The sequence below is a fragment of the Actinokineospora spheciospongiae genome, from assembly GCF_000564855.1.
GTDB lineage: Bacteria > Actinomycetota > Actinomycetes > Mycobacteriales > Pseudonocardiaceae > Actinokineospora > Actinokineospora spheciospongiae.
In genome coordinates, this window is record NZ_AYXG01000076.1 from 1 (window position 1) to 57,671 (window position 57,671).

48 protein-coding genes and 1 tRNA gene (1 of these 49 running past the window's edge) are annotated in these 57,671 nt (G+C 73.2%); 29 read left to right on the forward strand and 20 right to left on the reverse strand.

Translation table 11 applies throughout. The features are described from left to right. Nucleotides 1-218 precede the first annotated feature (218 nt). From UO65_RS10290 to UO65_RS10300, 3 genes are read left to right on the forward strand one after another with little or no spacing between them, the layout of a single operon-like run. Nucleotides 219-1,067 (forward strand): beta-keto acid cleavage family enzyme, encoded by an 849-nt coding sequence (locus UO65_RS10290; RefSeq protein WP_035281112.1) that lies wholly within the window; start codon nt 219-221, stop codon nt 1,065-1,067. A 55-nt stretch (nt 1,068-1,122) separates the two neighbouring features. Continuing rightward, nucleotides 1,123-1,728: an RsiG family protein gene (locus UO65_RS10295; RefSeq protein ID WP_052020981.1), complete on the forward strand. Its 606-nt coding sequence runs from the start codon at nt 1,123-1,125 to the stop codon at nt 1,726-1,728. 14 nt (nt 1,729-1,742) lie between these two features. Continuing rightward, nucleotides 1,743-2,669, forward strand: coding sequence for an asparaginase (locus UO65_RS10300; RefSeq protein WP_233427520.1), 927 nt, complete (start codon nt 1,743-1,745; stop codon nt 2,667-2,669). Here UO65_RS10300 and UO65_RS10305 read toward each other — a convergent pair. The 8 genes from UO65_RS10305 to UO65_RS10340 form a co-directional block, all read right to left on the reverse strand. Next, nucleotides 2,652-3,518, reverse strand: coding sequence for a 5-oxoprolinase subunit C family protein (locus UO65_RS10305; protein ID WP_035281115.1), 867 nt, complete (start codon nt 3,516-3,518; stop codon nt 2,652-2,654). The genes UO65_RS10300 and UO65_RS10305 overlap by 18 nt on opposite strands. Next, the gene (locus tag UO65_RS10310; RefSeq protein ID WP_035281117.1) at nt 3,515-4,129 is read right to left on the reverse strand and encodes a 5-oxoprolinase subunit B family protein; all 615 of its coding nucleotides are present in this window, start codon (nt 4,127-4,129) and stop codon (nt 3,515-3,517) included. The genes UO65_RS10305 and UO65_RS10310 overlap by 4 nt, the downstream gene beginning before the upstream one ends. Before the next feature lie 8 nt (nt 4,130-4,137). Further along, nucleotides 4,138-4,779, reverse strand: a complete 642-nt coding sequence (locus UO65_RS10315) for a heme-binding beta-barrel domain-containing protein (protein ID WP_035281119.1) — start codon at nt 4,777-4,779, stop codon at nt 4,138-4,140. 248 nt (nt 4,780-5,027) lie between these two features. Beyond that, complete coding sequence (locus UO65_RS10320) at nt 5,028-5,336, reverse strand: DUF1416 domain-containing protein (RefSeq protein WP_110082526.1); 309 nt, start codon at nt 5,334-5,336, stop codon at nt 5,028-5,030. Nucleotides 5,337-5,377: 41 nt separating this feature from the next. After that, on the reverse strand, nt 5,378-6,217 hold the full coding sequence (locus UO65_RS10325; protein WP_035281121.1) for a sulfurtransferase: 840 nt from the start codon (nt 6,215-6,217) through the stop codon (nt 5,378-5,380). 50 nt (nt 6,218-6,267) lie between these two features. Next, complete coding sequence (locus UO65_RS10330) at nt 6,268-6,711, reverse strand: DUF4395 domain-containing protein (RefSeq protein WP_035281123.1); 444 nt, start codon at nt 6,709-6,711, stop codon at nt 6,268-6,270. Nucleotides 6,712-6,993: 282 nt separating this feature from the next. Continuing rightward, nucleotides 6,994-7,416 carry a TlpA family protein disulfide reductase gene (locus UO65_RS10335; protein WP_035281124.1) on the reverse strand — a complete coding sequence of 141 codons (423 nt, stop codon included), beginning with the start codon at nt 7,414-7,416 and terminating at the stop codon, nt 6,994-6,996. 23 nt (nt 7,417-7,439) lie between these two features. Beyond that, nucleotides 7,440-8,327: an LmeA family phospholipid-binding protein gene (locus tag UO65_RS10340; protein ID WP_084175438.1), complete on the reverse strand. Its 888-nt coding sequence runs from the start codon at nt 8,325-8,327 to the stop codon at nt 7,440-7,442. A 521-nt stretch (nt 8,328-8,848) separates the two neighbouring features. Here UO65_RS10340 and UO65_RS10345 point away from each other — a divergent pair. The 8 genes from UO65_RS10345 to UO65_RS10380 all read left to right on the forward strand — a co-directional run bounded on the left by UO65_RS10345 (nt 8,849) and on the right by UO65_RS10380 (nt 17,552). Continuing rightward, complete coding sequence (locus tag UO65_RS10345) at nt 8,849-9,589, forward strand: winged helix-turn-helix transcriptional regulator (RefSeq protein ID WP_035281126.1); 741 nt, start codon at nt 8,849-8,851, stop codon at nt 9,587-9,589. A gap of 82 nt (nt 9,590-9,671) precedes the next feature. Then, on the forward strand, nt 9,672-10,553 hold the full coding sequence (gene mshD / locus UO65_RS10350; RefSeq protein WP_035281128.1) for a mycothiol synthase: 882 nt from the start codon (nt 9,672-9,674) through the stop codon (nt 10,551-10,553). A 190-nt stretch (nt 10,554-10,743) separates the two neighbouring features. Continuing rightward, nucleotides 10,744-11,874 carry a phosphate ABC transporter substrate-binding protein PstS gene (gene pstS, locus UO65_RS10355; RefSeq protein ID WP_035281130.1) on the forward strand — a complete coding sequence of 377 codons (1,131 nt, stop codon included), beginning with the start codon at nt 10,744-10,746 and terminating at the stop codon, nt 11,872-11,874. 34 nt (nt 11,875-11,908) lie between these two features. Further along, the gene (gene pstC, locus UO65_RS10360) at nt 11,909-12,970 is read left to right on the forward strand and encodes a phosphate ABC transporter permease subunit PstC (protein WP_035281131.1); all 1,062 of its coding nucleotides are present in this window, start codon (nt 11,909-11,911) and stop codon (nt 12,968-12,970) included. Then, entirely contained in the window at nt 12,967-13,878 is a 912-nt protein-coding gene (gene pstA / locus UO65_RS10365; protein ID WP_035281133.1) for a phosphate ABC transporter permease PstA, read from the forward strand. The genes pstC and pstA overlap by 4 nt, the downstream gene beginning before the upstream one ends. 7 nt (nt 13,879-13,885) lie before the next feature. Next, a complete protein-coding gene (gene pstB, locus UO65_RS10370) occupies nt 13,886-14,662 on the forward strand; it encodes a phosphate ABC transporter ATP-binding protein PstB (RefSeq protein WP_035281134.1) in 777 nt (258 codons plus the stop codon). Between the two features lie 181 nt (nt 14,663-14,843). Beyond that, complete coding sequence (locus UO65_RS37325; RefSeq protein WP_200873355.1) at nt 14,844-16,553, forward strand: hypothetical protein; 1,710 nt, start codon at nt 14,844-14,846, stop codon at nt 16,551-16,553. A gap of 234 nt (nt 16,554-16,787) precedes the next feature. Continuing rightward, nucleotides 16,788-17,552, forward strand: a complete 765-nt coding sequence (locus UO65_RS10380; protein WP_035281138.1) for an ESX secretion-associated protein EspG — start codon at nt 16,788-16,790, stop codon at nt 17,550-17,552. 62 nt (nt 17,553-17,614) lie between these two features. On the opposite strand, the gene UO65_RS10385 is transcribed toward UO65_RS10380, so the two are convergent. Continuing rightward, nucleotides 17,615-17,881, reverse strand: coding sequence for a hypothetical protein (locus UO65_RS10385; protein WP_110079346.1), 267 nt, complete (start codon nt 17,879-17,881; stop codon nt 17,615-17,617). On the opposite strand from UO65_RS10385, the gene UO65_RS10390 reads away from it, so the two are divergent. Next, nucleotides 17,880-19,058, forward strand: a complete 1,179-nt coding sequence (locus UO65_RS10390; RefSeq protein ID WP_052020983.1) for an FAD-dependent oxidoreductase — start codon at nt 17,880-17,882, stop codon at nt 19,056-19,058. The two genes, UO65_RS10385 and UO65_RS10390, sit on opposite strands and share 2 nt — an antisense overlap. A 194-nt stretch (nt 19,059-19,252) precedes the next feature. Then, nucleotides 19,253-19,696: a hypothetical protein gene (locus UO65_RS10395; RefSeq protein ID WP_035281139.1), complete on the forward strand. Its 444-nt coding sequence runs from the start codon at nt 19,253-19,255 to the stop codon at nt 19,694-19,696. On the opposite strand, the gene UO65_RS10400 is transcribed toward UO65_RS10395, so the two are convergent. From UO65_RS10400 to UO65_RS10435, 8 genes are all read right to left on the reverse strand, one after another. After that, nucleotides 19,690-24,648, reverse strand: coding sequence for a DNA repair ATPase (locus UO65_RS10400; RefSeq protein ID WP_035281141.1), 4,959 nt, complete (start codon nt 24,646-24,648; stop codon nt 19,690-19,692). The genes UO65_RS10395 and UO65_RS10400 overlap by 7 nt on opposite strands. A gap of 4 nt (nt 24,649-24,652) precedes the next feature. Continuing rightward, nucleotides 24,653-26,659: a flotillin family protein gene (locus tag UO65_RS10405; protein ID WP_052020984.1), complete on the reverse strand. Its 2,007-nt coding sequence runs from the start codon at nt 26,657-26,659 to the stop codon at nt 24,653-24,655. A gap of 21 nt (nt 26,660-26,680) precedes the next feature. Continuing rightward, nucleotides 26,681-27,298 carry a hypothetical protein gene (locus UO65_RS10410; RefSeq protein ID WP_035281145.1) on the reverse strand — a complete coding sequence of 206 codons (618 nt, stop codon included), beginning with the start codon at nt 27,296-27,298 and terminating at the stop codon, nt 26,681-26,683. Between the two features lie 201 nt (nt 27,299-27,499). Further along, a complete protein-coding gene (locus UO65_RS10415) occupies nt 27,500-28,873 on the reverse strand; it encodes a DUF4407 domain-containing protein (protein WP_152552044.1) in 1,374 nt (457 codons plus the stop codon). Continuing rightward, nucleotides 28,854-29,825 (reverse strand): hypothetical protein, encoded by a 972-nt coding sequence (locus UO65_RS10420; RefSeq protein ID WP_152552045.1) that lies wholly within the window; start codon nt 29,823-29,825, stop codon nt 28,854-28,856. Before UO65_RS10420 ends, UO65_RS10415 begins: the two co-directional genes overlap by 20 nt. 19 nt (nt 29,826-29,844) lie before the next feature. Then, nucleotides 29,845-32,067 (reverse strand): hypothetical protein, encoded by a 2,223-nt coding sequence (locus UO65_RS10425; RefSeq protein WP_035281148.1) that lies wholly within the window; start codon nt 32,065-32,067, stop codon nt 29,845-29,847. Nucleotides 32,068-32,077: 10 nt separating this feature from the next. Next, on the reverse strand, nt 32,078-32,767 hold the full coding sequence (locus UO65_RS10430; protein ID WP_152552046.1) for a hypothetical protein: 690 nt from the start codon (nt 32,765-32,767) through the stop codon (nt 32,078-32,080). Between the two features lie 102 nt (nt 32,768-32,869). After that, complete coding sequence (locus UO65_RS10435; protein WP_035281149.1) at nt 32,870-33,502, reverse strand: Crp/Fnr family transcriptional regulator; 633 nt, start codon at nt 33,500-33,502, stop codon at nt 32,870-32,872. A gap of 261 nt (nt 33,503-33,763) precedes the next feature. Between UO65_RS10435 and UO65_RS10440 the strand changes: the two genes are divergently transcribed. From UO65_RS10440 to UO65_RS10450, 3 genes are all read left to right on the forward strand, one after another. Continuing rightward, nucleotides 33,764-33,836, forward strand: a tRNA-Lys gene (locus UO65_RS10440). An 86-nt stretch (nt 33,837-33,922) separates the two neighbouring features. Beyond that, nucleotides 33,923-34,951: a saccharopine dehydrogenase gene (locus UO65_RS10445; protein ID WP_035281151.1), complete on the forward strand. Its 1,029-nt coding sequence runs from the start codon at nt 33,923-33,925 to the stop codon at nt 34,949-34,951. A gap of 103 nt (nt 34,952-35,054) precedes the next feature. Further along, the gene (locus tag UO65_RS10450; protein WP_035281208.1) at nt 35,055-35,927 is read left to right on the forward strand and encodes a phosphotransferase; all 873 of its coding nucleotides are present in this window, start codon (nt 35,055-35,057) and stop codon (nt 35,925-35,927) included. Here the strand turns inward: UO65_RS10450 and UO65_RS10455 are convergent. After that, complete coding sequence (locus UO65_RS10455) at nt 35,882-36,664, reverse strand: 3'(2'),5'-bisphosphate nucleotidase CysQ (protein ID WP_052020988.1); 783 nt, start codon at nt 36,662-36,664, stop codon at nt 35,882-35,884. The two genes, UO65_RS10450 and UO65_RS10455, sit on opposite strands and share 46 nt — an antisense overlap. Nucleotides 36,665-36,774: 110 nt before the next feature. Between UO65_RS10455 and UO65_RS37330 the strand changes: the two genes are divergently transcribed. The 10 genes from UO65_RS37330 to UO65_RS10510 all read left to right on the forward strand — a co-directional run bounded on the left by UO65_RS37330 (nt 36,775) and on the right by UO65_RS10510 (nt 53,687). Then, the gene (locus UO65_RS37330) at nt 36,775-37,335 is read left to right on the forward strand and encodes a hypothetical protein (RefSeq protein ID WP_052020989.1); all 561 of its coding nucleotides are present in this window, start codon (nt 36,775-36,777) and stop codon (nt 37,333-37,335) included. Nucleotides 37,336-37,369: 34 nt separating this feature from the next. Further along, complete coding sequence (gene dusB, locus UO65_RS10465) at nt 37,370-38,539, forward strand: tRNA dihydrouridine synthase DusB (protein WP_411431354.1); 1,170 nt, start codon at nt 37,370-37,372, stop codon at nt 38,537-38,539. Continuing rightward, nucleotides 38,539-38,994, forward strand: a complete 456-nt coding sequence (locus tag UO65_RS10470; protein WP_035281156.1) for a hypothetical protein — start codon at nt 38,539-38,541, stop codon at nt 38,992-38,994. The genes dusB and UO65_RS10470 overlap by 1 nt, the downstream gene beginning before the upstream one ends. 238 nt (nt 38,995-39,232) lie before the next feature. Next, on the forward strand, nt 39,233-40,138 hold the full coding sequence (locus UO65_RS10475) for a GGDEF domain-containing protein (protein ID WP_407643143.1): 906 nt from the start codon (nt 39,233-39,235) through the stop codon (nt 40,136-40,138). 220 nt (nt 40,139-40,358) lie between these two features. Next, nucleotides 40,359-45,554, forward strand: a complete 5,196-nt coding sequence (locus tag UO65_RS38585; RefSeq protein WP_052020990.1) for an LCP family glycopolymer transferase — start codon at nt 40,359-40,361, stop codon at nt 45,552-45,554. A gap of 80 nt (nt 45,555-45,634) precedes the next feature. Then, complete coding sequence (phoU, locus tag UO65_RS10490) at nt 45,635-46,297, forward strand: phosphate signaling complex protein PhoU (protein WP_035281160.1); 663 nt, start codon at nt 45,635-45,637, stop codon at nt 46,295-46,297. A 141-nt stretch (nt 46,298-46,438) separates the two neighbouring features. After that, complete coding sequence (locus tag UO65_RS10495; protein WP_052020991.1) at nt 46,439-47,587, forward strand: MFS transporter; 1,149 nt, start codon at nt 46,439-46,441, stop codon at nt 47,585-47,587. Nucleotides 47,588-47,713: 126 nt separating this feature from the next. After that, nucleotides 47,714-49,021 (forward strand): hypothetical protein, encoded by a 1,308-nt coding sequence (locus UO65_RS10500; protein WP_035281162.1) that lies wholly within the window; start codon nt 47,714-47,716, stop codon nt 49,019-49,021. Then, entirely contained in the window at nt 49,018-50,349 is a 1,332-nt protein-coding gene (locus UO65_RS10505) for a glutamate ABC transporter substrate-binding protein (protein WP_324608963.1), read from the forward strand. Before UO65_RS10500 ends, UO65_RS10505 begins: the two co-directional genes overlap by 4 nt. 635 nt (nt 50,350-50,984) lie before the next feature. Next, nucleotides 50,985-53,687, forward strand: coding sequence for a serine/threonine-protein kinase (locus tag UO65_RS10510; RefSeq protein ID WP_233427521.1), 2,703 nt, complete (start codon nt 50,985-50,987; stop codon nt 53,685-53,687). Nucleotides 53,688-53,786: 99 nt separating this feature from the next. Here the strand turns inward: UO65_RS10510 and UO65_RS10515 are convergent, their stop codons facing one another. Next, on the reverse strand, nt 53,787-54,989 hold the full coding sequence (locus tag UO65_RS10515; RefSeq protein WP_035281164.1) for a metallophosphoesterase: 1,203 nt from the start codon (nt 54,987-54,989) through the stop codon (nt 53,787-53,789). 9 nt (nt 54,990-54,998) lie between these two features. Then, nucleotides 54,999-55,583, reverse strand: a complete 585-nt coding sequence (locus UO65_RS10520; protein WP_035281166.1) for a PaaI family thioesterase — start codon at nt 55,581-55,583, stop codon at nt 54,999-55,001. A 91-nt stretch (nt 55,584-55,674) separates the two neighbouring features. Between UO65_RS10520 and UO65_RS38590 the strand changes: the two genes are divergently transcribed. The 3 genes from UO65_RS38590 to UO65_RS33200 form a co-directional block, all read left to right on the forward strand. Beyond that, nucleotides 55,675-55,797 (forward strand): hypothetical protein, encoded by a 123-nt coding sequence (locus tag UO65_RS38590; protein WP_267880594.1) that lies wholly within the window; start codon nt 55,675-55,677, stop codon nt 55,795-55,797. A 235-nt stretch (nt 55,798-56,032) separates the two neighbouring features. Beyond that, complete coding sequence (locus UO65_RS10525; RefSeq protein WP_110079363.1) at nt 56,033-56,524, forward strand: hypothetical protein; 492 nt, start codon at nt 56,033-56,035, stop codon at nt 56,522-56,524. Beyond that, nucleotides 56,524-57,671 carry the 5' portion of a PPE domain-containing protein gene (locus UO65_RS33200; RefSeq protein ID WP_052020993.1) on the forward strand. Its footprint extends 166 nt past the window's final position, so the window shows 1,148 of its 1,314 coding nt (coding positions 1-1,148); its start codon is at nt 56,524-56,526; its stop codon lies beyond the right edge, outside the window. The genes UO65_RS10525 and UO65_RS33200 overlap by 1 nt, the downstream gene beginning before the upstream one ends.

Sequence of the window (57,671 nt, forward strand, 5' to 3'; positions counted from 1 at the left end):
TTCGCCCACCCACGCGCACCGCAGCAGAGGGTCTTCGTAGGGGCCCCGAAGAAATAACTCCACCCGATCCAGCACCACACCCACCCAAAGCGCCCAGCAGCCCACCACCCGAAATGCCCGGACACCCCGGCCCCAGGCCCAGCTGCCCGAGCCCAGCTGCCCGAGCCCAGCTGCCCGAGCCCAGCTACCCGACCACGCCGTGTGCCAGGATTCGCGCCATGTCACCGTCGACTTCCCGCCCCGGCGCGCACGGCACGTTGATCACGGTCGCGCCGACCGGGGCCGAGCACAGCAAGGCGGACGTCCCCAACCTCCCGGTCACCGTCGAAGACCTCGTGCGGACCGCAAGGGATTGCGAGCGGGTGGGTGCCGCGATGATCCACCTGCACGTCCGCGACCGCGACGCCAAGCCCACTTTGGACCTGGGGCTCCTGCGGGAAACCGTGGGAGCGGTCCGGGAGAACTCCAACCTGATCGTGCAGTTGTCCACCGGTGGGGCGGTGACCGACTCCGAGGCCGACCGGCTGGCGGTGCTCGACGCGCTCCCGGATTCGGCTTCCTGCTCGATGGGCACCGTGAACTTCGGCGACGACGTCTTCCTCAACCGGTGGGAGTTCATCGTCGAGCTGCACAAGCGGATGCGGGAGCGGGACATCGTGCCGGAGTACGAGATCTTCGACCTGGGGCAGTTGACCACCCTGCGCCGCCTGCTCGACGAGCACGGCCTCCCCTCGGGTGGGCACGTGCACCTCGACCTGGTGCTGGGGGTGCCCGGTGGCATGGCGGGCGACCTGGAGACCGTGGCCGCCGCGCTGCGGCTCGTCCCCGAGGGCGCGACGTTCTCCGCGACCGGGGTGGGGCGCAGCACGCTGCCGGTGCTGCTGGCCAGCCTGTCCGCCGGTGGGCACCTGAGGGTGGGCATGGAGGACACCACCACCTACGCCAGGGGTGAGAAGGTGAAGGACAACGCCCAACTGGTGGCCCGCGCGTCGAGCCTCTCGCGGATCGCGCAGCGGCCGCCGATTGGTCCAGACGAGGCACGGGTACTCCTGGGGGTGGCGCGGTGAGCCACCGAGTCGCCAAGATGTGGCGGTCGGGGATCGAGTGTCGGAGGATGTGCCCGTGATCGAAGTCCGTCCCGGTGGACGCAGGCGCATCGACCGGGTCCTCGCGCCGGATTACGTCACCGGCCTCGACCGCCTCGACCTCGGTGAGGTCCGGGCCCGTCGCGACGACGCCGCCCAGGAGGAGACCGACCTCTCCTACCTGCGCAGGTTGTTGCACGGTCGGATCGACATCGTGCTGGCCGAGCAGCGCCGCCGCGCCGACGGCGGCAGCGCCTCGGTGGTGGAGCAGTTGGCCAGCATCCTCGCCGACAACGCGGTGGGGCCCGCCACGGGTTCCGGTCGCCACCAGGTGATGGAGCCCTCGCGGGCGGAGGCGCACCGCAGGCACGTCGAGGCCCTGGTGTCCGACGCCGACCTGTCCGACGTGGCCGCGCTGCCGGACGAGCGGCTCGACCTGGCGCTGCGCACCTACCGGTCGGAGGAGGCCTCGGTGTCGCAGCGGCGGCGCCAGGTGCAGCAGGTGATGGACCTGCTCAACGAGCAGATCGGCAACCGCTACCGCGCGGGCAGCGCCTCGGTGGACGACCTGCTCGCCGCCGAGCGCGAGAAGCCCGACCGCGAGAAGCCCGCCGAGCGCGGGAAGCCGGGCGAGGACCGCTGAACCCGGCCAACCCGGTGCTCGCCGAGGTGGTGCGCTCCGGGTTCACCGAGTCGGTGCACCGCGGCTCGCTGGTCGTGCTCACCGACGACCGGGTGCGCCTGGCGGTCGGTGACGTGGGCTCGCCGGTCTTCCCCCGGTCGAGCAACAAGCCGCTGCAGGCCCTGGGGATGCTCCGCGCGGGGCTCGACCTCGACGACGACGCCGACCTGGCCATCGGGTGCGCCTCGCACAGCGGTGAGGCGGTGCACGTTGACCGGGTCCTGGCCCTGCTCGCCCGGCACGGCCTCGCCGAGGACGACCTGGGCTGCCCGGAGGACTGGCCGCTGCACGAGGACAGCCGTGGCGACCGGCGCCGCCGGGTCACCATGAACTGCTCCGGCAAGCACGCCGCCATGCTCGCCACCTGCGCTCAGCTCGGCTGGGACACCGCGTCCTACCTCGACCCGGCGCACCCGCTGCAAGCCGCCATCGCCGCCACCGTCACCGACCTGACCGGCACGCCGATCCCCGCCGTCGGCGTCGACGGCTGCGGTGCCCCGCTGTTCGCGCTGAGCCTCACCGACCTGGCCACCGCCTGCTCCCGGCTGGTCACCGCCCCGCCCGGCACCCGCCGCCGCCGCGTCGCCGACGCCATGCGCGCGCACCCGCACCTGGTCGGCGGCACCGACCGCATCGACACCGCCCTGATGGAGGCCGTCCCCGGGCTGCTGGTGAAGGGCGGCGCGGAGGGCGTCCACATCATGGCCCTGCCCGACGGCACGACCCTCGCCCTCAAGGTCGACGACGGCGCCGCGCGCGCCCGGACCCCGGTCCTGGGCGCCGTCCTGGAATTCCTGGGCCACCAGCCCCCGCCGCTGGACACGGTGGTGCTGGGCGGCGGCGAACCCGTCGGAGAGGTGCGCGTCCCGGCGGGCCTGTTCGGCTCAGGCCCGCGGGCGTAACCGGACCCTCGTGCCCGGCCGCGCCTGCGCCAGGGCGGCCAGGTGCCCGGTCGGGACCACCCCGATCACCGGGTAGCCGCCGGTGGTGGGGTGGTCGGCCAGGAAGATCACCGGGCGCCCGTTCGCGGGCACCTGCACGGCACCGGTCACCACCGCTTCGCTGGTCAGCTCGCGCTCGGCGCGGGCGTCCGCGCGGACCAGGGGGTGGCCCAGCAGGCGCAGCCCGACCCGGTTGCTCTCCGGGGACACCGACCAGGTCGCGGCGGCGAGCTGGGCGACCGGGTCGGCGAACCAGTCCTCGCGCGGACCCAGCAGCACCGGCACGGTCAACCGGTCCGGCGGGCTGGGCGGGGCGACGGCGTCCTCGCCGGTCGGCGGCCGGACCGGGGTGCCCAGCGGCAGCACGTCCCCGGCGCGCAGCGGGTCGGGGCCGATGCCGGAGAGGACGTCGGTGGACCGCGAACCCAGGTGCGGCGGGACGTCGAGGCCACCGGACACCGCCAGGTAGCTGCGCAGGCCCGCCCGCGGCGGGCCCAGCTCGACCACGTCGCCCGCGCGCAGGTGGACCGGGGCGTGCGAGCCGACGTCGCGGCCCGCGAGCAGGACCGGGGTGCTCGGGCCGGTCACCACGACCGTGCAGGACGCCTCGGCGCGCAGCACCAGGCCGCCGAGGACGACCTCGATGCCCGCCGCGCCCTCGGCGTTGCCCGCCAGCCGGTTCGCCAGCCGCAGCGACGGCACGTCCAGCGCCCCCGACGGCGGCACCCCCAGGTGCGCGTACCCGGGCCTGCCGAGGTCCTGGACCAGCGCGGAGGGCCCCGGCGCCAGCACCGTCACCGCCCGCCTCACCCGGTCACCTCGAAGCGGACTGTGTCACCGGGGGCCAGCAGGGCGGCGGGGGTGCGGTGCGGGTCGAACAGCGGTTCGGCGCCCGCGGCGAGTCTGCCCAGCAGCCGCCAGCCACCCGGGGAGGCGCGCGGGTAGACGCCGGTGAACTCGCCCGCCACCGCGACCGACCCGACCGGCACCCGGGTGCGCGGCGTCCCCAACCGGGGCTGGTGCAGCTCCGGCGGCAGGCCGGTCAGGTAGCCGAAGCCGGGGGCGAACCCGGTGAACGCCACGGTGTACTCCGCCCCCGAGTGCAGCGCCACCACCGCGTCGACGCCCACCCCGGCGGTCGAGGCCACCAGCTCCAGGTCCGGCCCGTCGTAGACCACCGGCAGCACCACCGGGCGCCCGGTGACGGCGGGGGCCACCGACAGGTCGGCGGAGGTGAGCAGCGGTCGCACCGCGGCGACCGACGGCGAACCCGGCCGGAACGACACCAGCACGGTCCGCGCGGCGGGCACCAGGTCGACCACGTCCGGCAACCCGGCCAGCAGCGCGCGGGCGGCGGCGACCTCGGTCAGCGAGCCCAGCTCGACCAGCACGGCGTCGGCGCCGCAGCGCAGCAGGCGCACGCAGGCGGTCAGCCGACGACGCGGCGCAGGTAGGCCGAGGTGTGCGGCTGCATCTCCTGGCCCATCATCGCCCGCTCCTCGACGTAGGCCAGGTCGACGCCGTTGACCAGCCCGTAGAGCCGCTTCGCCGCGTTGACCTCCTTGGCCGAGGCGGTGCGGGTGACGATGTCGGTCTCGATCTCCCAGGAGGTCTGGGTGCGCGGGGCGCCGTAGTAGATCTCGGTGATGCCGGTGGCGTGCGCCAGCAGCACCTCCAGCGTGTCGTCCGGCCCCGGGCGCCACCAGCCGACCTCGCGGGCGGCCGGGCGGATCACGGCGCCCTCGTCGTCGAGCAGCCAGGCCCGCGACTCGTAGGACAGGAACGGCCGCCCGTCGTGGGCGAAGGTGATCTGCTGGCCGAACTTGAACGGCCCGTCGATCGTCGGGTAGACGACCTCGCCCTCACCGCGCCACACCCCGACCAGGGGCAGCAGGGCGAGCAGGTCGTCGTGCAGGTTCGGGCCCTCGCGCAGGTTCGCGGTGTCCGCCGGGATCGGCAGGTCGTCGAACTGCGGCAGGTTGCGGTGCCGGGTCCGCTCGGCCCGTTGCAGGGCGGCCTGGACCGCGGCGTCACCGCTGCCGGGGACGACCGGGGGCTGGTTCGCTGTCATCCGCTCAGCGCTGGTCGGCGTACAGGCGGTACACCACGTAGACCGCGAACCACGCGGTCACCAGGCCCACGATGACCAGCAGCGAGGTGAAGAAGATTTCCACGCCCCGCAGCTTAGCCGCTGCCGCCGCGAACAACCCGCCCACGCCCGGTGGCCGTGCTCTCACCCGCACCCGGGAACGGCGACGGCCCCGGAGCACGGGGTGCTCCGGGGCCGCTTGGTGCGCTGGGTCAGGCTGGTGCGCTGGGTCAGCCGACGCTGACCGCGACCTCGTGCAGGCCGGGGCCCGCCGCGTTGACCTTGGCCTCGCCGTTGCCGGAGCGGTGCAGCGCGCGCACCGTCCACTCACCCGGCGCGGCGAAGAACCGGAAGTCGCCGGACTCGGCGGAGACGACCTCGGCGGTGAACTCGCCGGTGCCGTCGAGCAGGCGCACGAACGCCCCGCCCACCGGCTGGCCGCCGCTGGTCACCTTGCCGTTGAGGACGACCTCCTTGCCCGGGTCGACCCCGGCCGGGATGGCCGAGCCCTGCTCGGGGGCTCCGCAGCTACTGCTCATCGTTATCTCCTTGACGGGGTTGACCGGACCTTGTTCTTGGATCAGCCCTGCGCGCCGATTTCGACGGGGACGCCGACCAGGGAGCCGTACTCGGTCCACGAGCCGTCGTAGTTCTTCACGTCGCTGTAGCCGAGCAGCTCGTGCAGGGCGAACCAGGTGTGCGAGGAGCGCTCACCGATGCGGCAGTAGGCGATGGTCGCCTTGCCCTCGTCGAGGCCCGCGTCCTTGTACAGCTCGCGCAGCTCGTCGTTGGACTTGAAGGTGCCGTCCTCGTTCGCGGCCTTGCTCCACGGCACGTTGATCGCGGTCGGGATGTGGCCCTTGACCTGCGCCTGCTCCTGCGGCAGGTGCGCCGGGGCGGCCAGCTTGCCGGAGAACTCGTCGGGCGAGCGGACGTCGACGAGGTTCTTGGTGTTGATCGCGTCCACGGCCTCCTGGCGGAAGGCGCGCAGCGAGAGGTCCTGCTCCTTGGCCGAGTAGGTGGTCTCGTCGCGCGTGACCGCCTCGGCGTCGAGCGGGCGGCCGTCGAGCTCCCACTTCTTGCGGCCGCCGTCGAGCAGCTTCACCGCGTCGTGGCCGTAGAGCTTGAAGTACCAGTATGCGTAGGCGGCGAACCAGTTGTTGTTGCCGCCGTAGAGGATCACGGTGTCGTCGTTGCCGATGCCGCGCGCCGACAGCAGCTTCTCGAAGCCCGCGCGGTCGACGAAGTCGCGGCGCACCGGGTCCTGGAGGTCCTGCCTCCAGTCGATCTTCACCGCACCGGGGATGTGCCCGGTGTCGTAGGCGCTGGCGTCCTCGTCGACCTCGACGAAGACCACTCCGGTGGTCTGGAGGTTCTCCTCGGCCCACGCGGCCGAAACCAGCACGTCTTCGCGGCTCATCGGGAAGTTCCCACTTTCTTTCTGGTTGACACGGCGTTGGTCGACACGGCTCAGTGGTCCGACACGGTCCTGGTGGAACCGGGCAGGCGGTGCAGCAGCAGGTAGGTCTCGCAGCCCAGGCAGAGGCCGAAGGCGGCGTTGAGGAACGCGGCGGCCAGCGCGAACGCGGTCGCCACCACGCCGAGCGCGGGAACGCCGAAGGCGTAGCCGAGGGTGCCCACCAGCGCGAACGCGAAGCCGACGCCCTGGGCGAAGCGCAGCGGCGCCACGTCCTCGCGCTCGTCGGTCGGCCCGAGCCGGGGCGCGACGAGGACGCGGTAGAGCACCGAGTACGGCGCGGCGGACAGGCTGGCGAAGGCGCCGACGGCGAACACCACCACCTGCGCGGCGAGCAGCGGCCACCAGCCGGTGAGCAGCACCGCCACGAGCACCGCCGAGGTCACCCAGGCGGCGAACCTGGGGCCGCGCGGGTCGACCTGCGGACGTGCGGACATGTGGTCTCCTGATCTGGGCGCGAGGGCTTCCCTGCGTACCGGCGGTTCGGTGCTGGGCACCGCGGCGGGCGTCGCACCCACCGGACCACCGCCGGTCAGATCACCGACACAGGCTGCTGTGCACGCGGCCGAAATCCACCGCGCGGCGCCTGGTCAGGTTGCTGGACACGGGGGCGAGCTTACGCGCAGGCCCCCGGTTGTGAGAGGACCCGTCCACGGGTTGGGACAGGCCGAATGGGGCTTGTCAGCGGTGAACCCGCTGGTGGTGGACCCGGGCGGGCCTCAGCCGGGCAGGTGCGGGGCCAGCGCCGCGAGCAGGTTTTCGCGTTTCGGGACGCCACCGACCCGCAGCAGTTCCACTCCTCGGGAGTCGACGGCGAGGGTGGTGGGCGTGCGCAGCACCGACAGCGCCTTCGCCAGCTCCGGGCGGTCGGTGAGGTCGACGTCGGCGTGTGCGAGGCCGTCGGTGCGCGCGGCCAGGTCCGACAGCAGGACCCGGGTCTGCCTGCACGGGGCGCAGAAGGTGGTGGAGAGCTGCACCAGCGTCACCCGCGCGCCTGCGTCGAGCGCGGCGCGCACCTCGGCCGGGACCCGGGCCGCGGTGTCGTCCTCCCGCGCGCGGACCCGGCCGTCCCGGGCCCGCAGGGCGAACCCGACCACCGCGGCCACCAGCAGCGTCCCCAGGGCGACCAGCGCACCCGTCATGCCCGTTCACCTCCGCGGGCGGGTCAGCTCCCGCCCAGCACCACGTCCGTCGCCTTGCCCTTCACCGAGAGCAGGCCCGGTTCGACGGTAACCGCGGTCGGCGTGACCCCGAACGGCAGGCTGCCGGTCGGCAGGGGGCGGGAGAACACCCCGAGGATGGTGTCCTCGACCGCCGACGGCAGCCGGGTGGCGCCCGCCGCGTTGCGCAGCTCCAGCCGCTTGGCGCTGATGGCGATGCTGTCCTGCTCCAGCGAGATGATCGAGAAGACGCACAGCTCGGTGGACAGGCCCGCCACCTCGACCGTGCCGCACAGCCGCACCCCGGCGGTGCTGCCCTCGGTGTCGGCGGTCTCGACGCTGTCCAGGTCGGTCTCGCCGCCGTCGGCGGGGGCGGTGGCCACCAGCGCCTTGCTCGCCGGGTCGATGGTCAGGTTCTTGATTGAGGCGATGACGCTGTTGCCCTGGTTCTCCTGCAGCGCGTGGTTGACGTCGGCGGCCTTGATCCGCACCTGGCCGTCGACCTCGCGGACCGGGAGCTGCTTGAGCGAGCCGGACACCACGTCCGACAGCGGCGCCTTGATGCCGCGCAGGTCGGCGTGCACGTCGACGTCGCGCAGGGTGTCCTGGACCGGCACGCCCTTGGCGTCGACGGTCACCGTGTCGTACTCGCCCGCGATCACCTGGGCCAGGAAGGAGAAGCCGCCGACCTTCACCGACGGGTCGTCGCGGAGGCCGAACTGCGCCTTGGCCCGCTTGGACACCTCGTGCTCGAACACCGCCGCCGCGCCGAAGTCGGCCGCGACCAGCAGCGCCGCCAGCACCACGAGGGTGATGACGAGCCGCCGCACCGCCTTGGACCGGCCCCGCCTGGGAGCCGCCTGCGGCCTGCCGGAGTTCGTCATGGTCGTCATCCCCGCCACCTGTCGTGTCTGTCCGTCGTGTCTTGCCCGTCGTGCCCCTGGTCTGTCGCCTGTCCCCTTCAAGGACTCGTCAGCACCCGGTCGGGTTGCGGAGCCACCCCCAATGATCCCCGTCGACTCCCCGTCCCGAGAGCCGGGGCGGTCCTCCCGGGCGCCGTGGCGGCAGGCTGATCACCGCCCGTCCAGGTGGTCCGGGAGGACCCGACCCGTTCGGGAGTACCGGATGGTGAGATCCGAAGCCGTGTTACGCATGATTCACAAAGCCAATTCCCGCGCGGTGAGGAAACGCTTCCGGCTTCGATAACAGCAGGTCAACAGCCGGATTAACGTGGCTGTAACATGACCCCCCTGACCTGCGCGGAGTCCGCCCGGAGCGCGTGCACCCGTGTGACGCAAGCTTCACGACCACGACATTCCCGCAGCTCGGCAGCTATTCTCCGCTGAGCCGAAATCCGAACTCCCGCTCCTCGACGTCGACGGCGCGGATTCACGCAAGAGAGAGGCGGACTCGCATGAGCCTCGACCTGCTGCTGCTGACCGCCGACCCGGAACCCGGTTCGGTCCTCCCGTCGCTGATGCTGCTGCCGCACACCGTGCGCACCCAGGCTCCCGAGGTCACCGCCCTGCTCGAGGCCGGTTCCCGCGACGCCGTCGTGGTGGACGCGCGCACCGACCTGGCCGCGGCCAAGAGCCTGTGCAGGCTGCTCACCAGCGGTGGCGACAGCTGCCCGGTGCTCGCCGTGGTCAACGAGGGTGGCCTGGTGGCCATCAACAGCGACTGGCGCATCGACGAGATCCTGCTGCCCACCGCGGGCCCGGCCGAGGTGGACGCCCGGCTGCGGCTGCTCACCTCGCGCGGCCCCGCCGGTGCCGCCGCCGACGGCGCGCTGCGCCTCGGCGAGCTGGTCATCGACGAGGCCACCTACATGGCGCGGCTGCGCGGGCGCCCGCTCGACCTCACCTACAAGGAGTTCGAGCTGCTCAAGTACCTCGCCCAGCACGCGGGCCGGGTGTTCACCCGGGCCCAGTTGCTGCAGGAGGTTTGGGGCTACGACTTCTTCGGCGGCACCCGCACCGTCGACGTGCACGTCCGGCGGCTGCGCGCCAAGCTCGGCCCCGAGCACGAGCAGATGATCGGCACCGTGCGCAACGTCGGCTACAAGTTCGTCCAGCCCCCCAAGGCGGGCGGCTCCCGCCGCGAGGTCGACCCCCTCGACGCCGACCTGGCGAACTTCTCCCTCGACGCCCGCTAGGCCGCGACACCTCGCTCACGAGTCCCGGACACCCCCTCCCGGTGTCCGGGACTCGCCGTGCCCGGTGGGTAGGGTCGGACCCGTGACCGACCTGACCTGGGGCCCAGCCACCGACGAGATCCGCCCGCTGCTGCTCGCCGCCGCCGCGGCGGACGGGCGCCCCGAGGTCTCCCCGGACGGCCCGCTGCCGCGCGAGTTCCGCGGCGGCGAGCAGCTCGTCGCCGTAGCCGACCACACCGTGGTCGGCTACGCCCACCTCGACACCGACGGCGACGCGCACGGCAACCAGGTCGCTGAGGTGCTCGTGCACCCCGAGCACCGCCGCCGCGGCGTCGGCACCGAACTGGTCCGCGAGGTCTTGGCGCACGCCGCCGACGGCGTCCGGCTCTGGTCGCACGGCGACCACCCGGCCGCCGCCCGCATCGGCGCGCGCCTGGGACTTCAGAAGGTGCGCGAGCTGCTGGTCATGCGCCGCGGTCTCGACGAGGAGCTGCCCGAACCGGTCTGGCGCGACGGCGTCACCGTCCGCGCGTTCGTCCCCGGCCGCGACGAGGCAGCGGTGGTCGAGGTCAACCGGCGCGCCTTCGACTGGCACCCCGAGCAGGGCGCGCTGACCGTCGCCGACGTCGAGGCGACCGAGCGCGAGCCCTGGTTCGACCCGGCCGGGTTCTTCCTCGCCGTCGACCCCGCCGACCGGCTCCTGGGCTTCCACTGGACCAAGGTGCACCCGGACGGCACCGGCGAGGTCTACGTCGTCGGCGTCGACCCGGACGCCCAGGGCGGCGGCCTGGGGCGGGCGCTGACCCTGGTCGGCGTCCGCCACCTCCGAGCCACCGGCCGCCCCGAGGTCATCCTGTACGTGGAGGCCGACAACGCCCCCGCCGTCGCCGTCTACCGACGCCTGGGCTTCACCCGTTCGGCCGCCGACGTCCAGTGGGCCGTAATGCGCACCGGTGGCGCCTGAACGGTTACCGGCTGCGCACACCCGGGTCACGGGACGGCGACAATGTTGTAGTCAGAGCCACATTCGGGGGCTTGTTCACCCGTCGTTCACCTCTTCAAGAGGGCGCGTCCACCACCGCTGCCTAGCGTCGCCGGCGACACGGCTGACAGAGAGTCACGCCGACCGTGAAGGCTCCTGTGCTGGAGGAAATGTGAAGACCAAGCGGACCGCGTCGGTGCTCGGCATCGTGGCCGCCGGTGCCCTCGTGCTCAGTGCGTGCGGCAGCGACAACAACACCCCGACCGGTTCCGGCAACAACTCCGGTGCGCCCGCCCCCACCGCGACCGCCCCGGTCGAGTGCGGCGGCAAGAAGGCCCTCCAGGCCGAGGGTTCCAGCGCGCAAAAGGGTGCGATGGAGGCCTTCAGCGCCGCTTACCGCGCGAAGTGCGCCGACCAGCAGCTCTCCTACACCCCGTCCGGCTCGGGCGCGGGCATCAAGCAGTTCAACGGCGGCATCGTCGACATCGGCGGCAGCGACTCCGCGCTGAGCAAGGACAAGGGCGAGGTCGACGCGGCCGCCCAGCGCTGCCAGGGCAACCCGGCGTGGAACCTGCCGCTGGTCTTCGGCCCGGTCGCCGTGCCCTACAAGCTCGACGGCGTCACCGACCTGACCCTGACCCCCGAGGTCGCCGCGAAGATCTTCAGCGGCGCGGTCACCAAGTGGAACGACCCGGCCATCGCGGGCATCAACTCCGGCGCCACCCTGCCGGACAAGCCCATCACCGTGATCTACCGCGGCGGCGAGTCGGGCACCACCGACAACTTCCAGAAGTACCTCAAGGCCGCTTCCAAGGGCGCGTGGACCAAGGACGCGGGCAAGGTCTTCAACGGCGGTGTCGGCCAGGGCGCCGAGGGTTCCGCGGGTGTCGCGGACGCCGTCGCCGCCGGTGACGGCGCCATCGGCTACGTCGAGTGGTCCTACGCCCAGGACAAGAACCTGACCTCCGCCAAGATCGACAGCGGCTCCGGCGCGGTCGAGCTGACCGCCGAGTCGGCCGCCAAGGCCATCGCCTCCGCCAAGATCAAGGGCGAGGGCAACGACCTGGTCGTCGACCTCGACGCGCTCTACGCCAGCAACACCGCGGGCGCCTACCCGCTGGTCCTCACCACCTACGAGATCGTCTGCTCCAAGGGCTACGACGCCGACACCGCCAAGGCCGTCAAGGCGTTCCTGACCGTCGCCGCCACCGACGGCCAGGCCACCCTCGCCGACGCGGGCTACGTTCCGCTGCCCAACGAGTTCCAGGCCAAGCTGCTGACCGCCGTCGGCGCGATCGCCTGAGTCCAGCGACCCAGGCAGACTGAGCAGAGACGCGATGAGCGACTTCGCCAAGGTCGGACGCCCCGCGACCCGGGAAACCGGGTCGCGGGGCTCGGCGCCGAACACCGCCCCGGAGGCCACGATTCCCCCCAACCCGCCGGACTCGGGCCCGCCCCCGGCCGCGCCCAAGGTCGTCACCCGCCCGGGTGACCGGATCTTCCGGACGCTGACGGTCGGCTCGGGTGTGCTGATCGTCGTGATGATCGTCCTGATCGGCGTCTTCCTGCTGATCCAGGCCATCCCCTCGCTGGCAGGCAACGAGGCGAATTTCCTGTTCAGCCGGGACTGGAACGCCGACCCGGCCGCCTTGGCCTTCGGCGTGCTGGACCTGCTGCTGGTCACCGTGTTCGCGTCCATCTTCGCCCTGCTCATCGCGATGCCGATCTCGCTGGGCATCGCGCTGTTCCTCACCCAGTACGCCCCCAAGCGGCTGGCCAGGCCGTTCGGCTACGTCGTCGACCTGCTGGCCGCCGTGCCGTCGATCATCTACGGCCTCTGGGGCCTCTACGAGCTGGCCCCGGCGCTCAAGCCGGTCAGCACCTGGCTCAACGACACCCTGGGCTTCATCCCGATCTTCGCCACCGGCAGCTCCAACCTGGCCATCGGCCAGACCATCTTCACCGCGGGCATCGTGCTCGCGGTCATGCTGCTGCCGATCATCACCGCGATCAGCCGCGAGGTCTTCGACCGCACCCCCTCGACGCAGATCGAGGGCGCGCTGGCGCTGGGCGCCACCAAGTGGGAGGTCGTGCGGACCACCGTGCTGCCCTTCGGCCGCGCGGGCTACATCAGCGCGTCCATGCTGGGCCTGGGCCGCGCGCTCGGCGAGACCATCGCCGTCATGATCATCCTCGCGTCGACCTCGCAGCACTTCGGCTTCAGCCTCTTCGACGGCGGCGACACCATCGCCTCCAAGATCGCCCGCGCGGCGGCGGAGTTCAACGACCCGCGCGGCGCGGGCGCCTACATCGCGGCGGGCCTGGTGCTGTTCGTGCTGACGTTCATCGTCAACGCCTTCGCCCGCTACATCATCTCCGGGCACAAGGAGTACGAATGAGCACCGCCACTGACCTCGACCGGCCCGCGGCGCCGCCCGCGTTCCAGGAGATCGGGGCGGGTCGCAAGCTGCGCAACCGGTTCGCCACCGGGCTGGTCTGGGGCGCTTTCCTCATCGCGCTGGCCCCGCTGGTCTGGCTGCTGATCACCGTCCTGGCCCGCGGCCTCGAGCACGTGCTCAACGCGGACTGGTGGAGCAGGTCCTTCGCGGGCCTGACCTCCCGCCAGTTCGGCGGCGGCGTCTACCACGCGATCATCGGCACCCTGTTCCAGGGCCTGATCTGCGCGGTCATCGCCGTGCCCATCGCCATCCTGGTCGCGGTGTACCTGGTCGAGTACGGCAAGGGCTCCCGGCTGGCCAACGCGGTCACCTTCACCGTGGACATCCTCTCCGGTGTCCCGTCGATCGTGGCGGCGCTGTTCATCTACGCCCTCTGGGTGACCACCCTCGGCTTCCCGCGCAGCGCGTTCGCGGTGTCGCTGGCCCTGGTGCTGCTGATGATCCCGGTGGTCGTCCGCACCACCGAGGAACTGCTCAAGATCGTCCCGGACGAGCTGCGCGAGGCCGCGTACGCGCTGGGCATCCCCAAGTGGAAGACGATCCTCAAGATCGTCATCCCGACGGCGCTGTCCGGCATCATCACCGGCATCTCGCTGGCCATCGCCCGCGTCATGGGCGAGACCGCGCCGGTGCTGGTCCTGGTCGGGTACACCAGCTACATCAACTTCGACCCGTTCAACGGCAGCATGGCGTCGCTGCCGCTGCTGATGACCTCCGAGCGCCTCACCACCAACGCCATCGGCGAGGCCCGGGTGTGGGGCGCGGCGGTCACCCTGATCCTCATCATCACCCTGTTCAACCTGCTGGGATCGCTGATCTCGCGGCTGACCTCCCTGAAGACGAAGTAGGCGACCCATGGCCAAGCGCATCGACGTCAAGGACCTCAACCTCTACTACGGCAAGTTCCACGCCGTCGACCAGGTGTCCCTGGCGGTCCCGCCGCACAGCGTCACCGCCTTCATCGGCCCCTCCGGCTGCGGCAAGTCCACCGTGCTGCGCTCCCTCAACCGGATGCACGAGGTCATCCCCGGTGCCAGGGCCGAGGGCAAGGTGCTGCTCGACGGCGAGGACATCTACGCGAGCACGATCGACCCGGTGTCGGTCCGCCGCACCATCGGCATGGTCTTCCAGCGGCCCAACCCGTTCCCCACCATGTCCATCAGGGACAACGTGGTGGCCGGGCTCAAGCTGGCGGGCGAGCGCGACAAGCGCAAGCTCGACGAGGTCGCCGAGCGCGCCCTGCGCGGCGCCAACCTCTGGGCCGAGGTCAAGGACCGCCTCAACCGCCCCGGCGGCGGCCTCTCCGGTGGCCAGCAGCAGCGCCTCTGCATCGCCCGCGCCATCGCGGTCCGCCCCGACGTCCTGCTGATGGACGAGCCCTGCTCCGCCCTCGACCCGATCTCCACCCTGGCGATCGAGGACCTCATCGGGGAGCTGAAGAAGGACTACACGATCGTCATCGTCACCCACAACATGCAGCAGGCGGCCCGGGTCAGCGACCAGACCGCCTTCTTCAACCTCGCGGGCGTCGGCCAGCCCGGCCGCCTGGTCGAGATCGACGAGACCGAGCGCATCTTCTCCAACCCCGGTCAGAAGGCCACCGAGGACTACATCTCCGGCCGCTTCGGCTGACCGCCGCTCCACCCCGTCGCACCCGCGAGCCCCTCGGCCCCTCCGGCCGGGGGGCTCGCGGCATTCCGTCACCCGATCCGGTCATCTCCCCCCGGTGCCGGGAACCACCACCGATCCCGTCCCGTCAGAGCCGAGACGGGCAACACCCGCCATTGGTACCGTGACGCGGGAGGTTGTGGCCATGACTGGATCTGTGCAGACGGCTTACCACGCCCCGGGTGCCCCGCCACCGGGCGCGTCGGACCGGAACAGCCCCGACTACGACCCCACCTACGACCCGAAGAGCCCGTACTACATCGACCGGACCGGGACCTCGGACACCTCCCAGGAGGTGCAGGAGCAGGCCGAGCAGCAGGTCGACCAGGACATCGACCAGGCGAACTGGTGGGAGATCTGGAAGCAGTTCACCCGCAACAGCGAGATCAACGAGCAGTTCAACCAGGACATGTCCGCCCAGGCCAACCAGTTGGCCCAAGGGCTGCAGACCCGGCCGGGGCCCGCGCTGTCCTGCACGAACTACCTGAGCACCGAGCACCCCACGCTCCAGACGATGGTGACCGAGGGCGTCGACCCCGACCAGGTCGGTGAGATGGGCGAGATGTACGTCGAGGCCGGGAACCAGATGTCGGGGTTCCAGGGCGACGTGGCCTCGGCGATCAACAACAGCCAGACAGACTGGCAGGGGACCGCGGGCGACTCGGCCCGGCAGTTCATGGCCGACATCGGCAACTGGGTGGGCAAGGCCGGGCAGAGCGCGCAGTTGGCGGGCACGCAGACCGGCATCCAGGCGTCCGCGCTGGCCGAGGCGAAGAACTCCATGCCCGAGCCGGTGCCGTTCGACCTCAAGGCGGCCAACCAGGACCTGGCGACGACGACCGACCCGATCGAGCTGGCCACCAAGGCGACGCAGTACATGAACGACTACCGCGCCAGCCAGGCCGCGCACGAGGAGGCGGCCCGCGTCGTCGGCACCTACGACGGCGCCCTGGGCAGCTCGGCGACGATGCCCGCCTTCGCCACCCCGCCCACCATGTCCGGCGGCGGCACGGACGACCCGGGCAAGCCCGACGACGGCAAGAAGGTCCAGAACCCCGGCGACAGCGACGTGACCGTTTCCGGCGGCGACGACCGGGGGGCCTCGACCTTCAACCAGAACCCGGGCGGCGGCAACGGCAGCACCAACCCGCCTCAACTCGGCGGCGGCAACCCGGGCACCACCGGCAACGGCGGTGGCGGCGGCAACGGCGGCGGGACCACCCCGGGCACCCCGCAGATCCCGATCCCCCCGGGCGGCGGCAACGGCACCACCAACCCCAGCCAGTACCCGCCCCCGTCCGGCCCCGGCCACCTCCCGGGCCTCAACGGCCCGAACGGCGGCGGTGGTGGTGGTGGCGCCGGGAACGGCAGCACCAACGGCGGCCTCAACGGCATGACCCCCCTCGGCGGCGGACCCCTGAACGGCCTCGGCGAGGACAGCGTCCGCGGCGGTCGCGGCGGCACCGGCTTCGGCGGCGGTCGCGGTGGCTTCGGCGGCGGTGGTGGCGGTGGCTTCGGCGCAGGTGGTGCGGGCGGCGGGGCAGGCGCGGGCGGGGGCGGCGCAGCCGGTGCGGGCGGTCCCGGCGCAGGCGGCCTCGGCGCCAAGGGCGCGGGTGTCGGCGCGGGCGCGCTGGCGGCCGAGCACGCCATGGGCGCCCGCGGCGGTGCCGCGGGCGCGGCGGGTGCCGGCCGGGGCGGAGCCGCGGGTGGCCTGGGCGGCATGGGCGCGGGCGGCGCCCGGGGCCAGGGCGGCGAGGACGACGAGCACCAGCGCCCCTCCTACCTGGTCGAAGCCGACCCGGACGAGGTCTTCGGCACCGACGAGATCACCGCACCCCCGGTCATCGGCGGCTGAGCCCCGCCCGGTACGGGCCGACCACTGGTCCGGTGCCCGAGCCCCCGGCGGCCTGGGCGCCCTGCCAGAACCCCAGGCCGAACGCGGACGCGGCGAAACCGCCCACCGCGAGACATGGCCGGTTCACCGGCGGTGACATGGCCGGTTCACCGGCGGTGACCCGGCCGGGTCACCGGTGCCGGGGACAGCGCCGATACCGGGGCGGGGTGCGCCGGTGCGGGTTAGATTGTCCCCATGCCGCCCCGCTCGTTCTCGCTGTCGCTCGCCGCGGTGGACATGCTGTCGCAGGTGTTGCGGGTGAACTGTCGGCTCTACCCGTTCCAGATCCCCAGCTTCGGGGAGTTCGACGAGGACCGGCGGCGGATCGCGAAGCTGGTGTTCACCGACCTGACCAACCGCGGGCTGATCCGCCACAACAGCATCGACACCGACGTGGAGACCGCGCTCAAGGTGACCGGCGACCACGACGTCGCGGTGGCGATGTCCGGCAGCATCGATCCCAAGCGCGACATCCAGGCGCGGGCGGCCGCGGCGGGGACGGCGGGGGTGCTGGCCGTGCAGGAGGGGCAGAGCATCCGGTTCGAGGTGATCAGCCCGCTGGGGCTGGCCCGTTCGCTGGTGGCCCTGCTGCCGCCGCTGGGACCTGGGCCGGGGCAGTCGGTGCAGGTGGTGCAGGCCGCGCCGGAGGCCAGGGCGGAGGGGTTCACCGAGGCGGTGCGGGCGCCGCGGTCCAGTTCGGACGCCCAGTTGCGGATGGCGGCGGCGATGCTGGAGCGGCCGCGCAAGGGGTTCGGGTTCTTCATGGTCAGTGCGCGCGGCAGGCACGGCCGGGAGGTCGACACCGGGACCGTGGGGTGGATCGACACCGACGCGGGGCGGTACCTGATGGTGTCCAAGCCGGGTGCGGAGGGGGAGGTTCGGGCGACCTACTCGCCCGCCGACAGCACCCGGCTGGCCCAGCAGCTCACCGAGCTGATCGACGAGTCCCGGCGCCGGTAGGGCTTCGCCAGGTCGGGAGCCGGGACCGCCGCCGCGGGTCGTGACGACTCGCGGAACACGGCCTAGGGGCCCGCGAACCCCTTCACCAAGGACAGGTCCCACCACAGCGCGCCGGAGCGCAGGTCGTCCACAACGGACCGCAGCCACTCGGCCTCGGCGCGCCGCAGGGCCAGTGCGTATTCGTCCTCCAGCACGAAGATGCGCGGCAGCGGCGCCATCTCCGCCTCGGTCGCGGCGATCTCGGCCTCGACCAGGCCGCGTCGGGTGGTCAGGCAGGTGGCGACGTCCTCCGGGGTGAGGATGAGCATCGAGGCGAGGGCGGCCGGCATGTCCGGGTACTCCGCGGCGGGGGTGGAGAGCATCTCGCGCAGCCAGGTGGTGGCGATGGCGTTGCAGCGGGTGGGTGTGGAGGCCGTGGTCCACGAGGCCTACGACCGCGGCGCGGACGGGGTGGGCGCGTTCCTCAACCTCGCCCCCAACGGCATGGACGCCCTGCGCGTCCTGGACCTGCACGAGGTGGTCGGCGAGGCGGGCTTCGCGACGCCGACCATCCGCCTGTTCCTCGGCGAGCACCGGCGGCTGCGCGAGTTCAGCCTGGTCGGGGCGCGCACGGACGGCCTGACCTCGATCACCCTCAACCGCGGGGACCTCTACGCCCGCCTGCGCGACGAGGCCGTGCGCCGCGGCATCCTGATCGAGTACGGCAAGCGCCTGGTCGGTGCGGACCCCGACGCCGACGGGGTGACCGCCCGGTTCGCCGACGGCAGCACCGACCGGGGTGACCTGCTGGTCGGCGCCGACGGCCTGCGGTCGGTGGTGCGCACGCTGATCGACCCGGGCGCGCCGGACGCCCGGTACGTGCCGCTGGTCAACACCGGGGGGTACGTGCGCGGCGTCGACATCGACACCGAACCGGGCGTCACCCGGATGATGTTCGGCAAGCGCGCCTTCCTCGGCGTGGTCGGCGCGCCCGGTGGCGAGGTGTGGTGGTTCTGCAACGTCCCGCAGCGGCGCGAGCTGTCCCCCGCCGAACTGGCGGCGATCTCGCCGGGGGAGTGGAAGTCGCGCCTGCTCGACCTGTTCGCCGACGACGGTGACCTGCCGCGGCGGGTCATCGGCGGGACCGAGTCACCGATGCTGCCGTGGAACACCTACGACTTCCCCCGGGTGCCGACCTGGCACCGGGACCGGATGGTGATCATCGGTGACGCCGCGCACGCCACCTCACCCGCCGCGGGCCAGGGTGCGTCGATGGCCGTCGAGGACGCCGTCGAGCTGGCCCGCTGCCTGCGCGACCTGCCCGTCGAGGCCGCGCTGACCGCCTACGAGGGCGCCCGGCGCGCCCGGGTGGAGAAGGTCGTGGCGCACGGCAAGCGCAACGGCGACCAGAAGGGCGTGGGCCGGGTGGCGAAACTGCTGCTGCCGCTGGTCTTCCGGCTCATGCCCGACCCGGACCTGCGCTGGCTCTACGACCGCGAGACCCTCTGGGAGGCCCCGGCCCGCTGAACCCGCGCGTTCGGCCCGGTGGGGGTGGCCGGGCCTGCCAGGATGGGTAGGTGAGCCAGCAACCGCCGTACCCGCCGATGGGGTACCCGCCACCCGGCCACCAGCCGCAGCCGTACCCCCAGCAGCCGTACCCGCCGGGGCCGTACCCGCCGCCCTACCCGCAGGGTGGGCCGTATCCGCCGCCGGGTCATCCGATGCCCCATCCCGGGTACCAGCCGCAGCCGAGTGGGATCACCGCCGTCCTCGCGGTGGTGTTCGGGTTCCTGTGCCTGGGGGCTTCGGCGTGGTCGATCGTGTTGTTGGTGCAGCCGCTGGTGGGTGGGTGCGGGGAGTCGTGCTTCTACGGCCCCGTGGGCGTCGCGCTCGTCACCGAGGTGGTGTCGAGCCTGCTGATCCTGATCGGGGCGATCCTGTTGCTGGCGCGCAAGACCGCCGGGGCGATCCTGCTGGCGGTGGGCGGGTTCATCGTCGTGGTGCAGGCTGGGATCGGCGTTGTCATGGCCCTGACCTACGGGGTCATGCCGTTGGTGCCGATCCTCGGTCTGCTGGTGGCGTTGGCGATGGTGGTGTGCGCGCTGTTGCCGCCGACCTTCGCTTACACGCGCAAGCGGGTGGCCACCGGGTACCGCCCCTACTGAGCCCCGGTCGTCGCCCGGGTGATCGCGGCCTCCACCGCGCCCACCCGGTCGGCGAGCAGGCCGATCGCGCCGACGGCCCGGCTCACCGCGTCGGTGCCGTCGCCGCCGAGGGCGCGTTCGCGCAGGTAGGCGGACTTGACCTCGGCCCAGCGCGCCGCCTGGGCGGGGGTGAGGCGCCCGCGCAGTTCGGCGAGCTTGAGCAGGTTGGCCTCGGCGCCGCTGGTGAGGGTTTGGGCCTCGCCGCGGTAGTGGTCGTCGAGGAGGGCTTCGAGTTCGGCGTCGTTCATCACCGGCACGATGCGCTCGGCCAGCTTGTTCATGTTGCGGTAGGAGCCCTGGAGGCCGAACGGGGGTTCGGTGCGCGACGAATCGGCCTGGGCGGCGGAGGCGATGTAGGCCCGGTTGTTGGCCAGCACGACCTCCTGCACCCGCAGCAGCTTCGCCAGCACGGACACGATGCGCTCCACCTCGACCGCGGAGTACGGGTGCGCCAGTTGGTCCGGGCGCACCGAGTCGTCGCCGCGGGCCATGCGGACGAACAGGCCGATGTCGCCGCGGTCGCGGGTGGACAGCGGGGCCAGCACCGGGTTGGAGGTGAGGGCGTTCTCGACGTAGCTGAGGGCGAACAGCTCCTCCCGGCCGGAGAGCACGTCGCCCAGGTTCCAGACGTCGGCGCGGTTGGCGAGCATGTCCGGGACCCGGAAGCGCTGGCCGGTGGAGGTGTACGGGTTGCCCGCCATGCACACCGCGAACCGCTTGCCGCGCAGGTCGTAGGTGCGGGTGCGGCCGTTCCAGACGCCCTCCATCCGGCGCTGGGCGTCGCACAGGGAGATGAACTTCTGCAGCAGCTCCGGGTTGGTGTGCTGGATGTCGTCGACGTAGAGCAGGGCGTTGTTGCCCAGCTCCAACGCGAAGTTGATCTTCTCCACCTCCTGCCGGGCGGTGGCGTCGGGGGCGTCGGCCGGGTCGATCGAGGTGACCGCGTGGCCCAGGGCGGGGCCGTTGACCTTGACGAAGACCAGGCCGAGCCGGTTCGCCACGTACTCCATCAGCGTGGTCTTGCCGTAGCCGGGCGGGGAGATGAGCAGCAGCAGGCCCATCTGGTCGGTCCGCTTGCCCTCGCCCGCCGCGCCTAGCTGCTTGGCCAGGTTGTCGCCGATCAGCGGCAGGTAGACCTCGTCGAGCAGGCGGTTGCGGACGAACGCGCTCATCACCTTCGGCGCGAACTCGTCGAGCCGCAGCCGCCGCTTCTCCTGGGCCACCAGTTCGGTGCGGGTGCGCTGGTAGGCGCGGAACGCGGGCACCCGGTCGGTGCGGAAGGCGGCGGTACGGGCCAGGAACTCGTCCAGCCGCAGGGTCAGCGACCGGTCGGTGATCCTCGGGTGCGCGCCGAGCAGCCCGTCGACCGTGGCCGTCAGCGCCGCTGAGGACTCCTGCCTGCTCAGCGCGTCGCCGGTCAGCTCGAGGGCCACCGCCTCGGGCAGGTCGACCGCAGACACCTCGGTGGTCGTGGCGAACGCCTCGTACCAGGCGGTGACCAGCTCGAACCGGGCCGCGAGCCGGTCGCCGTCGGCCAGGGCGGCCAGGTCCTCGGCGAACCGGCGAGCCGACTCCGCGCCGAGCGACGCGTGGAAGCGGTCCACCATGGACACGGCGGTGGCCCCGGTGGCGAACTCCGGCCCGGAAGCCAGCTCCTCCACCAGGTACTCCCCTGCGGCGGCCAGGTCGACCGCGGGCAGCCCCTCGGCGGTGAGGAACCCGCCGATCGCCGCGCCCAGCTCCCGGTGCAGCCCGGCCAGCGCGGGCACGGTGCCGAACGCGGCCCGCGCCCGGACCAGCGACGCCGCCCGCACGGTCCACCGCCGCCACGCCTGCTCGTCCGCGCCGAACACCCGGTAGAGCTGGGCGGCGGCCCTGGCGTCCGGCGGGAAGCGCAGCAGCCCGGCGGCGGTGTGCAGCCGCAGCAGCGCCGCCAGGATCAGCGCGGCGTCGTGGTCGTGCACCCCGCGCTCGTATGCCTCGTCGTAGCGGGCCTCGGCGGTGCGCCGGACCAGGTCGAGCAACCCGTCCTCGGTGACCGCGGCGGCGTGCAGCGCGTCGTGGTCGGCCTCGGCCAGGATCGACGCGGCCAGGTGCTCGGCCCGGTACACCCCGGGCGTCTCGGAGACGACCACCTGCTCCCAGAACTCCCGCGTCGCGGCGAACCCCGGGGAGTCGACCGGTGCCCGGTAGTCGGTCCCGGTGACGGCGAAGGCCATCCCGCCGTCGTGCGGCACCACGGTCAGGTCGAGCGGCTGGGTGTTGACGGCGAACGCGTGCGCGCCGAAGCGCAGCGTGTCGCCGCCGTCGCCGTAGAGGTCCAGCCGGTCGCGCAGCGCCCGCCCGGCCTCCTGCCGGGCCGCCTTGACCCGGCCCAGCAGCTCCTCGGCCCGCACCTGGTCGCCGAGGCCGCGCAGGTCGTCGGCGACCGAGCGCAGCTTGGCCACCATCGGGTCGGCGGCGAAGTAGGTGTTGACCTCCTCCAGCGTCGCCAGCGACGACACCCGGCGCCGGACGCTGCCCAGCACCCGCTCTGCCGAGTCCACCAGCCGGTCGGCGCGACGCGCCCGCTCGTCGAGCAGCGACTGCTTGCGCGCGGAGAACGCCTCGTAGACCTCGGTCCGCTTCTCCCCCAGCCGGGCCAGGAAGTCGTCGAACTCGGCGAAGCGCGACTCCAGGTCCTCCAGCGACAGCAGCAGCCGCCCGAGCTGCGCGTCGCACCGGTCCGGGGTGTCGGCGACCGCCAGCGCCCCGGTCACCGACTGCCCGAACAGGGCGAACTCGGCGGCGAACCCGGCCCGGCCCTCGGTGGCCAGCAGCTCCGCGCGCCGGGCCACCAGGGTGGCGCGGGCCCGGTTGACCCCGCCCAGGACCTCACCGACCTGCTCCAGGATGCCGGTCCGCGTGGTGGCGTCGGCGATGTCCAGGGTGCCCACGACCTCGGTCAGCACCTCCAGCCCCGCCGCCTGCTCGGCCAGCCGCTCGTGCACCGGCGCCGCCGCGGCGGCGGTGGCGATGCCCGCCGCGTCGGCCACGAGCCGGTCGACCCGCTCGTGGTACCCGGTGAACGCGTCCGGCCCGCGCAGGAACTCCACCGCCCGCCTGCCCGCCGCCCCCAGCTCCGCCGCCAGCTCCTCGGCCAGCGAGTCCACAGCGGACAGGTCGACGTACCGGGTGTCGCGCAGCCCCACCACCCGGCCCTGCGCCCGGCGCAGCCCGGCGAGGGTGCCCACCCACGCGTCGGCGGACCTCGGCGCCTCGGCGCGCACCACCCGCACCAGGGCCGCCACCGCCTCGGCCTCGGCCGCCAGCGCCTCGGCGGCCTGCCGGGTCAGCGCCTGCACCGCCTCGAACTCGTCGAGCACCTGCTCGGCGGTCGCGCGGACCTCCGACAGCGGCGTGCGCAGGTCGTGCAACCCCGGGTCGCCGAGCCAGTGGTAGTGGTCGAACACCCGCGCGCAGGTGGCGATCAGCGCCTCGAACACCGGGGTCGACGGCGCCATCTCGCCCACGAGCTGGGTCACCGACAGCGCGTCGGAGATGCCGCGCACCAGGTCGGCGTTGCCCACCCGGTCCAGCGGCCCGTCGCCCACCGGCTGCGCGGCGGCGTGCGTGTCGGACAGGAACGGCGTCTGCCACACCTGCATCGGGTGCACCCGGGTCGGCTCCTCCGACGCCGCCCGGAACACCACCAGCGTGCCGTCGGCGAACAGCGAGTACCCGTGGCAGACGATCGGGGTGGCCACCTGCTTGCGGATCACGTTGTAGGGCAGCAGCAGCGTGCGGCCGTCCTCGCGGGCGTGGAACGCGTAGAGCACGTCCTCGCCGTTGGGGGAGCGGATGACCCGCTCGTACTCCAGGCCGGCCACGTCGGTGTCGAACGTCTTGTGCGCGCCGGTGGCCAGGTGGTAGCCGCCGGGGAAGATGATCCCCTGGTCCTCGGGCAGGCGGCGGCACGCCTGGCCGATCCCGTCGAGGCGGACCACACCGCGGGTGCGGGTGTCGAAGACCAGGTGCCGCCAGTCGGTCTCGTTGTACGGGCGGACCTTGAGCAGGATCAGCGACCCGACCTCGGCGTGGAGCACGTCCGCGTCGGCCAGGCTCTGCAACGGCTCGGCGACCGGTTCGCTGTAGACGCCCTCGCCGGTCTCGGTGTTGTTCTCCACCTTGACCGTGAGGTCGCCGTGCACGGTCTCGACGAACACCTTGCCCAGGATCGAGATGTGCGGGAACCGGCCCAGCACGTGGTCGTCGCGCGTGGTGGGCACCCACTCGAAGTCGTGCGAGGCCGGGAACACGTGGTCGCGCTCGCCCCGGTTGTCCTCGTAGGCCACGGTGCCGTCCGGGGCGACCTTCCAGCGCAGGACCTTGGTGTCCTCGGTGCGCGGCCCGGTCTGGAAGACGGCCAGCAGCTTGCCGTCGACGTGCCGCAGTTGCAGCAGCCGGGTCTCGCGGTAGTAGCGGTACAGCTCGGTGAAGTCGCGCCGGAAGCCCTCGTCGGACAGCAGCCCGGGCACGTCCTCGGCGGTGCCCGCCTCGAACCGGAACGCCTCGCCGTCGCGGGTGAACCGGTGCAGCGAGAACACGTCGTCGACCGAGGTCTCCGGCTTCAACCCGATGAACACGTTGTACCCGAACAACATCAGCCCACCCGCGGTGCTGTTGCCTCCAGCGCCTGCGGGCACGGCAGTGATGTCGCGCGGCACGCAGTTGTTCTCGGTCCGGATGCGCTCGGTGCCGATCAGCCGCAGGTCCGCCCCGCCGAACACGGCCAGGCGCTCGGCGTTGAGCGCCTCGGCCCGGCGGGCCAGCTCGGCGGCCTGCTCACCGAGCCGGGCCCGCAGGACCTCGTAGGTCCCGGCGTCCAGGCTCGGTGCGGCGGGCGCGTCCGCGGGGGTGTCGGTGCTGGTCACGGGGCTACTTCGCGGCGGCGAGGGCGGCCACCGACTGGTCGGCCACGCCGAGCCTGCGCGCGTGCGTCAGCAGCTCCTTGAGCTTGCCCGCCTCCGGCCCGTTGGTGTCGATCAGCCGCAGCAGCACCGCCGACACGGTCAGGTTCCGCACGTCGTCGGTGTCGATCGAACCGAGGACGCCGCGCAGGTCGTCGGTGAAGCTGCCTGACCCGTCCAACCACGGCCGGGCCAGCGATTGCGCCACGTCCGAGTGGTCCACGAACCCGTCCACGGCCTTGCCCAGGCCGACCGCGCCGACCACCCGGTCGAAGAACATGGTGTCGCCGCCGACGATGTCGATGTCGGCCTTCTCCAGGCCTGCGGCCAGCACCTGCGCCTGGCGCTCGGCCACGTCCCGCTGGGCGGAGATGCCCGCGAGCCGGACCTCCTTGTCGGTCTCCACCCGCAGCCGGTACTCCTCGTGGTCGCGGGTGGCGGCGTCCATGGCGGCCATCGCGCCGGCCTTGTCCGCCAGGCCCTCGGCCTCGCCCTTGAGCTTCTCCTTGATCGACTCGGCCTCGACCAGCGCCTTCTCCCGCGCCACCGCGGCCTCCGCCCGGCCCACCTTCTCGATGGCGGCGGCGTCGCGCTCGCGCACCTGCACCTCGGCCAGGCCCTTCGCCGCGGCCTCGGCCTGCGCGCCCTCGGCGAGGCGGATCTTGGCCCGGGTGTCCAGCTCGGCGCTCTGCTGGCGCGCCTCGGCCAGCGTCAGCTCCTCGCGCGCCCGGTGCTTGGCGGCGGTCTCCGCTGCCTCGGCGGCCTTGATGTCCTTGACCAGGTTCTCCTGCGCCTGCGCCTCGGCGGCGATGATGGTCGACTCGCGCAGCCGCTCGGCCTCCTCGACCACGCGCAAGCGCTTGATCGCCTCCTCCTGCTCGGCCACGGTCTTGTCCACCGCGATCCGCTCCCGCACCACCTCGGCCACCGTGCGCTTCTCGCCCTCGACCTCGCGCTCCTTGGAGATGCGCGACAGCTCGGTCTCCCGCTCGCGGGCGATGACCTCCAGCAGCCGGTCCTTCTCGATCCGCTCGGTCTCGATGGCGATGACCCGCTCCCGGTTCTTCGCCGCCACCGCGATCTCCCGCGCCTGGTTCTCGCCCTGGATGCCCAGGGACTCCTCGGTGCGCAGGTGCGCGGCCTGCGACTTGAGCCGCTCCTCGGCCTGCACCTTCTGCGTCTCGGCCTCCTCGCGGGCGCGCAGCGTCTCGATCTCGCGCCGCTGCTTGATCTCCGCGTCGGCCTGCCGCCGCTCCAACTCCAGGATCGCCTCCCTGGCGTCGACGTTCTGCCGGGTGATCTCCTTCTCCTCCGTGCGCGTGTACTCGTTGGTGCGCACGTGCTCGATGGCGGTCAACTCGGTGATCTTGCGGATGCCCTGGGCGTCGAGGATGTTCGCCGCGTCGAGCTGCGACAGCGGGGTCTGCTCCAGGTAGTCGATCGCCGCGTCCTCCAGGCTGTAGCCGTTGAGGTCGGTGCCGATGACGTTGATGATCTGGTCGCGGAACTCGTGCCGCTTGGTGTAGAGGTCGACGAAGTCCAGGTGCTTGCCGACGGTCTTGAGCGCCTCGGAGAACTTGGCGTTGAACAGCACCTGCAGCGTCGCCTCGTCGCTGGCCCGGTCGGTGCCGATGGCCTGGGCGACCTTGATGACGTCCTCGACGGTCTTGTTCACCCGCACGAAGAAGGTGATCCGGATGTCGGCGCGGATGTTGTCCCGGCAGATCAACCCCTCCCGGCCCGCCCGGTGGATCTCGATCGTCTTCACCGAGATGTCCATCGTCTCGGCCTTGTGCAGCACCGGCAGCACCACCGCGCCGGTGAAGGTCACGTCGACCTTCTTCACCTTGGACACGATCAGCGCCTTGCCCTGCTCCACCTTGCGGAACATGCGGGCGATCGTGAACAGCACGACGAGAACGACGAGCAGGATCACGCCGAGCAGCACGCCCAGCCCGGTCGAGATGGCGTCCATGCGGTCCAACCCCTTGCGGTTTCAGTTGATCGGGAAGTCGAGGTCCACCGGGGCGACCCAGAAGAACTCGCCCTCCGGGTCGTAGTCGTGGATGACGGCGGTGCTCCCGGCCCGCAGCGGTTCGGTACCCGCCTGCCGCACCTGCACGATCGCCGAGGAACCGTCGGCGGCGGTGACCTCCGCCTGGCCGAAGCCCAGGTCCACCCGCCCGGTCCGCACCACGCAGAGCAGACCGACGAAGTCCGAGCGGGTCGGCGCGAGCCGGTCGTCGAACAACCCGCGCAGCGGCACCACCACCAACCGGGTCAGCACCAGCGCCACCAGCACCGCCACGACCAGCACCAGCACCGACAGCGCCGCCACCGCGACACCGGGGAACCCGCTGCCGGACAGCAGCACGGTCCCCACCAGGCACCCGAACCAGGACAGCGAGATCACCAGGCTCAGCGCCACGCTGATCGGCACCCCACCCAACCCCAGCCCGTCGAGCGTCTCCGCCCCGGCCCCGTCCACCCCGTCCAGAGCATCCACATCGGACAAACCGAACGCGACGAACAGCCAGTAGCCGACCACGACGAGGAGCAGGAAGGTGAACAGCGCGGTCGGGAAGCTCAACGCGGCCACGACGAACTCGCGCACTGGTCTCCTCCACCCTGCTGCCCTTGGGCCGGAACATACAAGGCGGGCGGGCGCCCCGGAGGCGTTTCGGCGAACCCGCCGCCCACGCGTGATCCGGTCCGCGCGACCGCCGGGACCGGATTCGGTCCGCGGACGCGGGAGCGCCGCCCGACCACGTGGTCGGGCGGCGCTCCGCGGTGGGTGCCGGTCAGCCCCCGCTGATCACAGCGGAGCGCGGGCGGCGAACCGCAGCGTCGCCTCCGGGTCCCCCGGTCCCGGTCCGAAGGGGAACCCCTGGCCGGTGGAGAGGAACGTGACCCTGCGCTGCAACTCGGCGTCGGCCCGGGCCTCGTGCCAGCGCAGTTCGGCCTCGGCGTCGCCCTGCCGCATGGCCGCGGCGTTGGTGATCTCCCGCTGGGCGCACTCGTGGTCCTTGACCCACCGCAGCTCGTCGGTCTCCACCGCGGCCTGGAACTTCCGGCGCTCGCTGCCGGTCCGGATGTCGACCAGGTGCTCGTACTTGGTCGTCCCGCCGAGGAACTTCACGACCACCGGCAGGCAGTCGATGAGGATGAAGAAGATCCGGATGAACCAGGTGGCCCCGGCGAGGAAGGCGTTCTCCGAGGTCAGCTCGTCCAAGGCCCGGAACCGCTCCAGCAGGCCGATCGCGCCCTGGCTGGCGATGAGCTCGTCGACCTGCCGGGTGACCTCCGCGTCGCGCCGCTGCTGGAAGTCCTGGCGGGCGGTCCCGAGCGCGCCCTCCAGCTCGCCGATCCTGGTCTCCAGGCCCGCCAGGCGGTCGGCGCGCGGCTTGACCGGGTGCGACTCGCGGAAGTCCTGCGCCTCCTGCTCGCGCCGCAGGCACTCCGCCCCGCGCCCGCGCCTGCCGCTCGTCTCCCCCGTCGCCGTCGGCGTCCCGTTGCACTCCTGGCTCGCCAGGGTGTCCCGGCGCGCCTGCTCGGCGGTGTCGGCGCCGATGCCGTCGCGCAGGGTCTTGGCCTGGTCGAGCAGACCGGCCAGCTCCAGGTCGACGGCCTGGTGGCCCGCCGCGAGGTTGAGCCGGTGCCCGTCGCACCCGTCGGCCCCGGCCCGCTGCCGCTCCGCCTGCTCGGCGGTGGCGTCGGGGTTGCAGCGCAGCAGCACGCCCGCCAGGTCGCGCCGCTCCTGCTCGCGGTCGTTGGTGATGTCCTTGACGATCGCGGTCTCGAACACCCGCAGCACCAGCGGTTCGGCGATGACGACGCCGAAGAAGAAGGCCAGCAGCAGTCGCGGCACCAGGACGCCCACCCGCCTGCGCCACTCGGTCCCCGAGGCCGAGGACACCAGCCAGCGGTCCAGGTTGAGCACGAACACGCCCCAGATCAGGGCGGGCAGGAACACGGCCGGGTGGAAGCCGCCGAGCACCTCGGACAGGGCCACCAGCATGGAGAAGGTGGCCACGGTGGCGGTGCCGAGGACGACACCGCCCATCGCGGTGTAGCGGGCGCGGTCGCCCGGTGCCCGGTCCAGCAGGTCCTCGTCGACCCCGGTGAGCACCCGCAGTAGCCGGGCGGGCGTCGACCGCCCACCCCGCCGGTCAGGAGTGGTGCTGCTCACCGGTCTCCCCCCGCTCGACGCCCGCCCGGGGCACCACGCCGTCGAGCCGGGGCAGTTCCGGTGCGCCGATCGCGGGCTTGTCGCTCGCGCCGACCACGTTCAGGACCTCGTTGAAGATGCGGTCCACGTCGATCGTCGTGGTGTCGAACGCGCCTTCCGGCAGGCTCTGCAACAACTTGATCATCTCGTTGCGCCTTGCCTCGGCCAGGGAGTACTCCCGCTCGGCCGCCTCGGCGAGGTTGATCTCGCCCCTGCTGACCCCGAGGCCCGCCACCGCGGCCGGGCCGCGACGAAAGTAGTCCTCCAGGCGGGCGGCGTCCCGGTCCTCCGCCGCGGCCCGCAGGTCGTCCACGGCTCCGGACCAGACGACGTCGCGCTTCTCCTTCTCGTGCGCGGCCAGGTCGGCCGGGGTCTGCACGTGCACTTCGGCGAGGGTGACCTCCATGCCGGGGATCTCCGGGGCGCGCAGCTTGCAGAAGGCGTCGATCCGGGCGGTCACCTCGGCGCGGACCCGGCCGATCTGGTCGATGGTGCTGCCCGCGCCCATCCGGCTCAGCGCCGTGTCGCGTTTGAGGAAGATCTCCAGCGAGCGGGTGACGTCGTGGTGGCCCGCGGCGGCAACCACGTCCGCCCGGGTGACGCGGCAGCGGAAGTCCACCGTCACGGTGAACTCGTCGGCTGGGCTGGCCGACGGCAGCGCCAGCCGCACCGGGACCAGCCGTTCCCGGATGTCGACCAGGGCGACCGCCACCGCGTCGACGACGACGTCCTCACCGCCGGTGAGGTGTCTGCGCTCGGTGGCCGCGTGGTGGCCGGTGGCGGTCTCGAACACCAGCACGGTGCCCGGTGTCGGGGTGGGCAGCTCGCTGAGGTCGCGCACCCGGGAGAGGAACTTCCGCGGTGCTCGGCCCAGCGCGTGCTCGCTGATGACGGGATAGGGGGGAACAGTCACTCCGTGGCTCCTCACGGGGTCAGGAAGATGGGGACGAGGTGGTGGGGACGACCTCGCCGCCGATGGCGGCAAGCAGGGTCGAGACGAGGACCTTCGGCGGTCGCCTGCCGAAGCGGTCGCTCTCCATGGCGCGCACCAGTTCGGCCAGCCGCAGTGCCCGGTGCGCGGGCGGCATCCGCTGGTTGATCACCGCGCCCAGCCGGGCCACCGCGGTGTGCGCGGACCGGTCGCCCTCCAGGGCGCGCAGCGTGCGGCACAGCGCCTCGATGGCCTCGGCCCGGTGCGGGGCGCTGCACAGCACGTCCGCCCACAGCCCGCCGAGCAGCGTGACGCCGTCGGGCTGCTCGGCGCCCTCCCCGACCGAGACGACCTGCTCGGCGCTGAACCGCAGGATCTGCGCGGTCGCCGGGTCGTCGCTGCCGGGTTGGGTGGTGCTCAGCACAGACACGACCATGCCGCGCGCCGCCCGGACGACCCGGTGGCTCCAGCCGTGCTCGTACTGCTCGTCGGACCCGTCGACCTCCGGGACGCCCGGCGCCTCGGCCGCCCCGGTGCCGCGGTCCTTGGTGATGGCCCTCCGGTGCTCCTCGCTGACCAGCAGCAGGACCTCGTCCGCGTTCTCCGAGCCCTCCTTGACCGCGGTGGCGAACAGGAACTGCAGGGAGGTGCGGGCGACCGCGGCGATCCGCTTGGCCCGCAGCGCCAGGAAGCACAGCCTGCGCATCGACTCGACCGGGTACCGCAGGCCCAGCGGACCGCCGAGCGCCATGGCCGAGGTGATGGCGTGCGGGAGACCGCGCCCGGACCCCCACTCGAAGGCGGTGCGCAGCGCCAGCGGGGCCAGGTGGTCGTCGTCGCCCATGAACCACAGCACCATCGCCGCGGTGGAGCGTTCCCCCGCCCGGCCGCCCGCCCAGTGCTCCAGCAGCCCCAGGCGGACGTCGGTGAAGTCGGCCAGGGCCAGCCGGGCCAGCCCGTAGGCGATGCCGCCCTCGATCTCGATCCGCAGGTCCAGGGCGGCCAGCCCGCGCAGGAAGCGCCGGACCGGCTCCCACAGCGAGTAGCCGAACTCCTCGTGCAGGGCGGCCAGGGTGATCTCCCGCAGCTCCGGTGAGCGGAACCGGATCTGCCGCCCGCTGCCGGACCCGTCGGCCTCGTCGGCCTCGGCGGTCATCAGCTCGTGCGAGCGGTTGCGCCGCTTGACCGTCCACTCCCCCGGCGGCGGCCCGGGCACCGCCGCGCCCTCCGCGGGCGCGGGACGGGTGTGCCCCAACAGGAGTTGGTGCAGGAGTTCGTGCGTCGGCTGCGGCTGCGGTCCGATCAGCGCCAGCGTGGCCACGGAGAAGACGTCCTCCGTGGTCGGCTCACCGTCGAGCCACCTGTCCACCTGGTCGCGCGCGGTGTGCTGGAGGGCGTCGAGCGCCCGCTCCGGGTCCTCCAGCAGCCCGGCGGCCAGGCGCACCACCTCGCGGGGCCTGCGCAGCCGGGCCACCGAGTCCAGTGCCCGGGCCTCGACGCCCGGTGCCAGGTCCGCCCCTTCGAGGCACCGCAGGAGCAGCGCCCGGTGGTCCGGCGCGGTGATCCGCACGGCGAAGTCGGGCAGCGCGCGCTCGACCAGGAACGGCGGCGTCCCGGTCACGACCAGGTGGGCGCCCGCCTTCTCCACCCGCGCCGACAGCAGCTCCAGGTCGTGCACGTGCACCCCGGCCTCGCTGCCGTCACCGACGTGGTCGCAGATGAGGTACCCCTGGCCGCGCTCGAAGGTGACCGTGTTGAGCACCTGCGACAGCGACAGCGCCGGTGACACGCTGGTCAGGCGGGAACACCCCAGTCCCACGAGCAGCTTGATCGCGGTGGTGCGCTTCCCGATCCCCTCCAGCCCGGACAGCGCCACCACGTGGCAGCCGCGCAGCACCGCTTCGGCGTCCCCGAACCGCTCCGGCACCTGGTAGTGCCGCAGTTGCCGTTCGACCTCGCTCGCCTTGATGGTGCCGGTGACCCGGTGGGGGCGTTCGGCGTGCCCGTTGAACACGCCGAACACCGCGTGCTCGGCCCGGATGTTGCCGTTGATGGTGGTGTAAGCGGATTGGCGCGCCCGGACCGCCTGGGTGTCCTCGTCGTCCGCGTCGCCGTCCTCCCGCGCCGACTTGTCGCCCGGCGGCGCGGCGGTGGGCTCCTCGGTGTCGCGGGCGGGTTCCTCGGCGGGCTCCGCGCCCGCCCGGGGCTCGTGCTCCTCGGTCATGTCGCGCCGCTCAGCCGTTGCGGATGCCGAAGACGAGGTCGCTGCCGGAGACCGACCCGTTGACCGTCGTCGAGACGTGCGGGCCCCCCGGCGCGCTCGGCGCCGCCGGGGCCGCACCCGCGGTCCCCCGCTGACCGGAGCGCACCTGCGACCACAGCCACGCGGTGCCGCTGAACTCCTTGAGCTCCACGGCGACCGACTCGAACTCGTCCGGCCGCAGGGTCGTGTGCCCCTCGTGGACGGTGTCGCGGTAGACGACGTCGGAGAGCACCAGGGCCAGGTCCGCCCCCGGGTTGTCCTCCAGCGCCGCCTTGAGCGCGGCCGATTCCAGCAGCCGGTGCACCTCGACCGGGGCGGGACCCGCGTAGCCGTTCTCCGCCGGGACGACCGGCCCGAAGTGGATCGCCACCCGCAGCCGCAGCTTCGCCGCCTCGACGCGCTGACCGTTGTGCCGGTCCAGCCCGGCGCCCAGCTCGCGCACGAACCGGTCGACGACCACGGCCTCCGGCTCGGAGTCGGGGAGCACCGCGAACTCCGAGTCGCCAGAACCCGAGCGCCACCACCGCGTGCGCTCCAGCCCCGCCCGGCGGCCCGCCTCGTCCAGGACCTCGAGGAGGAACCGCTGGTGGGAAAGCTGGAGCTGGGTGTTCGCCCGCCCATATGACCGCACATCTGCGGCAACGCAGAGTTGGCGGCGCATTGCGCCATTTGAGGACATCAACCGGCCTTTCGTGCCAATCCCGAGTGGGTGCTCGACATCTTGGGCACAGTCCGTCACGACAAGTACGCAGCGGGACGGATTTCAGCCGAGATCAGAGATTGTCCGCAAAATGTCCAACCGCACGATCCGCACGCAGCCGTACTCCTTGACGATGGCCCCGCGCTCCGCGAACTCCGTGAGCACCTTCTCCGCCGTGCGGGGCGTCATCATCGCCATGAACCCGAGCTCGTGCTGGGTGAGCGCCACCGCCGGGTCCTCCCCGGGGGCGGGCCGCCGCGCGGTGTCGAGCAGCAGCCGACCCATTCGCACCCCCGGGTCCTTCATCGTCGCGTCGACCCGCCTGCGGTTCGCGAAGGCCAACCGCCGCGCGGTCATCTGGTGCAGGCTGATGGCGAAGTCCGGGTGCGCGACCACCAACTCCCGCAACACCGCCCGCGACAACACCCGCGCCTCCACCCCGGTCGTGGCCTGCACGCTCGCCGACCGCCTGCCGCCCTCCGCCAACACCGCCGTCTCGCCGACCAGGTCCCCCTCGGTCGCCGTCCCCAACGGGATCTGCGCCCCACCACGGGAATCCACGAAGACCTTCACGCTCCCGGCGAGCAGCAGGTAGGCGGAATCCCCGCGTTCCGCGTGCCGGAACAACACCCCCTTGACCGGGAACGCCATCGGCGACCCGGCACCGAGCAGGGCCTCCCGGGTGCGCGCGGACACCTGGGCGAGAACGCTCCCTTCGGGCCACCGAGCTGGCCGCATGCACGCCTCCCGGATTCGAGGTCCCCTCAGCCTGGCGGTACCCCCCTCCCGCGCCCGCCGCTTGATCACCACATCACCCGGATGCGAACCGCCGCACGCCATTCGGCCCACACCGCTTCACCTCCCGTCGTCGCCCCTCGACCGCCGGTCACCCGGTTGCCCGCGCCTGTGCGTGGCGGCCCCGTTCCCGACCCGGGGCCCCGCTACACTCGGGGGTCCGGGCCGTTAGCTCAATTGGTAGAGCTGCGGACTTTTAATCCGTAGGTTCTGGGTTCGAGCCCCAGGCGGCCCACGAAGCCCCAGGTCAACGACCTGGGGCTTTGTCGTTCATGATCACCCGGAGTTCCCCCGGCGCGTTCGCTGCGGCAGACTCGGTGCATGGGTGACGCGCTGTGGTTGTGGGTTCGGAGTGAGGTCCGGGAGACCGAGCGGCGGGTGGCCGTGGTGCCCGCCGACGCCCGGCGCCTGGTCGAGGCCGGGGTGCGGGTCACCGTGGAGGAGTCGCCGCGGCGGGTGTTCGGGGTGGAGGAGTACGCCGCCGCCGGGTGCGAGGTGGTGGGTGCGGGCAGTTGGGTCGACGCGCCGGGTGGTGTTGTCGTGCTGGGGTTGAAGGAGTTGCCGGGGGAACCCGCGGCGTTGCGGCACCGGCACGTCTACTTCGGACACGCGTACAAGGGGCAGGGTGGGGCCGCCGAGCTGGTCGGGCGGTTCGCCGCCGGTGGTGGGGCGCTGCTGGACCTGGAGTACCTGACCGACGAGCACGGGCGCCGGTTGGCGGCCTTCGGGTACTGGGCCGGGTACGTGGGGGCCGCGCTGGCGGTGCTCGCCGCGCGCGGGGAACTCGAGGCGCCGTTGCGGCCGACCACCCGGGCCGCGTTGGACGAGAGCATCCGCGCCGAGCGGGACCCGACCACGGCCCTGGTCGTGGGTGCACTGGGGCGCAGTGGTCGGGGGGCGGTGGACGCGCTCGCGGTGGCCGGGATCAGTGCCACCGCGTGGGACGTGGCCGAGACCGCGGAGCTGGACAAGGCCGCGCTGCTCGACCACGACATCCTCGTCAACGCCGTGCTGACCTCCACCCCGGTGCCGCCGTTCGTCACCGACGCCGACCTCGACCGGGCGCGGCGTCGGCTCCGAGTCATCTCCGACGTGACCTGCGACGTCACCTCCGACTGCAACGTGCTGCCCGTCTACGACCGGATCACCGACTGGGACGAACCGGCGCGCGGGCTGCGCCGGGACAACCCGGTGGACGTCATCGCCATCGACAACCTGCCGTCGCTGCTGCCGCGGGAGGCGAGCACCGCCTTCTCCGCGGACCTCACGCCGCAGTTGCTCGACTTCGACGGTGATCCCTGGGAACGGGCGCGCGGTCACTTCGACGCCGCCGTGGCCGACCTCGGCTGACCGGGTCCCGGCCTGCGGCACCGTCCACGCGGGTACCGGGTTCCCGCGCGGGGCAGGGGAAAACCGCTCGGTGGACCCGGTGGGGACCTGCCACAGTGAACCGGTGGAAACGGGTACCGGGGTGTGGTCGTCGGACGCGTGGTTCGAGTGGGCGGTGTCGTGGCTGGACGACCGGCTGGCCGTGGCGGGCCGCGCGCGGACCGGGCCCGCGCGGCGGCACCGGGTGCGGCCGTGGTCGGTGGTGCTGACCGCGCCGACGGACGCCGGTCCGGTGTGGCTCAAGGCGACGGCGCCGGGCACCGCGTTCGAAGCGGGCCTCTACGAACTGCTGCCGAGGATCGCGCCGGACCACGTGGTGGCGCCGATCGCCACCGACCTCGACCGGGGGCTGTTGCTGCTCCCCCACCGCGAACCGCTGCGGGACGCGGACCTGGTGGACGTGCTGCCGGTCTACGCGGAGTTCCAGCGGGCGGTGGCGCCGCACGTCGACCGGGTGCTGGCCGCCGGGGTGGCGGACATGCGGGCGCCGGTGATGCCCGAGCGGTTCGCCGAGGCGCGGCGGGTCATCGGGACCTCGCCGGAGTTGGCCGGGTTCGCCGACACCTTCGGCGCGTGGTGCGCGCGGTTGGCGGAGTCGACCGTGCCGCCCTCGCTCGACCACAACGACCTGCACGCCGACAACTTCCTCGTCGGACCCCGGTTCTACGACTGGGGCGACGCCGTGGTCGCGCACCCGTTCGCCAGTCTCCTCGTGCCCCTGCAGCAGGTCGGGCCCGAGGAGCGGGACCGGGTGCGCGACGCCTACCTGGAGGTGTTCGACGACCTCGCCCCGCGGGCCGACCTGGTGGCCACCGCGGAGCTGGCGTGCCGGGTCGCGGTGGTGGCGCGGGCGCTGGTGTGGCACCGGGCGGTGTCGCCGGAGCCCGGCGACTACACCGACGCTCCACTCGCGACACTGCGGTCGCTGCTCGGGTAGTCCTCGAAGCCGGTCGCGCGGATCGCGGCGAGCAGCTTCGCCGCCAGGTCCGGGCGGCAGATCACCAGGTCGGGCAGGTACGGGTGCGGCCGGTTGTAGCGCAGCGGCGACCCGTCGACCCGGGAGGCGTGCAGGCCCGCCGCGGCCACCACCCCGACCGGCGCCGCCGAGTCCCACTCCCACTGGCCGCCCGCGTGCAGGTAGGCGTCCGCCTCGCCGCGCAGGACCGCCATCGCCTTGGCGCCCGCCGACCCCATGGTCAGCACCTCCGCGTCCAGGGTCTCGGCCACGGCGCCGGTGAACGCCGGTGGGCGGCTCGCGCTGACCAGCAGGCGGATGCGGTCCTCGGACGGCGGCAGCGGTGGTGGGTCGTCGGTGGCGTAGACCGTGCCGAGGGCCGGTTGGGAGACCGCCGCGGCGACGAGCCCGGCACCGCGCTGCCACAGCGCGATGTGCACGGCCCAGTCCGGGCGGCCCGGGAGGGCGTACTCGCGGGTGCCGTCCAACGGGTCGATGATCCACACCCGGTCGGCCTCGACCCGGGCCGGGTCGTCCGCCGACTCCTCGGAGAGGACCATGTCGCCGGGGCGTTCGGCCGCCAACCGGTCGAGGATCAGGGCGTTGGACTCCAGGTCTCCGCGTCGTCCCAGGTCAGCCGGTCGTCGGTTACGGAGGTCGAGCAACAAGTCACCGGCTGTAGTCGCCAGATCGACGGCGAGGCGGGCATCCGTGGTCATGCTTCCTCCCTGCGCTCGGGGAAAGTCGAATGTAGCAACGCCAGGGGGAACGCGGGGTCATCCCGTGACGTCTGTGTGGGGGACGGCGCGATCGGCGGGAGTGCAGCGGCATGGCGGACATCGAGTACCGGTTCGGCACCGGCGAGGGTGACCCCCACGTGCACCACGGCGCCGCCGACGTCGACGCGGACGGCGACGGCACCCCCGACGCCGTCGCGGTCGACTTCGACGGCGACGGCCGCTACGACGACGCCATGTGGGACTCCGACGGCGACGGCGTGGCCGACACGGCACTGCTGGACACCGATGACGACGGCAAGGCCGAGTCCGCCTACAGCGACCCCAGCGGCGAGGGCACCTGGAACGCGCACGGCCAGGGCGGCTCCCCCGCCGACCAGACCGCGCACCCGCCCCCGCCACCGGACGACGAACCCGACGACGGCGGCTTCGAGAACCAGCCGGCCGACGATGCGGGCACCTCCGACTCGGGCGGCACCGGCGCCGAGGACGACCCCGACGAGGGCTCCGACACCGCCGAGGACGGCCCGGCGGGCTCCCGCTTCGACGACTTCCTCGACTCGCTGCACGACGACCCCGCCGCGACCGCCGACGACCTCACCGCCGACGACCTCGCCGCCGACCCGGGGGACGCGGACTGGGGCGCCTGGTAGCCGCTGCGCCATCCCGCGCCCGCGGGGGGTTAGCCTGGGCGGCGTGGTCGCAGGATCTCCGAGTACCCCCACCGGTCCCAGCCTGAAGATCGGCCGGTACGCCGTGGACCCGGCCGTGGTCCTCGCGCCGATGGCCGGGATCACCGACGTGGCGTTCCGGCAGCTTTGCCGGGAGTTCGGCAGCCCCACCTCGCTGTACGTGTGCGAGATGATCACCGCTCGGGCGCTGGTCGAGCGGGACTCCAAGACCATGGAGATGATCACCTTCGGTCCCACCGAGCACCCGCGCTCGTTGCAGCTCTACAGCGTCGACCCGCACAACATGGCCGAGGCCGTGCGGATGGTCGTCGCCGAGGACCTCGCCGACCACGTCGACATGAACTTCGGCTGCCCGGTGCCCAAGGTGACCCGCAAGGGCGGGGGCGCGGCGCTGCCGTTCAAGCGGCGGCTGTTCGGTGAGATCGTGGCCGCCGCCGTGCGCGCGGCCGAACCCGCGGGCATCCCGGTGACGGTCAAGTTCCGCGTGGGCATCGACGACGAGCACATCACCTACCTCGACGCCGGGCGGATCGCCGAGGCGGAGGGGGCGCAGGCGGTCGCGCTGCACGCCAGGACGGCCGCGCAGCGGTACTCCGGGCAGGCCGACTGGTCCAGGATCGCCCGGCTCAAGGAGGCCGTGACCGGCATCCCCGTCCTGGGCAACGGCGACATCTTCTGCGCCGACGACGCCCTGCGGATGGTCGCCGAGACCGGCTGCGACGGCGTCGTGGTCGGCCGGGGGTGCCTGGGCAGGCCGTGGCTGTTCGGCGAGCTGCACGCCGCCTTCACCGGCACCCCGATGCCCGAGGGGCCCACGCTCGGCGCCGTCGGGCGCATCCTGCGCAGGCACGCCGAACTGCTCACCGCGCACATCGGCGAGCAGAAGGGCCTGCGCGAGCTGCGCAAGCACATGGCCTGGTACCTGCGCGGCTTCCCGGTCGGGTCGCAGATCCGCCGCAGCCTGGCGATGGTCAGCACCCTGGCCGAGCTGGACGACCTGATCGGTCAGCTCGACCACACCGCGCCGTACCCGCCGGAGGCCGCCGAGGGCCCGCGCGGGCGCCAGGGCTCCCCCGGCCGCGTCGTGCTGCCCGAGGGCTGGCTGGACGACCCGGACGACGCCGCCGTCCCGGCGGGCGCCGAGCTGATGCACTCGGGGGGCTGATGCGCCGGGCACTGGGGGTGGTGCTGCTCGCCGCGGCGGCCACGGCGTGCACGTCGACCGTCGCGGGCTCACCGGTCCCGGCGGGCGGGCAGGGCACCGACGGGCAGCAGGCGCTGGTGAAGCAGTACTTCACCGACCTCAACGACGCCGCGGGCGAGGGCCCGGCGGCGCAGCGGGAGTTCCTGCGCCGCACCCAGCACCCGGACTTCACCGACCGCGCCTGCGACCTCGGCGACCTGACCCTGCGCATCGAGCCCGCGCTGTCCACGCTGCGGCCGGACCCGCGGTGGAAGCCGGAGGAGGCCACCGCCCGCCCGCGCGGCACCACCTACGTCGTCGGTGTGTCGGTGCGCATCCGGCGGGACGGCTCGACCCTCGCCGAGCAGATCGGGTCGCAGCGCGTGGTGGTGCTCAGCGGGAAGGCGTACGGGTTCACACCCTGCCCCACCCGGTAGTTCCCCACCACAAAGCGGTGTTCCTCGATGAGAAGCACCACTGCGGCAAACGGGTGACCCACACCGACCGTGGATGGTGGTACCGCTCCGCCGGATCACCGGGATGGAGCAGCGCCTCGTCCACCAGTAGGGGGAATTACGACCTCCATGCGTCCCGCCCGCTCAAGCGCGGCCTCTTTAAGGACGACACACATTCTTACGTAGGGAGGTGACCGCGGTGACCGTTCTGGGACGAGGTGTGACCAACTCAGAGCCGGACCGGCACGACACCCCGTGGCGAGGCCACCGGGTCAACGAGCCGACGATCCCGCTGCGCCACCCCGCGATCACCGACCGGGCCGAGAACCCGGACCTGGACCCGCCCGCGGACGCCGCCAACCTGGTCAGCCTGCACGAGTCCATCGCCGCCCTGCTGGCCTCCCGCGGCCAGTACCGGCAGGCCTACCAGCACCTGCGCTCCGCCCTGGACCTGGTGTCCGAGCTGGGCGAGCAGCCGCAGATCCCGGAGCAGCTCCGCCGCGAGGTGGACCGGCTGCGCCGCGAGCACGCCGAGGCGCACGAGCAGAGCATCCGCGACAGCCTCACCGCCAGCTACAACCGCCGCTACCTCGACCAGCGGCTGGTGACACTGCTCGCCGAGCAGGACCGCGCCGACGGGCTGGCCGTCGCGCTGGTCGACCTGGACTGGTTCAAGCAGGTCAACGACACCTTCGGCCACCTGGTCGGCGACCGGGTGCTGCAACGGGTGGTGGAGCTGCTGCAGGAGGGGCTGCCGGAGGCGGGCTTCTGCGCCCGCTACGGCGGCGAGGAGTTCGTCCTGGTGCTGCCCGGGGTCGACCGGGTGACCGCGGTGGGGCTGGCCGAGGCCGCCCGGGCCAGGGTCGAGCACTACCCGTGGTCGAGCCTGGTGCTGGGGCTGCGGGTGACCGTCAGCATCGGCCTGGCGCAGGAACCCACCGTCCGCGTGGCGGAGGACACACCGGCCGGTCCGGAGCGTCAGCTCCGGGAAGCCGACGCGCTGCTGTACACCGCGAAGCAGTCGGGTCGCAACGCTGTCGCTTATCTGCTCGACGGCAAGCCCCACCTGGCCGGAGCCGCCGCGGGCCGCCGGGCCGTGGTGGTGCCCAGGGCGAGTGCGCGCTGACGCCCCCACGCTTCCGGGCGATACGCCGATCGGACTATAACCGTGGGTACGACACGCAGAGTTTGTGAAAAGAAGCCTGTCCTGAGGTCGTCACAGGGATCTGTCAGTCGTACTATCGCGTCCGCACTGTGACACGATCGGGTAAGCAACCGAGCGCGACGTCGCAACGGGTTGACAACCAACTGGTAACGGTTAACGCAGGACCTCGGAAGGAGCATGGGTGCCCGACGACCACAACCGCGACGGCGCCCCAGGCCACGGCGAGCCCCCCGGGGGCAAACGGCGCGCCCCCGAACCCACCGAGGAGCCCAGGCGCAGGCGCCGCGCGGCGGAGAACTCCGGCGGGCTGAGCGTGTCCGACCTGGTGGAGCGGCACAGCGGCTCCCGCACCAACCTGACCCCGGTCGCCCCCCCGGCGCCCGAGCCGGAACCGACCGGCCGCCGTGCGGCTACCCCCTCGCGCAGGCACCGCACCACCACCGTCCCCGCGGACATCCTCGTGCGGGCCCAGGGCCAGCCCCCGGCCGAGCGGCCGCTGAGCCCGCGCACCGACGACAGCATCCCGACCACCGTGGCCGACCTGCTCGGTTCCACCAGCACCCGCACCGCCGTCCCGGACGCCCCCCGCCGAGCCCGCCAGGACGACAGCGACGCCTTCCCGGTCGACCGCGACCCGCACCAGCAGCCCGCCGCGGCCTACCCCCCCGCCCCCGGCAGGCGCCGCGCCGCCGAGCCCCCGGCCGACGAACCCACCGGCCGCCGCGCCCTGTCCGACGACGCCCGCCGCAGGCTGATGGCCCAGCCGGAGGAGGAAGGCGCCCCCGCCGCTGGCCGCCCCTTCCCGACCGCCGACGAGTTCGAGGCCAACCGCCGCGGCACCCCCGGCCACCGCTCCCGCGCGGAATCCGCGAGCACCCCGGGCCACCGCTCCCACCCGGAGCCGGACGGCACCCCCGGCCACCGCTCCCAGTCGCACCCCGGCAACGCCGCAGGCCACCGTTCCCAGCCGGAGCCCGGCAACGCTCCGGGTCACCGCTCCCAGTCGCAGCCTGGCAACGCTCCGGGTCACCACTCCCAGTCGGAGCTCGGCGAGGCTCCAGGCCACCACTCCCAGTCGGAGTTCGGCGACGCCGCGGGCCACCGCTCCCAGGACGCCGCGGGCCACCGCTCCCGGTCGGAGTCAGCAGGCATCCCCGGCCACCACTCCCGCGCGGAGCAGGGCGATGTCCCCGGTCACCGGACCCAGTCGGAGCCCGGCGCCACCCCGGGGCACCGCTCCCGGTCCGAGGCGGGCGACGGCCTCGGCCACCGCTCCCAGCCGGAGACCGCCGACGCCGCGGGCCACCGTTCCCCGGCGGAAGCGGGTGCTCCTGGTCGCCGTTCCCGGTCCGAGCAGGTCGACACCCCCGGCCACCGCGCCCGGCCGGAGCCCGCCGAGGGGTTCGCGGGCGGCTCCCCCGCCCACCAGGGGCCCTTCCCGGCCGATCCCGCCCTCGTCGACCCGCCCGTCACGGGCAGGCGCTCCGCGGGCGGCGGCGAGCCCTTCCCGATCGACCGCCCCGCCAAGCGCGCCCGCCCCGAGGGCGGCCGCCGCGCGCTCCCGGAGAACACCCGGGGCCGCCGAGCGCTGCCCGAGGACGAGGACGGCGCCCCCCGCGCCCTGTCGACCCCCGACGCCCCCGCCCGCCCCGCCCCGCGCGGCAGGCGAGCCCGCCAGGCCGACCAGTCCTTCCCCCGCGACCCCCGCCAAGCCGACGACGCCCCACCGCCCCCCGGCGGTCCGCGCCCCACCGGCAGCCACCCCCGCCCGATCCGCAACGGCGATTCGTACCCGCGTCCGGACGCCGAGGGCATGCCGGTAAACGGCATCGATCGTCCGGCGAACGGCACGGGTGCTCACCCGCGTCCCGCCCGGAACGGCGATCCGTACCCGGGGCCTGACGCCGAGCGCCCAACGAACGGCACCGGCGCCCACCAGCGCCCCCGCCGGAACGGCGATTCGTACCCGCGCCCGGATGCCGAAGGCATGCCTGCACACGGTGCTGATCGCCCGGTGAATGGCACCGGCGCCTACCCGCGTCCTGGCCGGAATGGTGATTCGTACCCGCGTCGGGGTGCCGAGGGCATGCCGGTGCACGGTGCTGATCGTCCGGCGAATGGCACCGGCGCCTATCCGCGTCCTGGCCCGAATGGTGATTCGTACCCGCGTCCGGATGCCGAAGGCATGCCTGCACACGGTGCTGATCGCCCGGTGAATGGCACCGGCGCCTACCCGCGCCCTGGTCGGGATGCCGACTCGTACCCACGGCCCGATGCCGAGGGCATGCCGGTGCACGGCGCCGGTGATCGCCCGGTGAACGGCACCGGCGCCTACCCGCGTCCCGGCCGGAATGGTGATTCGTACCCGCGCCCGGGTGCCGAGGGCATACCGGTCAACGGCACCGGTGCGCAGCCCCGGTCCCGCGCCGACCGCCCCGCCAACGGCACGGGTGCCCACCCCCGCCCCAACGGCCCGCAGGGTGATCCCCACCCCGGCGCCGAGAGCGGTCCGCGCCCGCCGGTCAACGGCACCGGGTCGTACCCCCGGCCCCGCCCGGAGGACGCCGAGGGCCCCCCGCCCGCGGGCACCGGTTCGTTCCCCCGGCCGAACAACCTGACCAACGCCTTCCGCCGCCCCGACCGCCCGCGCCCCGGCGCGGAAGGCCTGCCCGTCGACCGCCAGCGCCGGGCCGAGGGCGACTCCTACCCGCGCCCGGACGCCGAGGGCCTGCCGATCAACGGCACCGGCGCCCACCCGCGCCCCAACGGCCAGCCCGGCTCGAACGGCCAATCCGGCCCCCACAGCCAATCCGGCCCCCACAGCCGGAACGGGCAGCCCGGCCCGAATGGCCAGCCCGGTCCCCACGGCCAGTCCGGCCCGAACAGGCAGCCCGGCCCGAAGGGGCAGCCGGGTCCCAATGGGCAGCCCGGTCCTGATGGCCAGCTCGGTCCCAACGGGCAGGCCGGGGCGAACGGCAGGCCCGGTCCCAATGGGCAGCCCGGTCCCGATGGCCAGCCCGGTCCCAACGGACAGCCCGGGGCGAACGGCAGGCCCGGCCCCGGCGGCCGATCCGGTCCGCGTCGCCCGGAGGCCGACAGCTACCCGCGGCCCGATGCCGAGGGGCTGCCGGTCAACGGCGGTCGCCCCGGCAGGCCCGCCGGTCCGCCACCGCCCGGCGCGCCTGGCGCGACCGGCGCCCACCCGCGCCCCCCCGCTCCCGGCCGCCCGAACCAGCGCCCCACCGGCGCCTTCCCCGTCCCGGGGAGCACTGGTGGCACCGGGAACACCGGGGAGCGCCGGATCTCCGAGGGCCTCGACGGTCTCGACGAGCAGCCCCCGCGCGGTCCCCGGCAGCAGCCCGGCCAGTCGTCCATGCCGCCGCAGCCGGAGGACGGGGCGGAGGACCGGCCCGCGATGATGCCGCCGCCGGACGTTCCGCCGGAAGAGCTGATGGGGCTCACCACCGAGATGGAGCCGATCGGTGAGGCCGTGCAGAAGCGGCGCCGGGTCGACCACACGCTGGCGCGGTTCTCCGCCGTGCACGACGAGCTCGCCGCGGAGGAGAAGGCCCGCAAGGCCAAGAAGCTCAAGCTGAACCCGTTCGCGGGTGACGTCGACGAGCTGGACGACCACCTGACGGGGCTCGGGCAGGTGCCCGGTGCCGAACCGGGGGAGGTGGTTGACTTTGTCGACTCCAAAAGTGGACCGGAAGCGCCCGACGAAGAAGCGCGGACTGTTCGGACGCCGCCGCTCCGACTAGCCGAGCCCGGCGCGGACCTGCCCACCGAGGTGGTCCCCGCCGTCGACGAGCCCGCCCGGGACGACAGCCCCGCCGAGCCAGAACCGGAAGCCGAGCGGGAGCCGGAAGCCGAGTCGGAGCCCGAGGCCGTGGTCACCCGGGGGCCGCAGCCGCACGACCGGAAGGTGCGCGCGGGCCGGTTCGCCGCCATCGCGGTCGCCGCGGTCGTGTTCGTGGCGACCGGCATCGGCTGGGGCTACGCCAAGTGGACCGACGGCACCATCGACGACGTGCGCGCGCTGGACCCGAACTCGGCCTCGATCACCGACGCCGCCGCCCAGCAGGGCGACGAGAACTTCCTGCTGGTCGGTTCCGACAGCCGGGAGGGGGCGTCGGCCGAGGAGGGCGTCGGCGACGCCGAGCAGGTGCCCGGTGCGCGCTCGGACACGGTGATGGTGGCGCACGTGCCCGCCGACCGCAGCCGGGTCGTGCTGGTGTCGTTCCCGCGCGACCTGGAGATCAACCGGCCGTCCTGCGAGCGGTTCGACGCCAAGAGCAACACCTACACCGGTGAGCAGGTGCCGGGGCAGAAGATCGCGAAGATGAACACCGCCTACCAGGTGGGCGGCCCGCTGTGCATGACCAAGGTCGTGCAGGGGCTGTCCGGGTTGAACATCACCCGGTTCATCGGGATCAACTTCGACGGCTTCAAGGGCATGGTCGACGCGGTCGAGGGCGTCAACGTGTGCGTCGAGAAGCCCATGTTCGACACCACCCTCAACACCTGGGTCGTCAAGGACGCGGGCACCGAGGTGCTGCTGCGCGGGGACCAGGCGCTCAACTTCGTGCGCGCCAGGCACGTGGTCGGCGACAGCACCTCCGACTACGGCCGGATCAAGCGCCAGCAGCGGTTCCTGTCGGCGTTGCTGCGCAAGGCCATGTCCAGCCAGGTGCTGCTGGACCCGGGCAAGCTGACCAGCTTCACCAGCGAGTTCGCCAAGTCCACCTTCGGCGACAACATCGGCCTGGACTCGCTGCTGCGGCTGGGCCAGTCGCTGCAGGGCCTGGAGGCGGGGCGGGTCACCTTCATCACCGTGCCGACCGTGGGCACCTCCAACACCCGCGGCAACGAGACGCTGCTCCCGGACGACAACAAGGCGCTGTTCCACGCCATCATCAACAAGCAGGCACTGCCCGGCGAGAAGCCCGTGGGCGGGCAGCAGGCGATGCCGCAGCCTGCTCCGCTGCGCCAGCAGCAGACCGAGCCGGTCGACCCGAAGACGCTCAAGATCCAGGTCCTCAACGGCGGCAACACCACCGACGGCATCGCCAAGAAGACCGCGGAGAAGCTGACCGGCGTCGGCTACACCGTGGTGCAGGTCAACGCGGGCCCGTCGGTGCCGAAGACCACGATCCGCTACGGCAAGGGCCGCGAGGCGCAGGCGCAGACCCTGGCGTCCTCGATCCCCGGCGCGACCCTGGAGCTGGACCCCGGCGCGGGCGCCGCGCTGGTGCTGGTGCTCGGCCCGGAGTTCAACGGCACCGTCACCGCCCCCGGCGGCGCGGGCGCACCGGTCCAGGAGGAGCTGCCCGCCAACCTGTCGACGATCAACGCAGGGGACGTGACCTGCGCGTAGGCGGGTTCGTCGTGGCGGGTTCATCTTCGGTTCATCCCGCGCTGGGGCAACCGGGCGCGCGGGGAACTAGGCTGACCGGCATGCGTGAGGCTTACCATCTCGAACTCGGCAAACTCGCCGATCAACTGGCCGGCATGTGCGCGATGGTGGCCGAGGCCATGGAATCCGCCACCCGGGCCCTGCTCGACACCGACCTGGCCGTGGCCGAGCAGGTGATCAGCGGCGACGAGAAGATCGACGACGCCCGCTCGTCCTGCGAGGAGCACGCCTACGCGCTGCTCGCCCTGCAGGCGCCGGTGGCCACCGACCTGCGGACGGTGCTCGCGGCCATCCACGCGGCGGAGTCGCTGGAGCGGATGGGCGACCTGGCCCTGCACGTGGCCAAGGCGGCCCGGCGCAGGCACCCGGCCCCGGTCCTGCCGGAGCCGGTGCACGGCTACTTCGCCGAGATGGGCCGCATCGCCGTCGACCTCGCCCGCAAGGCCGAGACCGTCATCCGCACCCAGGACGTCGCCGCCGCGCGCGCCCTCGAGGACGCCGACGACGAGATGGACGACCTGCACCGGCACCTGTTCTCGGTGATCATGGACAAGGAGTGGCCGCACGGCGTCGCGTCCGCGGTGGACGTCACGCTGCTGGGCCGCTTCTACGAGCGCTACGCCGACCACGCCGTGTCGGTGGCCAAGCGCGTCGTGTTCGTCGTCACCGGTCGGATGCCCGGCTCGGGCGACGAGGACCTCTGACAGTCCACAACAGACAAACCCGAACCGCCCCGCCGACACCGGTGGGGCGGTTTTCCTTTCCCGCACCGAGTCCGGCCGCCACGCGGCACCACCGGCCGCGGTGGGTTGTGCGGGGGAGCGCGGAGATCGATACTCGGACCCGTGTCCCGCTGGCCGGTCGTCGTCGCGTTCGCCGCACTGGGTGTCTCCACCCAGGTCTGCTGGCTGGCCTACGCCGCGATCACCACCGCCACCGCGACCCACTTCGGCGTCTCCGATGCCGCCGTCGGCTGGCTGGCGAACCTGTTCCCGCTGCTGTTCGTGCTGCTCAGCGTGCCAGCCGGGCGGCTGCTGGACACCCGGCTGCGGCCCGCCCTCGCGCTCGCGGCGGTCCTGCTCGGCCTCGGCGCGCTGACCAGGGTCGCGGTCGACGCCTACTGGGCGGCGCTGCTCGGGCAGGGCCTCGCCGCCCTGGCCCAGCCGCTGGCCGCCAACGCCATCACCCGCGTCGCCGCGGCCTACCTCGAACCGCGGCACCGGCCGCTGGGCATCGCCGTCGGCGCGGGCGCCACCTACGTCGGCATGATCCTCGCCATCGGCGTGGGCACCGCCATCCCCGACGACGTGCCGCTGGTCGTCGCCGTGGGTGCCGGGCTGACCCTGGTCACCGTCGTCGCCGCGCTGTTCGCCCTGCGCGGGCGACCGCCGTTCGGGGTGGCGGTGCGGCGACCGCCGCCACTGACCGCCGTCGCCCGGCAACCGGGGGTGGGGCTGCTGGCCACCGTGGTGTTCGCGGGCATGGGCGTCTTCGTGGCGCTGGCGACCTGGCTGGAGCCGCTGCTCAAGCCCAGCGGGGTCGCCGCGGACGCGTCCGGGCTGCTGATGCTGACCATGCTCGTCGCCGGGATCGTCGGCTGCGCGGTCATCCCACCGCTGGCGGCGCGCAAGACCGCGGAACCCACCGCGCTGCTGGTCACCGGGGTGGTCACCGCGCTGGCGTGCCTGCTGCCGGCGCTCGCGCCGGGGGTGGCCACCGGGTTCGCCGCCGCGCTGCCGATCGGGTTCCTGCTGCTGGCCGCCCTGCCGGTCGCCCTGGCCCACGTCGAGCGCACCGCGGGCGACTCCGCCGGGACGGTCACCGCCCTGCTCTGGCTGACCGGCAACGCGGGCGGCGTGGTCGTGTCACTGGCCGCAGGCGCCCTGCTCGGCACCCCCGGACTGGCCTTCGGGCTGTTCGCACTGCTCGCCCTGGGCGCGGCGGGGCTCGCCCACTCGTTGCGCGCGGTGGATCGGGGCAAAACACTCCACTAGGTTCGAACGCGTGTGCTCAGAGCCGGTGTCACAGCCAGGTAACCGCCGGGGGGATGCGGACGCCGCGGCCGGTCCCGTGCGGTTGACTGTGTCGCCATGGGTGTCGAGCCACGGGGAGTCCGGTTGGTGACCACCGCACCACCGGAGACCACCGCGCCGTCGCCCCTGCGCCGGGTCGCCAGGTCGGCCACCACCACCCCCGGCAGGCTGTCGGTGATCTGGGCCGGGCTGCTGCTGCTGACCATCGCCACCGGCATCGTCTCCGCCGTCGCCACCCAGGCCAAGCAGGACACCCTCGACGAACTCCTCACCCAGCGCGAACCCCTCGCCGCGGTCGCCCAGCAGATCTTCCGGTCCCTCTCCGACGCCGACGCCACCGCGGCCAGCGCCTTCCTCTCCGGCGGTGTCGAACCCCCCGAGCTGCGCGCCCGCTACGAACTCGACATCGCCACGGCGGGCGAGGCGGTCGGCGCCGCCTCCTCCGACCTGGGCGACGACCCGGTGGCCGCCGGGTACGTCAGCACCCTGTCCCGGCAGCTACCGGTCTACACCGGACTCGTCGAGACCGCCCGCGCCAACAACCGCCAGGGCTTCCCCGCGGGCGCCGCGTACCTGCGCGAGGCGTCCGGGCTGATGCGCTCGAAGATCCTCCCCGCCGCCGAACAGCTCTACGGCATCGACCACCAGCGCCTGCGAGCCGCCCAGGACGAGGCCCGCGCGCTGCCGTGGGGGCCGGTCGCGCTCACCGCGGCCCTGCTGGTCGCCCTGCTCGCGGCCCAGGTCCACCTGACCCGCAGGACCAACCGGCTGCTCAACGTCGGCCTGGTCGTGGCCACCGCGGCGGTGGTCGTGGCGGTCGCCTGGGCGTCGGTCGCCCTGCTGCTGGCCGCCGACCGGGTCGACGACGCCCAGCGCAACGGCTCCGCCCAGGCCGACGTCCTCGTGCACGCCCGCATCAACGCCCTCAAGTGCCGGGCCGACGAAACCCTCACCCTCGTCGCCCGCGGCGACGGCCCCGGCTACGAGGCCGAGTGGCAGCAGCTCGCCGCCACCCTCACCGGCGACGGCCGCGACAACCTCCTGCGCCAAGCCCAGGACCTCGCCCCCACCGACGCCGTCCGCCAGGCCGTGGACAACGCCTCGGCCTGGCAGGGCGCCCACCGCAGAATCCGCGAACTCGACGGCAACGGCCAGTACGAGGAAGCGGTCACGGTCGCGGTCGGCCAAGCCCCCGACAGCGCCGCCACCACCTTCGCCGCCCTCGACGACAACCTGCGCACGGCCATCGACGCCGCCCGCGCCGAGTTCGCCACCCAGACCACCGGGGCCGCCCAGGTCACCACCGGCCTCACCGCGGGCGTGGCCCTGCTGACCACGGTCGCCGCCGCGGGCATCTCCGCGGGCATCCGCGAACGCCTCCGCGAGTACCGATGACCCCGACCCCGCGACCCGGCCCCGCCCACCCGCCCCCGGCGGACCCGCCCGCGAGCACCCCAGCGGGCGGTGGTGCCCGCTCGGCGCGCGTGGTGGGGGTCAACGACGCGGCGGGCACGGGTGGTGCGGCGGAAACCGGCGGCCCGGTGCGGATCGGTGGCGAGATGGAGGTCGGCGGCACGGTGGGGGTCGGCGGTGTGGTGGGGACCGACAGCGCGGTGGTCACGGGTGGCGCGGTGAGGGTTGGTGGTGCGGTGGAGGTCGGTGGAGCGCCGGGTATCGGCGGAGTGGTCGGGGTGCGCGGGTCGGGTGGGGCGGTCGGGGTGCGGGCGGTCGGGGGGAGCGGGGCGCGGATGCGGCGGGTGGCGGTGCTGGCGGTCGCGGTGGCGTTGGCGGTGACCGCGTGCGGGGGCGGCGCGGTCCCGGTGGACCGGGTCGACGTGCGGTCGGTGGAGCGCCCGCAGCCGGTGGGGGTGGAGGTCAACCCGCCGACCAGCACCGGCGCGACCGCCGCCGTGCCCCCGTGCGACCCGACGGCGAGCCTGCGGCCCGCCGGGAAGCCCACGCCCGGCCTCATGCCCGCGGGCACCACCATGCGCGCCATCCAGGACCGCGGCAGGCTCATCGCGGGCGTCGACCAGAACACCTTCCTCTTCGGCTTCCGGGACCCCACCACCAACGCCCTCACCGGCTTCGACATCGACCGGGTCCGCGAGATCGCCGCCGCCATCTTCGGCGACCCCGACCGCGTCCAGTTCAAGGTCATCACCTCCGCCGAGCGCGTCGACGCCCTCAAGCGCGGCGACGTCGACATCGTCGTCCGCACCATGACGGCCACCTGCGCCCGCTGGGCCGACATCAACTTCTCCGCCATCTACTACACCGCGGGCCAGCGCGTCCTGGTCGAGAAGTCCTCCCCCATCACCGCCGTCGACCAACTCGGCGGCAAGCGGGTCTGCGCGGCCAAGGGCTCCACGTCCATCACCAAGCTGCGCGACTCCCCCGCCCCACCGGACCTCCTCGCCGTCGACAACTGGTCGGACTGCCTGGTGCTGCTGCAACAGGGCCAGGTCACCGCGATCTCCACCGACGACACGATCCTGGTGGGGATGGCCGCCCAGGACCCGAACGTGAAGATGGTCGGCCCGCGGTTCACCGAGGAGCCGTACGGCATCGGCATCCCCAAGCAGAGCGAGGACATGGTGCGCTTCGTCAACGCCGTGCTGGAGGACTCCATCCGCACCGGTTCCTGGACCGCCAGCCACAACCGCTGGCTCGACGGCTCCGGCCAACCCGCCAACCCCCCGGTCGCCCGGTACCGGGACTGACCATGACCCACAACCCGGACCCCCACAGCGGCCACCTCCCCCCACCCCCCTGGGACCAGCCGCCCCCCGACCCCGCGAGCGCCCAGCCCCCGGGGCAGCACCGACCCACCCCCGGCGCCCACCCGCGCCCGGGACAGCAGTCCCGGCCGTCCTTCCCGGGCCCGGAGCTGAGCGGTGGACAGCCACCGCACCACCCCGGACAGCCCCGACCGCAACAGCCAACCTCGGACGAGCCCACCGGTCCCCCACCGCAGGACCAGCGCCCGCCGTACCCCGGCAACCGCCCACCGCAGCAGAACCCGGCGGAATCCACCAGCCCCCAGCACAGGCAGCCCCCGAGCGGGCACCCACACCCGGACCAGGGCGCAGGCCCCCACCGCCCAGTGCCGCCATTCCAGCCGCACCCCCACCCCCGCCCGGCAAACCCGGCTGAGCAGACCGGGTTCCAGCCTCGCCCGGCGAATCCGGTTGAGCAGACCGGGTCCCACTCCCGCCCGGCGAACTCGGCGGAGCGGACCGGTTCTCAGTCTCGGCCGGTGAATCCGGCGGAGCAGAGCGGTTCCCGGTCTCGGCCGGTGAATTCGGCGGAGCAAACCGGGTCCCAGCCTCGGCCGGTGAATCCGACTGAGCAGGGTATGCCTCAGTCCCGCCCGCTCTCACCGCCCTCCGCTCCGAACTCGCCTGCCCCCGGTCCGGGTGGCCACCACCCCGCCCCGGCCCCGAACCGCCCCGGCCCACCCAACCCGGCCGAGTCCACCGATCCGCAGCCGCGCCCCTCCGAGCGCGGTCGCCACGGCAGGCGAAACCCGATCGAGCCTCCCCCGCCTCGGCCGGAGCACCCCGGCAGGCCTCGGCCGAAGCAGCCGGGCCAGCCCCACTCCGCCCACCCCGCCCAGCCGGGCCAGTTCCACCCCGCTCAGCCGGGCCAATCCGGTGCCGCCCAGTCAGGCCAGCCCCGGCCCGGGCAGGCAGGCAGGCCGCACCCCGCCCAGCCGAGCCAGTCCAACCCGGCCCAGCCCTGGTCCGCCCAGCCGAACGCACCCCACCCCGACCGGTTCCGCCCCGCGCAGCCGGCCCCACCCGGCCCCACCTTCCACGACGACTTCCGGGGCCACGACCAGCCCACCAGCGTCCTGGAGATCCCCACCCTCACCCAGAGCATCGAACCCCCGCCCCCCGTCGAGGAGCCCGAGCCCACCCCGACCCCCGACCCGTCCGGTTCCCAGCCCTCGACCGGTTCCGGTTCGTTCCCCGGCACCGGCAGGCGCACGGCTTCCCGCGCCGCGGGCCGGGGCAGGCTCGGGGCGGGGTTGGTCGAGGTCCCCGTCGTCCCGGTGAAGGACCCGGCCAGCGCTGTCCTGGACGACCCGGTGGTCGCCGAGAACAAGCGGTTCTGCAACAGTTGCGGTGCCGAGGTCGGTCGGGGTGGGCCGCCGGAGGGGGTGTGCGGGACCTGCGGGCAGGCGTACAACTTCCGCCCCCGCCTGTTCCGCGGTGACCTGGTCGGTGGCCAGTACGAGGTGCTGGGCAGCATCGCCTACGGCGGTCTCGGGTGGATCTACCTGGCCAAGGACCACAACGTCAGCGCCCGCTGGGTCGTGCTCAAGGGCCTCATCGACACCGGTGACGCCACCTCGATGGCCTCGGTGGTCGCGGAGCGGCGGTTCCTGGCCGAGGTCGAGCACCCGAACGTGGTGAAGATCTACAACTTCGTGCAGCACCCGGACCCGAACACCGGGTCGCTGGTGGGGTACATCGTCATGGAGTACGTGGGTGGGCAGTCGCTGCGGCAGTTGGCGCTGGAGCACCACCGGGAGACCGGGCGGGCGGAGCCGCTGCCGATCGGGCAGGTGATCGCCTACGGGTTGGAGATCCTCCCCGCGATCGGGTACCTGCACAGCATCGACATGCTCTACTGCGACCTCAAGCCGGACAACGTGATCCAGACCGGCGAGCAGCTCAAGCTGATCGACCTGGGCGCGGTCCGCAAGACCGACGACTACGAGAGCCCGCTGTTCTTCACCGCCGGGTACGCCGCCCCCGAACTGGCCACCGAGGGCGCCACCGTCGCCTCCGACATCTACACGGTCGGGCGGACGTTGGCGGTGCTCAGCATCGAGTTCGCCGGGTACACCACCCGCTACCGGCACACCCTGCCCGGTCCGGACGCCGAACCGCTCTTCGCCCTCTTCGGCAGCTACCACCGGGTCCTCAAGCGCGCCACGCACGCCGACCCGTTGCGCCGCTTCACCTCCGCCGGGGAGATGGCCGACCAGTTGACCGGGGTGCTGCGCGAGGTGATGGCGCTGGGCACCGGCAGGCCGAGGCCCGGTCTGTCCACCGTGTTCAGCGTGGACACCCGCTCCTTCGGCGCCTCGGTGGCCGGGGAGGGCGCGGACGTGCTGCCCGCCCCGGCGCCCGCCGAGGTGGCCAGCGTCCTGCCGCTGCCGCTGGTCGACACCGACGACCACGCCGCGACCGTGCTGGCGAGCATCACCGCCACCGAGCCCGCCGAACTGGTCGCCGCCCTCAACAGCGCACCGCGCGACTCCATCGAGGTGCGGTTGCGGCTGGTCAAGGCCCGGATGGAGCAGGGTGACCTGCGGGCGGCCCACTCGGAACTGGTGGCCGCGCGCAGGCTCGCCACCGACCCGGCCGAGTGGCGCCCGGACTGGTTCGACGGCTTGGTGGCCCTCGTCTCGGGCAACCCCGCGGCCGCCCGCGACGCCTTCGACCGGGTGTACGACGCGGTGCCGGGGGAGTTGGCGCCGAAGCTGGCCCTGGCCGCGAGCCACGAGCAGTCCGGTGACCACTTCGCCGCCGCCCGGTTCTACGAGTTGGTGTGGCGCACCGACCACTCGGTGGTCAGCGCCGCCTTCGGCCTGGCCAGGGTCTACCTCGCCCAGGGCGCCCGCGGCAGCGCCATCGAGGTGCTGGACCAGGTCCCGGACACCTCCAGCCACCACCTCAGCGCCCAGATCGCCGCCATCAAGATCAAGGCCCGGGCAGGTGAACCGGACGGCCAGGCGCACGTGACCGAACCCGAACTCCACGACGCCGCCAAGCGGCTGGAGCGCCTGACCCTGGACGCGGAACGCCGCACCCGCCTCGCCGCGGACGTCCTCGAAGCCGCCCACGGCTGGGTCGGGGCGGGCAAACCGGGTGCCGACCCGGCGAACCACCACCGCACCGTCCTCGGCTGCGCACTGTCCGAACGCGAACTGCGCTTCGGCCTCGAACACTGCTACCGCACCCTGGCCCGCCTGGCAGGCACCCCGGAACAACGCCATGCCCTGGTCGACCAGGCCAACTCCATCCGCCCCCGGACGATCACCTGAACCTCACCGGCACAACGGCCGACCACCCCGCCAACCGCAGTCCCGCCACGAGCACCACCAACAGGTCCCGGGTTTCCGAGGCGCGCCCGCCGGATCAGCTCACCCCAACTCGATGATCGAGATGTCCGGCGGCGCCCCGACCCGCACCGGCGGCCCCCAGAAACCGGCCCCGTTGGTCACGTAGAGCCAAGTGTCGTCCACTTTGGACAACCCGGAAACCGCGGGCTGCTGCGCCCGCACCGCGTAGTGGAACGGCCACATCTGCCCGCCGTGCGTGTGCCCGGACAACTGCAGGTCGACCCCGGCCGCCGCCGCGTCCTCGACCTGCACCGGCTGGTGCGCCATCAGCACGGTCGGCGTCCCCTCGGGCCTGCCGAGCAGCGCGCGCGGGATGTCCGGGGAGTCGTCGAAGCCCTTGCCGGTCACGTCGGTCACCCCGGCCAGCGTCAACCGTCCGCCCGCGACCGCGGTGTGCTCGTTGTGCAGGTAGTTCAGCCCGAGCCGTTCCAGTTCCCCGACCCACTGCTCGTACCCGCTGTAGTACTCGTGGTTGCCGGTGACGAAGAACGTGCCCTCGCGGGAGACCAGGTCCCGCAGCGGTGCCGCCGCCTCGCCCAGTTCCGCGACCGACCCGTCGGCGAGGTCGCCGACCACGGCGACCAGGTCCGGCTGCGTCTCGTTGATCATCCGCACGATGCGCTCGGTGTGCGCCCGCCCGGAGATGGGTCCCAGGTGGATGTCGGACACGACCGCGATCCGGTACCCGCGCAGCGCGGCCCCGCCCACCGGCACCGGCACCCGCTTGACCAGTGGCGGGCTCAGCGCCGAGACCATCCCGGACCCGACGATCCCGGCCGAGGCGACCCCGGCCACCACCGCCGTGGTCCGCGCCAGGAACAGCCGCCGCCCCTCGTCCACCGCGGGCGCGACCGGGGGGTCCGCGGTGGGCTCCGCAGCCGGTTCCACAGCGGACTCGGCGGCGACCCGGGCCGGGACCGGGGTGGGCGCCGCGCGCAACCACCCGCGCAACAGCAGTTTCGGGATCTCCAGGACCAGCAGTATCAGCAGCAGGTACATGAACATCGCCAGCCAGATGTAACCCGGCCAGGAGAACCACGCCGCCTCGGCAGGCCCGACCACCCTGGTCAGCGACAGCGTCGCCGCCACCAGCAGCGCGAGCACACCCAGCACGACCGTGCCGACCACCCGCCCCCGGCGGGAACGGGTGGTGTCGCGCACCAGCCGTTTCCAGAGGTACCAGTGCAGCAGCACGACCAGCAGGCCGATGAGGGCGAAGAACATGGCGCCAGCCTACGGATTGAGCTCCACCGACCGGCGGGTGAGCAGCTCGGGGTTGTCCGCGATCTTCGCCAGGTCCTCCGGCCTGCCGTTCTCCAGGAAGTGGCTCAGCTTGACCTGCACGAACAGCGCCCGCGCGCGGACGGCGACGGTCCCGTCCTCGGCGTCGAGCCGCCCCTCGGCGGACACGTAGACCTTGCGCCCGGCGACGCCGTCGAGGTGGGCGTCGATGAACAGCGTGGTGCCCACCGGCACCGGTCGGACGAACTCGGTCTCCAGCTTCGCCGTGACCGCGGGCTTGCGCAGCAGGTTGCCGACGGCGGCGCCGAGCGCCTCGTCGAACGCGCAGGCCAGCAGGCCGCCGTGGGCCAGGCCGGGGGCGCCCTGGTGCGCCTCGGTCACGGTGAACCGGGAGCGGATGGTGACGCCCTCGCAGGCCGAGGTGCGGATGTGCAGGCCCTGCTCGACGCCGTCGCCGCAGCCGAAGCAGTAGGCGTAGTGCTGGGGCAGGTCCGCGCCCGGTGCGGGCGCTTCCGGGTGGCGCTGGGGTGCTTCGGTCGGCACCGGCGGCCACACCTCGGTGGTGGTTCGACTCATTACCGAAGAGTAACTTACGTCCCGCGCACCCGCCTTGACCGGCTGAGCAGCGCCGCTGGCCCCGGCCCCCGGCCGGTCGCAGGCTGGGGCGGTGGACGAGGACACCACCGACGTGGTCGAGGCCGTGCGGCGCTGCTCGGAACTGGCCGACGCGCTGGCCCGGCTGGTGCTCGGCGACCCGGGACCGGCTCCGCCGCCCCGGTGCCGGAGGTGACACCGCGGTGACCGCCCCGCTGCGCTCGCCGCCCGCGGATCGACCGGTCGCCGTCACGGGGGGTGATCGATTGTGCGGACGTCACCCGCGGGGCAGTATTGCCCACCTGAGCGTGCGTTGTGCCCAAGTGTGCACAAGCACGGGGCTGGAGTGGAACCGGGACGGCCACCACGCCAGTCTGTTACCTGACGGAGGCGGTTCGAGCGGGGCCTCCAGCGGCGGCGTGGGAGGAAGCATGACGCGGGTTCGCACCATGGCGGAGGCCGAGGCGCTGGCGAAGCGGCACGGCGCCCGACCGGAGGCCCACCTCGTGCCCGGGCGGGTGCGTGCGGCCGAGCGCGGTGACCACCGGGTCGAGGGCGAGGACATGGACGGGCTGGAGATCAGCCCGGACGAGCTGCGCCGCGCCGAGGGCAAGCTCGCCCAGCTCCAGGAGGACCTGGTGGCCCGGCTGCGCGACGCCATCGCCCTGTCGGACCCGCTGCACGACGGCAGCGGCCCGGTCGCGGGCCCGATGCGCCAGACCTTCCTCAACCGCGCCGACGAGCAGAGCGGGGTCGTCGCCGCGCTGGTCGACTACATCGAGGAGATCGACGAGGTGCGCCGCACGATGAACGAAACCCTCGCCTCCTACACGCAGACCGACGAGTCGCAGGCCGAGGCGTTCCGCCAGGTCGAGCAGCGCATCCCGGTCCTGCCCGCCGTCGAGTCGGGGGAGCGGGCCTGATGCGCTACGACAAGGACCGCGAGGGCGAGTACTACTCCGAGGCCCACCCGCCGAGCCGCAGCGAACGGGAGCGCGCCGAGCGCCGCAAGCGCTTGCAGCAGCGCAACAAGGAGTTCAACGACTTCACCCACATCCGGTGGGACGCCTACACCCACCCCACCCTCTACAACATGATCATGAAGGCCAAGCCGGAGCAGCTCGGCGAGCGCGCCAGGTCCTGGGCCGAGCTGGCGGAGAAGATCACCGGCACCACCGGCGAGGTCAGCCGGGTCGTGGGCGGGCTGATGGGCGCCTGGCGCGGTCCGGCCGCGGTGCGCGCCGCCGAGTCCAACACCCGCCTCACCCAGTGGGCCGACGAGGCCGGGCACACCGCCTCCAGGATCGGCGCGGGCCTGTCGGACTACACGACCACGATCATACGGGCCCAGGCCGCCATGCCCGAGCCGGTGTACTACTACGCCGAGCGCAACTTCATGGCGGGCTACGACGTCAAGGTCGGCGGCGACCCCGCCAGCGCGGTCATGCTCAAGCAGATGACCGACGACCAGGCGCCCAAGCTGGAGGAGCGCAACGCGGCCAAGGCCGAGGCGGTCCGGGTCATGCGGGCCTACGCGGACCGCAGCCAGGAGGTGTCGCGGGACCTGCCGGTGTTCACCCCCAAGCCGGACAACCAGCCCACCGCGCCCCCGGTCTTCCCCGAGCGCCCCGAGGTGGTCGTCCCACCGGTCACCCCCCGCAGGCCCCCGTCCCCGGTGCCGCCCCCGCCGCACGACCCCGACGGCCCCACGACCCCCGGCGACCCCGACTGGGACAGCACCACCCCGTCCTTCGACGGCGGCACCTCAGGCGGCCCCGGTGGCACGGGCGGTGCGGGCGGCCACGGCAGCGGTTACGGAGGCACGGGCTTCGGCGGTGCGGGCGGCGGTTACGGCGCAGACGGCACCCGAGGCCCCGGCGGTGTCTCGGTGGGCGCGGGCGGCTTCGGTCCCGGTGGCTTCGGACCCGGTGGCTTCGGACCCGGTGGCGGCGGCGGCCCCGGCGCGGGTGGCCCCGGCGCCGCCGAGGCGGGTGCGGGCGGCCGTGGCGCGGGCGCCGGTGCGGGCGCGGGCCTGGCCGCGCGCGGAGCGGCGGGCGCCTTGGCCGCAGA

Excerpts from the sequence above, each read along its gene's own strand:
- UO65_RS10340 (WP_084175438.1), bottom strand. The coding sequence starts at position 8,327 with ATGACGACCATGACGAACTCCGGCAGGCCGCAGGCGGCTCCCAGGCGG.
- UO65_RS10470 (WP_035281156.1), top strand. The coding sequence starts at position 38,539 with ATGCGCCGGGCACTGGGGGTGGTGCTGCTCGCCGCGGCGGCCACGGCG.
- UO65_RS10320 (WP_110082526.1), bottom strand. The coding sequence starts at position 5,336 with ATGAGCAGTAGCTGCGGAGCCCCCGAGCAGGGCTCGGCCATCCCGGCC.
- UO65_RS10425 (WP_035281148.1), bottom strand. The coding sequence starts at position 32,067 with ATGACCGAGGAGCACGAGCCCCGGGCGGGCGCGGAGCCCGCCGAGGAA.
- pstA (WP_035281133.1), top strand. The coding sequence starts at position 12,967 with ATGAGCACCGCCACTGACCTCGACCGGCCCGCGGCGCCGCCCGCGTTC.
- UO65_RS10335 (WP_035281124.1), bottom strand. The coding sequence starts at position 7,416 with ATGACGGGTGCGCTGGTCGCCCTGGGGACGCTGCTGGTGGCCGCGGTG.
- pstC (WP_035281131.1), top strand. The coding sequence starts at position 11,909 with ATGAGCGACTTCGCCAAGGTCGGACGCCCCGCGACCCGGGAAACCGGG.
- UO65_RS10445 (WP_035281151.1), top strand. The coding sequence starts at position 33,923 with ATGGGTGACGCGCTGTGGTTGTGGGTTCGGAGTGAGGTCCGGGAGACC.
- UO65_RS10325 (WP_035281121.1), bottom strand. The coding sequence starts at position 6,217 with ATGAGCCGCGAAGACGTGCTGGTTTCGGCCGCGTGGGCCGAGGAGAAC.
- phoU (WP_035281160.1), top strand. The coding sequence starts at position 45,635 with ATGCGTGAGGCTTACCATCTCGAACTCGGCAAACTCGCCGATCAACTG.
- UO65_RS37325 (WP_200873355.1), top strand. The coding sequence starts at position 14,844 with ATGACTGGATCTGTGCAGACGGCTTACCACGCCCCGGGTGCCCCGCCA.
- UO65_RS10510 (WP_233427521.1), top strand. The coding sequence starts at position 50,985 with ATGCCTCAGTCCCGCCCGCTCTCACCGCCCTCCGCTCCGAACTCGCCT.
- UO65_RS10515 (WP_035281164.1), bottom strand. The coding sequence starts at position 54,989 with ATGTTCTTCGCCCTCATCGGCCTGCTGGTCGTGCTGCTGCACTGGTAC.
- UO65_RS37330 (WP_052020989.1), top strand. The coding sequence starts at position 36,775 with ATGGCGGACATCGAGTACCGGTTCGGCACCGGCGAGGGTGACCCCCAC.
- UO65_RS10345 (WP_035281126.1), top strand. The coding sequence starts at position 8,849 with ATGAGCCTCGACCTGCTGCTGCTGACCGCCGACCCGGAACCCGGTTCG.
- UO65_RS10290 (WP_035281112.1), top strand. The coding sequence starts at position 219 with ATGTCACCGTCGACTTCCCGCCCCGGCGCGCACGGCACGTTGATCACG.
- UO65_RS10520 (WP_035281166.1), bottom strand. The coding sequence starts at position 55,583 with ATGAGTCGAACCACCACCGAGGTGTGGCCGCCGGTGCCGACCGAAGCA.
- UO65_RS10315 (WP_035281119.1), bottom strand. The coding sequence starts at position 4,779 with ATGACAGCGAACCAGCCCCCGGTCGTCCCCGGCAGCGGTGACGCCGCG.
- UO65_RS10455 (WP_052020988.1), bottom strand. The coding sequence starts at position 36,664 with ATGACCACGGATGCCCGCCTCGCCGTCGATCTGGCGACTACAGCCGGT.
- pstB (WP_035281134.1), top strand. The coding sequence starts at position 13,886 with ATGGCCAAGCGCATCGACGTCAAGGACCTCAACCTCTACTACGGCAAG.
- UO65_RS10330 (WP_035281123.1), bottom strand. The coding sequence starts at position 6,711 with ATGTCCGCACGTCCGCAGGTCGACCCGCGCGGCCCCAGGTTCGCCGCC.
- UO65_RS10390 (WP_052020983.1), top strand. The coding sequence starts at position 17,880 with ATGTCCGGGTACTCCGCGGCGGGGGTGGAGAGCATCTCGCGCAGCCAG.
- UO65_RS10395 (WP_035281139.1), top strand. The coding sequence starts at position 19,253 with ATGCCCCATCCCGGGTACCAGCCGCAGCCGAGTGGGATCACCGCCGTC.
- UO65_RS10430 (WP_152552046.1), bottom strand. The coding sequence starts at position 32,767 with ATGCGCCGCCAACTCTGCGTTGCCGCAGATGTGCGGTCATATGGGCGG.
- UO65_RS10405 (WP_052020984.1), bottom strand. The coding sequence starts at position 26,659 with ATGGACGCCATCTCGACCGGGCTGGGCGTGCTGCTCGGCGTGATCCTG.
- UO65_RS10380 (WP_035281138.1), top strand. The coding sequence starts at position 16,788 with ATGCCGCCCCGCTCGTTCTCGCTGTCGCTCGCCGCGGTGGACATGCTG.
- UO65_RS10385 (WP_110079346.1), bottom strand. The coding sequence starts at position 17,881 with ATGCCGGCCGCCCTCGCCTCGATGCTCATCCTCACCCCGGAGGACGTC.
- UO65_RS10525 (WP_110079363.1), top strand. The coding sequence starts at position 56,033 with ATGACGCGGGTTCGCACCATGGCGGAGGCCGAGGCGCTGGCGAAGCGG.
- UO65_RS10505 (WP_324608963.1), top strand. The coding sequence starts at position 49,018 with ATGACCCCGACCCCGCGACCCGGCCCCGCCCACCCGCCCCCGGCGGAC.